This window comes from Telluria antibiotica (assembly GCF_011682055.1).
GTDB lineage: Bacteria > Pseudomonadota > Gammaproteobacteria > Burkholderiales > Burkholderiaceae_D > Telluria > Telluria antibiotica.
Genome location: NZ_JAAQOM010000003.1, coordinates 57,286 through 112,543, shown reverse-complemented (window position 1 = coordinate 112,543; position 55,258 = coordinate 57,286). Strand labels below are relative to the sequence as shown.

Annotated in this window: 56 protein-coding genes, 2 tRNA genes and 1 pseudogene (2 of these 59 running past the window's edge); 28 read left to right on the top strand and 31 right to left on the bottom strand. The window is 66.0% G+C overall.

What is annotated here, in order from left to right; genetic code table 11:
- Positions 1-518, bottom strand: the 5' portion of a protein-coding gene (gene phbB, locus HAV22_RS05800) for an acetoacetyl-CoA reductase (protein WP_166857509.1). It extends 223 nt beyond the left edge of the window; 518 of the gene's 741 nt are visible here — the first part of the coding sequence; the start codon lies at positions 516-518; its stop codon lies off the left edge, out of view.
- Positions 519-622: 104 nt separating this feature from the next.
- Positions 623-1,798 (bottom strand): acetyl-CoA C-acetyltransferase, encoded by a 1,176-nt coding sequence (locus HAV22_RS05795; protein WP_166857507.1) that lies wholly within the window; start codon positions 1,796-1,798, stop codon positions 623-625.
- Positions 1,799-2,270: 472 nt separating this feature from the next.
- Between HAV22_RS05795 and minC the strand changes: the two genes are divergently transcribed.
- Genes minC through minE form a run of 3 tightly spaced genes read left to right on the top strand, consistent with a single transcriptional unit; the run spans position 2,271 to position 4,177 of the window.
- The gene (gene minC, locus HAV22_RS05790) at positions 2,271-3,056 is read left to right on the top strand and encodes a septum site-determining protein MinC (RefSeq protein ID WP_166857505.1); all 786 of its coding nucleotides are present in this window, start codon (positions 2,271-2,273) and stop codon (positions 3,054-3,056) included.
- Between the two features lie 52 nt (positions 3,057-3,108).
- The gene (gene minD / locus HAV22_RS05785) at positions 3,109-3,924 is read left to right on the top strand and encodes a septum site-determining protein MinD (protein ID WP_166857503.1); all 816 of its coding nucleotides are present in this window, start codon (positions 3,109-3,111) and stop codon (positions 3,922-3,924) included.
- Position 3,925: 1 nt separating this feature from the next.
- Entirely contained in the window at positions 3,926-4,177 is a 252-nt protein-coding gene (gene minE, locus HAV22_RS05780; protein ID WP_036231293.1) for a cell division topological specificity factor MinE, read from the top strand.
- Positions 4,178-4,257: 80 nt separating this feature from the next.
- On the opposite strand, the gene HAV22_RS05775 is transcribed toward minE, so the two are convergent.
- Complete coding sequence (locus tag HAV22_RS05775) at positions 4,258-4,764, bottom strand: hypothetical protein (RefSeq protein ID WP_166857501.1); 507 nt, start codon at positions 4,762-4,764, stop codon at positions 4,258-4,260.
- Between the two features lie 209 nt (positions 4,765-4,973).
- Here HAV22_RS05775 and HAV22_RS05770 point away from each other — a divergent pair, with 209 nt between their 5' ends.
- The 9 genes from HAV22_RS05770 to HAV22_RS05730 all read left to right on the top strand — a co-directional run bounded on the left by HAV22_RS05770 (position 4,974) and on the right by HAV22_RS05730 (position 14,931).
- Entirely contained in the window at positions 4,974-5,663 is a 690-nt protein-coding gene (locus tag HAV22_RS05770; protein ID WP_166857499.1) for a response regulator transcription factor, read from the top strand.
- A 53-nt stretch (positions 5,664-5,716) separates the two neighbouring features.
- Positions 5,717-6,991, top strand: coding sequence for a glutamyl-tRNA reductase (hemA, locus tag HAV22_RS05765; protein WP_166857497.1), 1,275 nt, complete (start codon positions 5,717-5,719; stop codon positions 6,989-6,991).
- A gap of 72 nt (positions 6,992-7,063) precedes the next feature.
- On the top strand, positions 7,064-8,140 hold the full coding sequence (prfA, locus tag HAV22_RS05760; RefSeq protein ID WP_166858112.1) for a peptide chain release factor 1: 1,077 nt from the start codon (positions 7,064-7,066) through the stop codon (positions 8,138-8,140).
- Between the two features lie 275 nt (positions 8,141-8,415).
- Complete coding sequence (locus HAV22_RS05755) at positions 8,416-8,886, top strand: disulfide bond formation protein B (RefSeq protein WP_166857495.1); 471 nt, start codon at positions 8,416-8,418, stop codon at positions 8,884-8,886.
- Positions 8,886-9,713, top strand: coding sequence for a peptide chain release factor N(5)-glutamine methyltransferase (prmC, locus tag HAV22_RS05750; RefSeq protein WP_166857493.1), 828 nt, complete (start codon positions 8,886-8,888; stop codon positions 9,711-9,713). Before HAV22_RS05755 ends, prmC begins: the two co-directional genes overlap by 1 nt.
- A 129-nt stretch (positions 9,714-9,842) precedes the next feature.
- Positions 9,843-11,648, top strand: coding sequence for a DUF885 domain-containing protein (locus tag HAV22_RS05745; RefSeq protein WP_166857491.1), 1,806 nt, complete (start codon positions 9,843-9,845; stop codon positions 11,646-11,648).
- An 86-nt stretch (positions 11,649-11,734) separates the two neighbouring features.
- Positions 11,735-13,330: a glutamate--cysteine ligase gene (gene gshA, locus HAV22_RS05740; protein WP_166857489.1), complete on the top strand. Its 1,596-nt coding sequence runs from the start codon at positions 11,735-11,737 to the stop codon at positions 13,328-13,330.
- Between the two features lie 81 nt (positions 13,331-13,411).
- The gene (locus HAV22_RS05735) at positions 13,412-14,434 is read left to right on the top strand and encodes a histone deacetylase family protein (protein WP_166857487.1); all 1,023 of its coding nucleotides are present in this window, start codon (positions 13,412-13,414) and stop codon (positions 14,432-14,434) included.
- A gap of 29 nt (positions 14,435-14,463) precedes the next feature.
- On the top strand, positions 14,464-14,931 hold the full coding sequence (locus tag HAV22_RS05730; RefSeq protein ID WP_166857485.1) for a GNAT family N-acetyltransferase: 468 nt from the start codon (positions 14,464-14,466) through the stop codon (positions 14,929-14,931).
- Positions 14,932-14,974: 43 nt separating this feature from the next.
- Here HAV22_RS05730 and HAV22_RS05725 read toward each other — a convergent pair whose 3' ends face one another.
- The 4 genes and pseudogenes from HAV22_RS05725 to HAV22_RS05705 form a co-directional block, all read right to left on the bottom strand.
- Entirely contained in the window at positions 14,975-16,279 is a 1,305-nt protein-coding gene (locus HAV22_RS05725; protein WP_166857483.1) for an MFS family transporter, read from the bottom strand.
- 517 nt (positions 16,280-16,796) lie between these two features.
- A pseudogene (locus tag HAV22_RS31785) lies at positions 16,797-17,171 on the bottom strand (hypothetical protein); the annotation flags it as partial.
- A gap of 413 nt (positions 17,172-17,584) precedes the next feature.
- Positions 17,585-18,061: an FKBP-type peptidyl-prolyl cis-trans isomerase gene (locus tag HAV22_RS05710; RefSeq protein WP_166857481.1), complete on the bottom strand. Its 477-nt coding sequence runs from the start codon at positions 18,059-18,061 to the stop codon at positions 17,585-17,587.
- Between the two features lie 128 nt (positions 18,062-18,189).
- A complete protein-coding gene (locus tag HAV22_RS05705) occupies positions 18,190-20,067 on the bottom strand; it encodes a potassium transporter Kup (protein ID WP_166857479.1) in 1,878 nt (625 codons plus the stop codon).
- Positions 20,068-20,310: 243 nt separating this feature from the next.
- On the opposite strand from HAV22_RS05705, the gene rarD reads away from it, so the two are divergent.
- Both rarD and ettA read left to right on the top strand, forming a co-directional pair.
- Positions 20,311-21,195 (top strand): EamA family transporter RarD, encoded by an 885-nt coding sequence (gene rarD / locus HAV22_RS05700; RefSeq protein ID WP_166857477.1) that lies wholly within the window; start codon positions 20,311-20,313, stop codon positions 21,193-21,195.
- A 252-nt stretch (positions 21,196-21,447) separates the two neighbouring features.
- A complete protein-coding gene (gene ettA / locus HAV22_RS05695) occupies positions 21,448-23,115 on the top strand; it encodes an energy-dependent translational throttle protein EttA (protein WP_166857475.1) in 1,668 nt (555 codons plus the stop codon).
- 14 nt (positions 23,116-23,129) lie between these two features.
- On the opposite strand, the gene trxB is transcribed toward ettA, so the two are convergent.
- Genes trxB through mrtJ form a run of 8 tightly spaced genes read right to left on the bottom strand, consistent with a single transcriptional unit; the run spans position 23,130 to position 31,181 of the window.
- Positions 23,130-24,065 carry a thioredoxin-disulfide reductase gene (trxB, locus tag HAV22_RS05690; protein WP_166857473.1) on the bottom strand — a complete coding sequence of 312 codons (936 nt, stop codon included), beginning with the start codon at positions 24,063-24,065 and terminating at the stop codon, positions 23,130-23,132.
- A gap of 4 nt (positions 24,066-24,069) precedes the next feature.
- A complete protein-coding gene (gene dsbD, locus HAV22_RS05685; protein WP_166857471.1) occupies positions 24,070-25,881 on the bottom strand; it encodes a protein-disulfide reductase DsbD in 1,812 nt (603 codons plus the stop codon).
- The gene (locus HAV22_RS05680; RefSeq protein WP_166857469.1) at positions 25,878-26,792 is read right to left on the bottom strand and encodes an FAD:protein FMN transferase; all 915 of its coding nucleotides are present in this window, start codon (positions 26,790-26,792) and stop codon (positions 25,878-25,880) included. Before HAV22_RS05680 ends, dsbD begins: the two co-directional genes overlap by 4 nt.
- Entirely contained in the window at positions 26,786-27,940 is a 1,155-nt protein-coding gene (locus tag HAV22_RS05675; RefSeq protein ID WP_166857467.1) for a DUF3570 domain-containing protein, read from the bottom strand. Before HAV22_RS05675 ends, HAV22_RS05680 begins: the two co-directional genes overlap by 7 nt.
- Positions 27,941-27,949: 9 nt before the next feature.
- Positions 27,950-28,159, bottom strand: coding sequence for a DUF4266 domain-containing protein (locus tag HAV22_RS05670; protein ID WP_166857465.1), 210 nt, complete (start codon positions 28,157-28,159; stop codon positions 27,950-27,952).
- Positions 28,156-28,668: a TlpA family protein disulfide reductase gene (locus HAV22_RS05665; RefSeq protein WP_229421104.1), complete on the bottom strand. Its 513-nt coding sequence runs from the start codon at positions 28,666-28,668 to the stop codon at positions 28,156-28,158. The genes HAV22_RS05670 and HAV22_RS05665 overlap by 4 nt, the downstream gene beginning before the upstream one ends.
- Entirely contained in the window at positions 28,665-30,800 is a 2,136-nt protein-coding gene (locus tag HAV22_RS05660; protein ID WP_166857463.1) for a choice-of-anchor D domain-containing protein, read from the bottom strand. Before HAV22_RS05660 ends, HAV22_RS05665 begins: the two co-directional genes overlap by 4 nt.
- A gap of 18 nt (positions 30,801-30,818) precedes the next feature.
- Complete coding sequence (gene mrtJ, locus HAV22_RS05655; protein WP_166857461.1) at positions 30,819-31,181, bottom strand: JDVT-CTERM system glutamic-type intramembrane protease MrtJ; 363 nt, start codon at positions 31,179-31,181, stop codon at positions 30,819-30,821.
- 291 nt (positions 31,182-31,472) lie between these two features.
- Here mrtJ and HAV22_RS05650 point away from each other — a divergent pair, with 291 nt between their 5' ends.
- Complete coding sequence (locus HAV22_RS05650; RefSeq protein ID WP_166857459.1) at positions 31,473-32,009, top strand: REP-associated tyrosine transposase; 537 nt, start codon at positions 31,473-31,475, stop codon at positions 32,007-32,009.
- Between the two features lie 58 nt (positions 32,010-32,067).
- Here HAV22_RS05650 and HAV22_RS05645 read toward each other — a convergent pair whose 3' ends face one another.
- Together HAV22_RS05645 and HAV22_RS05640 are read right to left on the bottom strand one after the other, a co-directional pair.
- Entirely contained in the window at positions 32,068-32,643 is a 576-nt protein-coding gene (locus tag HAV22_RS05645) for a porin family protein (RefSeq protein ID WP_166857457.1), read from the bottom strand.
- A gap of 182 nt (positions 32,644-32,825) precedes the next feature.
- Positions 32,826-33,422, bottom strand: a complete 597-nt coding sequence (locus tag HAV22_RS05640; protein WP_166857455.1) for an alpha-ketoglutarate-dependent dioxygenase AlkB family protein — start codon at positions 33,420-33,422, stop codon at positions 32,826-32,828.
- A gap of 49 nt (positions 33,423-33,471) precedes the next feature.
- Here HAV22_RS05640 and HAV22_RS05635 point away from each other — a divergent pair, with 49 nt between their 5' ends.
- Positions 33,472-34,050, top strand: coding sequence for a putative pterin-binding protein (locus tag HAV22_RS05635; protein WP_166857453.1), 579 nt, complete (start codon positions 33,472-33,474; stop codon positions 34,048-34,050).
- A 5-nt stretch (positions 34,051-34,055) separates the two neighbouring features.
- Here the strand turns inward: HAV22_RS05635 and HAV22_RS05630 are convergent, their stop codons facing one another.
- The 7 genes from HAV22_RS05630 to HAV22_RS05600 all read right to left on the bottom strand — a co-directional run bounded on the left by HAV22_RS05630 (position 34,056) and on the right by HAV22_RS05600 (position 39,210).
- On the bottom strand, positions 34,056-34,418 hold the full coding sequence (locus HAV22_RS05630) for a hypothetical protein (protein WP_166857451.1): 363 nt from the start codon (positions 34,416-34,418) through the stop codon (positions 34,056-34,058).
- 113 nt (positions 34,419-34,531) lie between these two features.
- Entirely contained in the window at positions 34,532-34,921 is a 390-nt protein-coding gene (locus tag HAV22_RS05625) for an MAPEG family protein (protein WP_166857449.1), read from the bottom strand.
- A gap of 15 nt (positions 34,922-34,936) precedes the next feature.
- A complete protein-coding gene (locus tag HAV22_RS05620) occupies positions 34,937-35,761 on the bottom strand; it encodes a Rossmann-like and DUF2520 domain-containing protein (RefSeq protein ID WP_166857447.1) in 825 nt (274 codons plus the stop codon).
- Entirely contained in the window at positions 35,761-36,339 is a 579-nt protein-coding gene (locus HAV22_RS05615; protein WP_166857445.1) for a DUF924 family protein, read from the bottom strand. Before HAV22_RS05615 ends, HAV22_RS05620 begins: the two co-directional genes overlap by 1 nt.
- A 21-nt stretch (positions 36,340-36,360) precedes the next feature.
- On the bottom strand, positions 36,361-37,134 hold the full coding sequence (locus tag HAV22_RS05610) for an MgtC/SapB family protein (protein WP_229421103.1): 774 nt from the start codon (positions 37,132-37,134) through the stop codon (positions 36,361-36,363).
- The gene (locus tag HAV22_RS05605) at positions 37,131-37,391 is read right to left on the bottom strand and encodes a hypothetical protein (protein WP_166857443.1); all 261 of its coding nucleotides are present in this window, start codon (positions 37,389-37,391) and stop codon (positions 37,131-37,133) included. The genes HAV22_RS05610 and HAV22_RS05605 overlap by 4 nt, the downstream gene beginning before the upstream one ends.
- A 1-nt stretch (position 37,392) precedes the next feature.
- On the bottom strand, positions 37,393-39,210 hold the full coding sequence (locus HAV22_RS05600) for an aminopeptidase P family protein (RefSeq protein ID WP_166857441.1): 1,818 nt from the start codon (positions 39,208-39,210) through the stop codon (positions 37,393-37,395).
- A 155-nt stretch (positions 39,211-39,365) separates the two neighbouring features.
- On the opposite strand from HAV22_RS05600, the gene HAV22_RS05595 reads away from it, so the two are divergent.
- The gene (locus HAV22_RS05595; RefSeq protein WP_166857438.1) at positions 39,366-39,950 is read left to right on the top strand and encodes a hypoxanthine-guanine phosphoribosyltransferase; all 585 of its coding nucleotides are present in this window, start codon (positions 39,366-39,368) and stop codon (positions 39,948-39,950) included.
- 94 nt (positions 39,951-40,044) lie between these two features.
- Here HAV22_RS05595 and HAV22_RS05590 read toward each other — a convergent pair whose 3' ends face one another.
- The 3 genes from HAV22_RS05590 to HAV22_RS05580 form a co-directional block, all read right to left on the bottom strand.
- Positions 40,045-41,004 carry an NAD(P)H-dependent flavin oxidoreductase gene (locus tag HAV22_RS05590; RefSeq protein ID WP_166857436.1) on the bottom strand — a complete coding sequence of 320 codons (960 nt, stop codon included), beginning with the start codon at positions 41,002-41,004 and terminating at the stop codon, positions 40,045-40,047.
- 83 nt (positions 41,005-41,087) lie between these two features.
- Positions 41,088-41,996: an MBL fold metallo-hydrolase gene (locus HAV22_RS05585; RefSeq protein WP_166857434.1), complete on the bottom strand. Its 909-nt coding sequence runs from the start codon at positions 41,994-41,996 to the stop codon at positions 41,088-41,090.
- Positions 41,996-42,250 (bottom strand): DUF1289 domain-containing protein, encoded by a 255-nt coding sequence (locus HAV22_RS05580; protein ID WP_503827421.1) that lies wholly within the window; start codon positions 42,248-42,250, stop codon positions 41,996-41,998. Before HAV22_RS05580 ends, HAV22_RS05585 begins: the two co-directional genes overlap by 1 nt.
- A 276-nt stretch (positions 42,251-42,526) precedes the next feature.
- On the opposite strand from HAV22_RS05580, the gene HAV22_RS05575 reads away from it, so the two are divergent.
- Positions 42,527-43,645, top strand: a complete 1,119-nt coding sequence (locus HAV22_RS05575; protein WP_166857430.1) for an extracellular catalytic domain type 1 short-chain-length polyhydroxyalkanoate depolymerase — start codon at positions 42,527-42,529, stop codon at positions 43,643-43,645.
- A gap of 4 nt (positions 43,646-43,649) precedes the next feature.
- Here HAV22_RS05575 and HAV22_RS05570 read toward each other — a convergent pair whose 3' ends face one another.
- On the bottom strand, positions 43,650-43,853 hold the full coding sequence (locus tag HAV22_RS05570; protein ID WP_166857428.1) for a cysteine-rich CWC family protein: 204 nt from the start codon (positions 43,851-43,853) through the stop codon (positions 43,650-43,652).
- Between the two features lie 165 nt (positions 43,854-44,018).
- Here HAV22_RS05570 and argB point away from each other — a divergent pair, with 165 nt between their 5' ends.
- The 6 genes from argB to HAV22_RS05540 all read left to right on the top strand — a co-directional run bounded on the left by argB (position 44,019) and on the right by HAV22_RS05540 (position 48,574).
- Positions 44,019-44,948 (top strand): acetylglutamate kinase, encoded by a 930-nt coding sequence (gene argB / locus HAV22_RS05565; protein WP_166857426.1) that lies wholly within the window; start codon positions 44,019-44,021, stop codon positions 44,946-44,948.
- A gap of 38 nt (positions 44,949-44,986) precedes the next feature.
- Positions 44,987-45,061 (top strand) — tRNA-Thr (locus HAV22_RS05560).
- Positions 45,062-45,218: 157 nt separating this feature from the next.
- Positions 45,219-45,295: transfer RNA gene (locus HAV22_RS05555), tRNA-Asp, on the top strand.
- Positions 45,296-45,385: 90 nt separating this feature from the next.
- Positions 45,386-46,132, top strand: coding sequence for an HAD-IA family hydrolase (locus HAV22_RS05550; protein ID WP_371869551.1), 747 nt, complete (start codon positions 45,386-45,388; stop codon positions 46,130-46,132).
- A gap of 4 nt (positions 46,133-46,136) precedes the next feature.
- Positions 46,137-46,715: a nucleoid occlusion factor SlmA gene (slmA, locus tag HAV22_RS05545; protein WP_166857424.1), complete on the top strand. Its 579-nt coding sequence runs from the start codon at positions 46,137-46,139 to the stop codon at positions 46,713-46,715.
- Between the two features lie 8 nt (positions 46,716-46,723).
- A complete protein-coding gene (locus HAV22_RS05540; protein WP_166857422.1) occupies positions 46,724-48,574 on the top strand; it encodes a chorismate-binding protein in 1,851 nt (616 codons plus the stop codon).
- A gap of 4 nt (positions 48,575-48,578) precedes the next feature.
- Here the strand turns inward: HAV22_RS05540 and HAV22_RS05535 are convergent, their stop codons facing one another.
- The 3 genes from HAV22_RS05535 to HAV22_RS05525 form a co-directional block, all read right to left on the bottom strand.
- Positions 48,579-49,172 carry a glutathione peroxidase gene (locus tag HAV22_RS05535; protein WP_166857420.1) on the bottom strand — a complete coding sequence of 198 codons (594 nt, stop codon included), beginning with the start codon at positions 49,170-49,172 and terminating at the stop codon, positions 48,579-48,581.
- 64 nt (positions 49,173-49,236) lie between these two features.
- Complete coding sequence (locus tag HAV22_RS05530; protein ID WP_166857418.1) at positions 49,237-50,079, bottom strand: PPK2 family polyphosphate kinase; 843 nt, start codon at positions 50,077-50,079, stop codon at positions 49,237-49,239.
- Positions 50,076-50,507, bottom strand: a complete 432-nt coding sequence (locus HAV22_RS05525; protein WP_166857416.1) for a CoA-binding protein — start codon at positions 50,505-50,507, stop codon at positions 50,076-50,078. Before HAV22_RS05525 ends, HAV22_RS05530 begins: the two co-directional genes overlap by 4 nt.
- A 170-nt stretch (positions 50,508-50,677) precedes the next feature.
- Between HAV22_RS05525 and HAV22_RS05520 the strand changes: the two genes are divergently transcribed.
- The 4 genes in view from HAV22_RS05520 to HAV22_RS05505 are tightly spaced (at most 12 nt apart) and all read left to right on the top strand, a layout consistent with a single transcriptional unit that may run on beyond the window.
- Complete coding sequence (locus tag HAV22_RS05520; protein ID WP_166857414.1) at positions 50,678-53,353, top strand: type VI secretion system Vgr family protein; 2,676 nt, start codon at positions 50,678-50,680, stop codon at positions 53,351-53,353.
- On the top strand, positions 53,350-54,237 hold the full coding sequence (locus tag HAV22_RS05515) for a DUF4123 domain-containing protein (protein ID WP_166857412.1): 888 nt from the start codon (positions 53,350-53,352) through the stop codon (positions 54,235-54,237). The genes HAV22_RS05520 and HAV22_RS05515 overlap by 4 nt, the downstream gene beginning before the upstream one ends.
- 12 nt (positions 54,238-54,249) lie before the next feature.
- Positions 54,250-54,885 (top strand): DUF3304 domain-containing protein, encoded by a 636-nt coding sequence (locus HAV22_RS05510; protein ID WP_166857411.1) that lies wholly within the window; start codon positions 54,250-54,252, stop codon positions 54,883-54,885.
- Positions 54,882-55,258, top strand: partial view of a T6SS phospholipase effector Tle1-like catalytic domain-containing protein gene (locus HAV22_RS05505; RefSeq protein ID WP_166857408.1) — the 5' end (the start) only. 1,303 nt of this gene lie beyond the right edge of the window; only the first 377 of its 1,680 coding nucleotides appear in the window; its start codon is at positions 54,882-54,884; the stop codon falls past the right edge of the window. The genes HAV22_RS05510 and HAV22_RS05505 overlap by 4 nt, the downstream gene beginning before the upstream one ends.

Below are 55,258 nucleotides of genomic sequence, written 5' to 3'. Positions count from 1 at the left end.
TTGCGCGCCACTTCCAGCGCCAGGGCTTTCGTGAAGCCGTGGATGCCGGCCTTGGCCGCCGAATAGTTGGTCTGGCCGAACGCGCCCTTCTGGCCGTTGACGGACGAGATGTTGATGATGCGGCCCCAGTTGCGTTCGACCATGCCGTCAGTGACGGGCTTGGTCATGTTGAACACGGAGTCGAGGTTGGTCTTCATGACCGCATCCCAATTGACCTTGTCCATCTTCTTGAAGGTCATGTCGCGCGTGATACCGGCGTTGTTGACCAGCACGTCGACTGGACCGACTTCCTGCACGACCTTGGCCACGCAGGCCTGGGCCGAATCGTAGTCGGACACATCGCATTCATAGGCCTTGAAGTCGTGGCCCTGATCGCGCATCGAGGCCAGCCAGCCTTCGGCCTTCTTGCTGCCCGGCGAGTACGTCGTCACGACCTTGTAGCCGAGCGCAGCCAGCTTGATGCAGATCGCTTCACCCAGGCCGCCCATGCCGCCGGTCACTAATGCCACTCTAGCCATTGTCTTCTCCTAGTTTTTCGCTTGATTTGCGTACAATTTCCTGATTACCCATGCCGCTGATGCGGCGCCGGCGCCCCGGCAGCGGGGGCGCCGTGCCGACCGTGTCAGCGCTCGACCGCCAGGGCCACGCCCATGCCGCCGCCGATGCACAGGGCGGCGAGGCCCTTCTTGGCGTCGCGGCGGACCATTTCGTGCAGCAGGCTCACGAGCACGCGCGCGCCCGAGGCACCGATCGGATGGCCCAGCGCGATCGCGCCGCCGTTCACGTTGATCTTCGACGTGTCCCAGCCCATCTCCTTGTTGACGGCGACGGCCTGGGCGGCGAAGGCTTCGTTGATTTCCATCAGGTCGACTTCATCGTGCTTCCAGCCGGCCCGTTCCAGGCACTGGCGGGCGGCATCGACGGGGCCCATGCCCATGATCGAGGGGTCGAGGCCAGCCGACGAATACGCCTTGATGCGGGCGATCGGCGTCAGGCCCAGTTCCTTGGCCTTCGACGCCGACATCATGATCACGGCGGCGGCGCCGTCGTTCAGGCCGGACGCGTTACCGGCCGTCACGGTGCCTTCCTTGTTGAACGCGGGACGCAGGCTGGACAGGCCTTCCAGGGTGGCGCCATGCTTCGGATACTCGTCGGTATCGAACACGGTCGGGCCCTTCTTGGACGGGATCTCGATGGGGATGATCTCGTCCTTGAACTTGCCGGCCTTGATGGCGGCCTCGGCCTTCAGCTGCGACTGCAGCGCGAACTCGTCCTGTTCCTGGCGCGAGATCTCGTACTTGCGCGCGACGTTCTCGGCCGTCACGCCCATGTGGTACTGGTTGTAGACGTCCCACAGGCCGTCGACGATCATCGTGTCGGTCAGCTTGGCGTCGCCCATGCGGAAGCCGTCGCGCGAACCGTTCAGCACGTGCGGCGAGGCGCTCATGTTTTCCTGGCCGCCGGCGATGACGATCGAGGCGTCGCCGCACTTGATGGCCTGGGCCGCGAGGTGGGTGGCGCGCAGGCCGGAGCCGCACACCATGTTGAGGGTGAAGGCCGGGACCTTGTCCGGCAGGCCGCTCTTGATGACGGCCTGGCGTGCCGGGTTCTGGCCAGTGCCGGCCGTGAGGACCTGACCCATGATGACTTCGCTGACGGCGGCCGGATCGATGCCCGTCTTCGTCAGCAGGTGCTTGATGACCTGGGCGCCTAGCTCGGCAGCCGGAATTTTTGAGAGCGTGCCACCGAACTTGCCGATTGCAGTACGGCCGGCGGCCACGATTACAACATCTTCCATATCAATCTCCGGTATCCCGGCCACATCGGCCGGGGTTCAATGAGTGGACAGCCCTGCTGTCGGCCATTTCTGGCCAGGCCTGGAAGAATCCGAAAAAACAGCACAACGATTGCGTTAAGCCGGCGGCAACTCCGCATGCATGGATTGCATCGAATGCGGCAGACACCGGTGGGCGCGGCAGGTCGTCCACGTTGTGCGCTTGATGAATCACAATCTCCGCTCAGGCTTGGACAGAAAGCCAACAATATTAGTGACCCCGCTTAAAGTTTGTTTAAGCAAAATCAATCTTATCAGCTTATTCAACGGAAAAAATAGTCTCTGGTTTGATTTTGCTTAAGGCTGAGTATCTTTATGAGACATTATTTTTGTTCTGGAAACATCGATTGCCGCCCGTCTAAACTCGGCCAAAACCCTTTTCCTTTGGGCTAAATTTCAAAGTAGAATGCACGGGCTAAGCCAACCACATTGATTTATGCCCAAAAGCCCGAGCTCCCTGCCCATCGAAATCAAGATCTCCACGGTCGTGGCCATTTCGACCATCCTGCATTCGGCCGATCCGATCGCGATCGATGCCGCGCTGAAGCAGATGACCGGGGGCGTCTCCGATTTCTTCGAGGATGAATTCGCCGTCATCGACGTCGCCGGCATCGCCGAGGAGGCCGCGCACATCGATTGGGAGGCGCTGGTCGCGCTGCTGAAGAAATACCGCCTGAACGCCGTCGCCGTGCGCGGCGCGCCGGCCGCGCTGCACCACGTGATCCGTGCCCACGACCTGTTCCTGGACGACGGCACCAGCGGCCTGCAGACGAACGGCGGCCGCGAACGCGAGATGCCCGCGCCGGCGCCCATCGAAGCAGCCGAGCCCGCACCGGCTCCCGTCGCGGCCCCCGCACCGGCGCCGGCCATGTCGGCCCAGGCGATGATCGTCGACACGCCCGTGCGCGCCGGACAGCGCATCTACGCACGCGGCACCGACCTGATCGTGACCGCCGTCGTGAACAATGGCGCCGAGCTCATTGCCGACGGCAGCATCCACGTGTACGCGCCGCTGCACGGGCGCGCGCTGGCGGGCGCGTCCGGCAATGCGGGCGCGCGCATCTTCGCGCTGCAACTGCAGCCGGAACTGGTGTCGATCGCAGGCGTCTACCGCACGTTCGACGAGGGTTTTCCGGCCGACGTGGCACGCCAGCCGGCACAAATCCGTTTGGTCGGCGACCGAATCGATATATCATCGCTGGGTTCGGCGCCCCGCAACTGAGCGCGCCCCGGTACCAGCATTGACCAGATACTGAATAGGACACATTTTTTTCATGGCAAGAATTATCGTTGTAACGTCCGGTAAGGGCGGTGTGGGCAAGACCACCTCGAGCGCAAGTTTCTCGTCGGGCCTCGCGATGCGCGGCCACAAGACGGCCGTCATCGACTTCGACGTCGGCCTGCGCAACCTCGACCTGATCATGGGTTGCGAACGCCGCGTCGTCTATGACCTGATCAATGTCGTCAATGGCGAAGCGAGCCTGACCCAGGCCCTGATCAAGGACAAGCACTGCGACAACCTGTTCATCCTCCCGGCCTCCCAGACGCGCGACAAGGACGCGCTGACGGAAGAAGGCGTCGAGCAAGTGTTGAACGAGTTGGTCAAGATGGACTTCGAATACATCATCTGCGACTCGCCGGCCGGCATCGAGCACGGCGCGCTGATGGCGCTGACGTTCGCCGACGAGGCGCTGATCGTCACCAATCCGGAAGTGTCGTCCGTGCGCGACTCCGACCGCATCCTGGGCATCCTGCAGGCCAAGTCGCGCCGCGCCCAGAGCGGCGGCGAGCCCGTCAAGGAACACCTGTTGATCACCCGTTATTCGCCGCGCCGCGTGGAAAACGACGAGATGCTGTCGTACGAGGACGTGCAGGAAATCCTGCGCATCCCCCTGCTGGGCATCATTCCGGAATCGGAAGCGGTGCTGCACGCGTCGAACCAGGGCAACCCGGCCATCCATTTCAAGGATACGGACGTGGCCCAGGCCTACCAGGACGTCGTGTCGCGCTTCCTCGGCGAAGAAATCCCGCTGCGCTTCACCAACTACGAGAAGCCGGGCTTCCTGCAGCGTCTGTTCGGAGCAAAGTGATATGCCCCTGCTCTCCTTCCTGTTCCCCAAGAACCAGAAAAGCGCGACTGCGGCCAAGGAAAGGCTGCAGATCATCATCGCCCGCGAACGCAGCGGCCGCGGCGGGCCGGACTTCCTGCCGGCATTGCACCGCGAGTTGATCGAAGTGATCTCGAAATACACGAAGGTCAACGCCGAGGACATCAAGATCTCCCTCGACCGCCAGGGCAACCTGGAAGTGCTCGACGTCAACGTCGTCCTGCCGGACGCGTAACGCCAACGATCCACATGCGTCACGCGTGGGCTCGGAGAGCCCACGCTACCCCGCTGACCATCCCGCGCCGCGCCGGTTGTTTATGCCGGCGCCGCTGCCACCTCGCGCGCCACGCGCGTGCACGCCTCGATGTGCTGGTAGCCCATCTGCCTGAACAGCGCGAAACCGATCGCGGCCGACGCGAGCTGTCCCGCCAGCGGCACGATCTTCGCCGCCGACTTCGCGGCCAGCTTGGCGCCCGATTTCCGTAACAGTTTCAGCACCAGTTCCTTCGTCACGATCTTGCCCACCAGGGTACCGCCCAGCGCCGCCACGGCCTGGTAGGCGGCGATGCGCATGCGCGGCTGCAACTGGTCGATCTGATCGGGCGACAGGCCGAACGCCTGGTTGATCTCTTCCACCATCACGGCGAAGCTGGAGAGATCCGCGACGACGTCGACACCCGGCAGCGGAATCACGGACACGCCCGCCGAAATGGCCGCGCGCTTGCGCACGAGGCCGCGGCAGCGCTCGCGCACGCGCTCGATGTCCGGGCCGGACACCGGCAGCAGAGCGAACTCCTCATCCTTGCTTTTTTTCCTGAACATAGTCGCTCCTGAACAAAGGATTTAAGGACAGTGTAACCGCGAGTGTGTCGTCGGGCTGACACGACTATGACGCAATTACCCAACGAAAATGTGAATTTATCTGCGGCATCGGTAGCTTTCCTTTTTAAAAGTCTGATATATTTAGTGACATTGTAGGAATGTTCCTACAGAGAGGTCATAGAGTCCCACACGCCGAGACAGCGAACATCATGAGAATATCCGTACTGGACAACGATACGACCCAAGCAGAGCTCATCTGCCAAGTGCTCAACGGGGCCGGGCACAGCTGTCAAGCGTTTGACAGCGGCAAAGACCTACTTGGACAACTCCGCAAGGACAGCACCGACCTGCTGATCGTCGATTGGCAAGTGACCGACGTCCCGGCGGCGGAACTCCTGCGCCGTGCCAAGGAAAAACTGGCGCCGAACACGCCGACGATGTTCCTGGCCGGCACCTCGGCCGAGGACGACATCGTGGCCGGCGTCACGGCCGGCGCGGACGACTACCTCGTCAAGCCGCTGCGCCGCGGCGAACTGGTCGCGCGCACGCAGGCCCTGCTGCGCCGGGCGTATCCGTCGCAGAACGGTGCCGAGCAGCTGCAATTCGGCCCGTACGTGTTCGAAACCCGCCCGGGTCGCCTGATGATGGACGGCGAGCAGATCGACGTCACGCACAAGGAATTCAACCTGGCGCTGCTGTTTTTCCGCAACCTCGGCCGGCCGCTGTCGCGCGCGTACATCCACGAATCGATCTGGGTGCGCGAAACGGCGATCCCGTCGCGCACGATGGACACCCACGTCTCGCGCGTGCGCAACAAACTGCGCCTGCGTCCGGAGAACGGTTTCCGTCTCGTGCCGGTGTACAGCTACGGCTATCGGCTGGAAAAACTGGGCGCGTGAATCCCTGCCGCGGTAGGGGTATAATGGGCGCGCTGCCCAATTTTTGATCACCCATGCAACTGCTCGCCGTCGGCCTGAATCACACCACCGCACCGGTCTCGCTGCGCGAGCAACTGGCGCTGGCGCCTGAGCAGCTGGGCGACGCGGTGCAGGCCGCGCGCGGGTGGTTCTCCCGGTTCAATACGAGGGGAGAGGACGAGGCGGCCCTGCTCTCGACGTGCAACCGCACGGAGATGTACGCGGCCAGTTGCGCGCCCGATCCGCTCGATGCCTCGGCGCGCTTCCTGGCCGACTACCACGACCTGAATTTCTCCGAGCTGCGCCCGCATTTGTACATGCTGCCGCAGCACGACGCCGTGCGCCACGCGTTCCGCGTCGCCTCCGGCCTCGATTCGATGGTGCTGGGCGAAGCGCAAATCCTCGGGCAAATGAAGGACGCCGTGCGCGTCGCCGACGAAGCGGGCGGCCTCGGCACGTATCTGCACCAGTTGTTCCAGCGCAGCTTCGCCGTCGCGAAGGAAGTGCGCACGACGACCGAGATCGGCGCGCACAGCGTGTCGATGGCCGCCGCCGCCGTGCGCCTGTCGGAACGCATCTTCGATCGCGTCAGCGAACAGAACGTGCTGTTCATCGGCGCCGGCGACATGATCGAGCTGTGCGTCACCCACTTCGCCGCCCATAATCCGAAGTCGATCACGATCGCCAACCGCACGCTGTCGCGCGGCGAGGCGCTGGCCGCGCGCTTCAACGGCCAGGCCCTGAGCCTCGCCGACCTGTCCGACCGGCTGCCGCAATTCGACATCGTCATCTCGTCGACCGGCTCCACGTTGCCCCTGATCGGCAAGGGCCTCGTCGAGCGTGCCATCAAGGCGCGCCGGCACCGGCCCATGTTCATGGTCGACCTGGCCGTCCCGCGCGACATCGAACCGGAAGTGGGCCGCCTGAACGACGTCTTCCTGTACACGGTCGACGACCTCGCCGAGGTGGTCAAGAGCGGCGTCGAGAGCCGCCAGGCCGCCGTCGCCCAGGCCGAGGCGATCATCGAGACGCGCGTGCAATCGTTCATGCACTGGATCGGCGACCGCGCCGTCGTGCCCGTGATCCGCGACCTGCATGAATCGAGCGAAGCGATGCGTCTCGCCGAACTGGAACGGGCGCGCAAGCTGCTCGCCAAGGGGGAAGACATCGAGACGGTGCTCGACGCGCTGTCGAAAGGCCTCACCGCGAAATTCCTGCACGGCCCGCAACAGGCCCTGCACCGCGCCCAGGGCGATGAGCGCGCCCGCCTCGCGAGCCTCCTGCCCCAGCTGTTCCGCGGCCGCCGTTAGCGGCCTAAACGCCTTCGTTGCCCCGCGTGCCGCTTCCTGCGGCTTGTCTGCTGTCATTCCGATAAGAACATGATGAAACCCTCCATGCTGGCCAAGCTGGACCAACTGGCCAACCGTCTCGTCGAACTGGACGAACTCCTGATGTCCGAAGGCGCCACCGCGAATATGGACAGCTTCCGCAAGCTGAACCGCGAACACGCCGAATTGAGCCCGCTCGTGGCCGTCTATCGCCACTACCAGACGGCGCAGGGCGACATCGCCGCCGCACAGGAGATGCTGGCCGATCCGGACATGAAGGAATTCGCCCAGGACGAGATCGACACAGCGAAGGCGCGCATCGCGGAACTGGACCTCGAGCTGCAGAAGATGCTGCTGCCGAAGGACGAAAACGACGAGCGCAACATCTTCCTCGAGATCCGCGCGGGCACGGGCGGCGACGAATCGGCGCTGTTCGCGGGCGACCTGCTGCGCATGTACACGCGCTACGCGGAGCGCAACCGCTGGCAGGTGGAGATGGTGTCGGAATCGCCGTCCGACCTGGGCGGCTACCGCGAAGTCATCGTGCGCATCGTCGGCCAGGGCGCCTACTCGAAGCTGAAGTTCGAATCGGGCGGCCACCGCGTGCAGCGTGTGCCGGCGACGGAAACGCAGGGCCGCATCCACACGTCCGCGTGCACCGTCGCCGTGATGCCGGAAGCGGACGAAGTGGAAGACGTGCAGATCAACCCGGCCGACCTGCGCATCGACACGTACCGCGCCTCGGGCGCCGGCGGTCAGCACATCAACAAGACGGATTCCGCCGTGCGCCTGACGCACCTGCCGACCGGCATCGTCGTCGAATGCCAGGACGACCGCAGCCAGCACAAGAACAAGGCGCAGGCGATGAAGGTGCTGGCCGCGCGCATCAAGGACGTGCAACTCCGCGAGCAGCAGAGCAAGGAAGCGGCGACGCGCAAGAGCCTGATCGGCTCGGGCGACCGCAGCGAGCGCATCCGCACGTACAATTTCCCGCAGGGCCGCCTGACCGACCATCGCATCAACCTGACCTTGTACAAGCTGGACATGATCATGGACGGCGACCTGGCCGAACTGACGAACGCCCTGTCGGCCGAGCACCAGGCGGAACAGCTGGCGGCGCTGGGCGACTAACTTCGGGGTCAGAGCACTTTTCCGGGGTTTTCCGGGGTCAGAGCACATTTTCGAACCATGTCCCGACAACATGAATTCTGCCAAACAGCCGCTGGCCGCATCGATGATCTGCCGACGTCCACGCTGCGGGGCGGCCGATAACAGCCTTTACGATATTTCCCCGAAATGTGCTCTGACCCCGAATTTCACGAAGAATGTGCTCTGACCCCGAATTAAGACGGTTATAAGTTGCTACACTGAAAATAACTTTTTCGATAACGACCACTCAGGAAACCATGTCTTCGTCCCGCAATCTCCTGCTCGCCATCGCCGCCGTCAGCATCGCCCTGGTCGGCACCGCCCTTTACCTGCAGCACGCGAAGGACATGCTGCCCTGCCCGCTGTGCGTGATCCAGCGCTACCTGTTCCTCGGCATCGCGCTGTTCAGCCTCATCGGCGCTTTCGCCGACAAGATCAAGGCCGGTGCCGGGCTCGCGCTGTTGTGTGCGCTGGGCGGCCTCGGCGTCGTCGGCAAGCATCTGTACGTGCTGGCGCACCCGGGCTTTTCGTGCGGCATCGATCCGATGGAGACCACGCTGAACAAGATCCCGACTGCGACCATGATGCCGTGGCTGTTCCGCGCCGACGGCCTGTGCGAAGCCGCCCAGGAAACCGTGTTCGGCCTGAACGTGCCACAGTGGTCCGCCGTATGGTTCGTGATCCTCACCCTGGCCCTCGCCTGGGTGCTGGTGCGGCGCGCACGTTGATGACCATCGAGCCCGACACTCCCATCGCCGCGGTGCAGGCGGCCCTGCCCCTCGATCCGCTGGAAAACCGCATCCTGCTGTGCCACGCGACGGGCCTGTCGCGCGTGCAGCTGATCACGCAGGGCGACCGGCCCCTCGGCGCCGACGAAGCGGCGCGCCTCAGCGACCTCGTGGCGCGCCGGCTGCAGGGCGAGCCGATCGCCTACATCGTCGGCAAGCGTGAATTCTTCGGTCTCGATTTTCAAGTCGGCCCCGCCGTGCTGATTCCTCGTCCGGACACGGAACTGATCGTGGAACTGGCGCTCGAACGCCTGCCGCAAGGGCCGTCCCGCCTGCTCGACATGGGCACCGGCAGCGGCGCGATCGCCGTCGCCGTGGCGCACACGCGGCCCGACGCCGACGTCACGGCACTGGACGTCAGTCCCGACGCGCTGGCCGTGGCCCAAGCGAATGCGGCGGCCAACGGCGCGCGCGTGCGCTTCCTGGCAAGCAGCTGGTTCGACGCGCTCGCCGCCGCCGCCACCTTCGACGTGATCGCCTCGAACCCACCCTACATCGCGGCCGGCGACGCACACCTTGCGCAGGGCGATTTGCGCTTCGAGCCGGTGGGCGCGCTGACCGACCACGCGGACGGCCTGTCCGCGCTGCGCACGATCGTCGCCGGAAGCCCGCTTTACCTCGTGCCGGGCGGCTGGCTGCTGCTGGAGCACGGATACGACCAGGCGGCGGCCGTGCGCACGCTGCTGCTCGACGCCGGTTTCACGGACGTGCAAAGCTGGCAGGACCTGGCCGGGATCGAACGCGTGAGCGGCGGCCGTCGTCGGTAGGGTGGACCGGGGCGCGAGGACGGCGTCAAGGCCGCCGTGATGCCGGATCCGCGGTACAGCCGCACCCTACCCTGCGCGGCACCGGCATCCCCTTTGCTACAATGCCCGGTCCACCACCGGAGCCACGTGATGCGTCGACTGTTCGCGACCCTCATCCTGCTGGGCCCCCTGGCCGCGCTCGCGGCGGACGTCGCCGCGCCTGGCGCCGCCGACCAGGCGCACGCGCTGTTCGAGCGCGACTGGCAATGGCGCCTCAAGCACCAGCCCGAATTCGCCACGAGTGTCGGCGACCACCGCTACGACGCCCAGCTGGCCGACACGTCGCTCGCCGCGCACACGGCGGCCGCCGACCACGCGCGCCGCATGCTCGACCTCGCGCGCCAGATCGACCGCGGCCAGCTGGCCGGCCAGGACCGCCTGTCGTGGGACCTGTTCACGGGCGACCAGGAACGCATCCTCGCGCGCGCCGCGTTCGTCGCGTTCGATCCGGATCCAATCAGCGCACAGGACGGCCTGCAGTTCCGTTTCCCGCAGCTCGTCGCGCAGATGCCTTTCGTCACGGAGGACGACTATCGCAACTACATCGCGCGCCTGAACGCACTGCCGCGCCACGTCGACGGCATCGTCGAGCAGATGCGCGAAGGGATGAAGACCGGCTGGACGGCGCCGAAAGCCATCATGGCCGGCCTGCCCGCGCAACTGCGCGCGCTGCGCGAGCACGTGCAGGACGGGCCGCTCGGCGCGCCGTTCCAGCGCCTGCCCGCGACCATCGACGAGGCGGCGCGCACGCAGCTCGCGACCGACGGCGCGGCCGCCCTGCGCACGGCAGCGGGCGCGCTGCAAAAGCTGGAAGACTTCGTGCGCGCCGAGTACCTGCCCGCCGCGCGCACGACGATCGGCGCCGCGAACCTGCCCGGCGGCGCGGCGTGGTATGCGTACCTCGTGAAAGCGGCGACGACGACGGCGCTGGCGCCGGCCGAGATCCACGCACTGGGCGAGAAGGAAGTGGCGCGCATCCGCGCCGAGATGGAAGCGACGGCCGTCCGCACGGGGTTCAAGGGCAGCTATCCGCAATTCGTCGCGTTCGTGCGCAGCGACCCGCGCTTGTTTCCGGCGAGCGCCGACGCACTGCTGGAACGCTACCGGCGCACCATCGCGCGCGTCGACGCCCGACTCCCGCCGTTGTTCGGCGTCGTCCCGCAGGAAGAGCTGGCGGTGAAGCCCGTGCAGCAGGAAGGCGCCGACACCCAGGGCGGCGCCTACTACGAAGCGGGCACGCCCGAGCGCACGGCCGCCCTCGTCGTCAACACGAGCCGCCTCGCCACGCGGCCGCTGTGGGAAGTCGAGACGCTCGCGCTGCACGAGGGCGTCCCCGGCCACCATCTGCAGGTCGCGCGCGCGCACGCGATCGACGGCCTGCCCCCGTTCCGCCGCCATGCGTGGTATCCGGCGTTCGGCGAGGGCTGGGCGCTGTATGCCGAGGGTCTCGGGCCGACGCTCGGGCTGATGCGCGATCCGTTCTCGCAATTCGGCCGGCTGGCCGACGAGCAGCTGCGCGCGGCGCGGCTCGTCGTCGACACGGGCATCCACGCGCTGGGCTGGTCGCGCCAGCAGGCCGTCGGCTACCTGAACGCGAACACGGCCAATCCGGCGTCCGACAACGAGGTCGAAGTGGACCGCATGATCGCCCATCCGGGCCAGGCGCTCGCGTATAAAATCGGCCAGCTGCGCATCGTGGCGCTGCTGGCGCGGGCGCAGGCGGCGCTGGGCGCGCGCTTCGACGTGCGCACCTTCCACGACGCCTTGCTGGAGAACGGCGTCCTGCCGCTGGACCTGCTGGAACGCCATATCGACCACTGGATCGCCACGCAAGCCGCCCCGCCCGCGCCCGCCGCCGCGGCGCCCGCAGCGGCCGAAGGGGCCGTGTCCCGTTAATGAATTGTCATATTGAAGGGTGCCCGGCGCGCTCTGCGGATTTCGGTTAATCTCTGCGTCTCATGCAGTATAAGAAAGGAAATCTCGTGTCGAACCAACTGACCCGCCGCCTGGCCCTGCTGGACGACGATGCCCACCGCGGCCTGCTCCAGCAGGGCCTGCGCGGCATCGAGCGCGAGACGTTACGCGTCGACGGCCGCGGCCACCTGGCCCGCACGCCGCATCCGGTGCGACTGGGCTCGGCTCTCACGCATCCGCAGATCACGACGGATTACGCGGAAGCCCTGCTCGAATTCATCACGCCGGCCGAACACGACATCGGCCTGGCCCTGCACCGCCTCGACGCGATCCACCGCTACGCCTATTCGAAGCTGGGCGACGAGCTGCTGTGGAGCCAGTCGATGCCGTGCGAGCTGCCGGCCGAGGAAGACATCGAGATCGCGTGGTACGGCAAGTCGAACCTCGGCATGCTCAAGCACGTGTACCGCCGCGGCCTGGCCCTCCGCTATGGCAAGGCCATGCAATGCATCGCGGGCATCCACTACAACTATTCGCTGCCGGAAGGCCTGTGGCAACTGCTGGCGCAGCACGAAGGCATCCCGGAAGAACGCCGCAACGCCCTGCGCGACTTCCAGTCCGAAAGCTATATCGCGACGATCCGCAACTTCCGCCGCTACAGCTGGTTGCTGATGTACCTGTTCGGCGCGTCGCCCACGCTGTCGACAGGCTTCCTGCGCGGCCGCGACCACAATCTGGAAACGCTGTCGGACGACACCCTGTTCCTGCCGTATGCGACGAGCCTGCGCATGAGCGACCTCGGTTACCAGAACGACGCCCAGTCCGGCCTGCGCCCGCACGAAAACAGCCTGGAAAGCTATGTCACGTCGCTGATGGACGCCGTCAAGCGCCCGTATCCGCCATACGCGGACATCGGCACGAAGAAGGATGGCGAGTGGGTCCAGCTGTCGACCAACATCCTGCAGATCGAGAACGAATACTATTCGACGATCCGGCCCAAGCGCGTCATCCGCACGGGCGAGCGTCCCGTACAGGCGCTGTGCGCGCGCGGCGTGCAGTACATCGAGGTGCGCTGCCTGGACGTCGATCCGTTCGAGCCGGTCGGCATCGCGCTCGAGACGGGCCGCTTCCTGGACGCCTTCCTGCTGTTCTGCGCCCTCGAGGACAGCCCCATCATCAACGCGATGGAAGGGCAAGTCCATGCGCGCAACTTCGCGCACACCGTGAAGGAAGGCCGCCGTCCGGGCCTCACGCTCACGCGCAACGACCACGAAGTGCTGCTCAAGGATTGGGCGGAAGAGCTGCTGGAACGCATCCGCCCCGTCGCCGAGCTGCTGGACCGCGAGCACAATTACCAGGGCGCCCACGTCGACGCCCTCGACGCGCAGAAGGCCAAGGTACTCGACCCGGACAAGACGCCGTCCGCGCGCGTGCTGCAGGAAGTGCGCACGCTCGGCTCCTTCGCGCAATTCGGCCTGCGCCAGAGCGAGCTGCACGCGGCCGCGTTCCGCGCCGATCCGCTGATGCCGGCCGAGACGGCGCTGTTCGACGAGATGGCCCAGGCGTCGCTGGCCGAGCAGGCGCAGATCGAGACGACGGACACGGGTTCCTTCGACGACTTCGTCGCCGCGTACAACAGTAGTACACTGTGCCGTAACAGCTAACCCACGCTTCGACGGCACCGGCCGGGCGGTGCACGCCGCCCGCCCCGGCCCTGCGGCATCGAGGCGCCGCCCGAGACGCCCTTGCTCACCTTCTTCAACGAACACCACGCCCAGCACGCGCCACGCATCGACAGCGGCGGCGGCAGCGGCGCGCGCATCGACGCCGTCGCGAACGAGTTCGCGCGGCGCGGCCTGGGCCGCATCGTCACGCCGCACGGCGTGCCGCTGACGTCGCTGGAACGGACGCATACGCCGCGCTACCTGCAGTTCCTGCGTGGCGCGTGGAGCGAGTGGCTCGCCCTCGATGCGCGCAACGCCGAACGCGATCCGCTGCCCACCGCGTGGCCCCTGGCGGGCATGCGCCGCGACGTCGAACCGGACAGCTTCGCGGGCCGTCTGGGCCTGTACGCGTGCGACGCCGCCACGCCGCTGACGGCCGGCACGTGGACCGCGGCGAAAACGGGCGCCGCCTGCGCGATCAACGCGGCGCACGCGCTGCGCCTGGGCGAGCGCGCCACGTTCGCCCTCACGCACCCGGCCGGCCACCACGCGGGCGCCGATTACTTCGGCGGCGGCTGCTTCCTGAACAACGCGGCGCTCGCGGCCCAGCACCTGCTGGACGATGGCCTGCAGCGCGTGGCCATCCTCGACATCGACTACCACCACGGCCACGGCACGCAAGACATCTTTTACCGCCGCCGCGACGTGCTGTTCGCGTCGATCCACGCCGACCCGCGCACGGACTACCCGTTCTATGCGGGCCACCCGGACGAGACGGGCGCCGACGCCGGCACCGGCTTCAACCTGAACGTGCCGCTGCCGCGCGGCGCACACGCGGCGCAGTGGTTCGCGGCGCTGGAGACGGCGTGCATCAAGCTGGCGGGGTTTTCTCCGCAGGCGCTCGTCGTGTCGCTCGGCGCCGCCGGCCTCGAAGGCGACCCGCGCGCGCACTTTGACCTCGCGGGCGGCGACTTCCTGCGCATCGGCGAGCGCATCGGCTTCCTCGGGCTGCCGACCGTCTTCGTGTTCGAAGGCGGCGCGGTCGGGCCCGAACTCGGCATCAACGTGGTCAACGTGCTCGAAGGTTTCGAGACGGCGGCCTGATTCTGCAAGCATCAACGACTGGAACGACAATGATCGAATGGCAGTGGAGCCGTTTCGCCGACCTGACCGCGGCGGAACTGTACGAGATGCTGGCCCTGCGCCAGCACGTGTTCGTGCTCGAACAGGCGTGCCTGTACCCGGACATCGACGGCCTCGACGTCGATGCGCACCACCTGCTCGGCTGGAAGACCGTGGCCGGCAAGCGGGAATTGGCGGCCACGTTGCGCTGCCTGGCGCCGGGCGCGAAATACGACGAGATGTCGCTGGGCCGCGTCGCCACGAGCGCGTCCGCGCGCGGCACGGGGCTCGGCCGCGAACTGGTCGCGCAAGGCATCGCGTGCGCGGAGCGGCTGCACCCCGGCCACGCGATCCGCATCGGCGCCCAGGCTCACCTGGAAGCGTTCTACGGCAGCTTCGGCTTCCGCACGGTCTCCGCGCCGTACGACGAAGACGGCATCCTGCACATCGACATGCTGCGGCCCGCCGCCGGGGATTAGGGCAACTCGACGAACCGTCGCGGCAGCTTATTCGACGTGCCCGTCACTTGAGCAGGCCGGATTTCGTCGGATCGGGCATGCGGATCGCAACGACGCAGGCCACCGCACACATGACGCTCACATACCAGTAAAAATAGGGTTCGTGGCCGGCCTGCTTGAACCACAGGGCCACGTATTCCGCCGAGCCGCCGAAGATCGCGTTCGCGACCGCGTACGACAAGCCCACGCCCAGCGCGCGCACTTCGACGGGGAACATCTCCGCCTTGATCAACCCGCCGATCGACGTGTACAGGCTGATCATCGCCAGCGCGCACACGATCAGCACGCCGGCCGTCACTGGGCTGGACACGCTGCGCAGCGCCATCATGATCGGCGTCGTGAACACGGCCGTGAGCGCGCCGAACGCGATCATCGACGTACGCCGGCCGATGCGGTCGGACAACGCGCCGAACGCGGGCTGCATCAGCATGTAGATCAGCAGGCAGACAGTCATCACGCGGCTGGCCGTCTCCGTGCTCATGCCGGCCGTGTTGACGAGGTATTTCTGCATGTACGTGGTGAACGCGTAGAAGATCAGCGAACCGCCGGCCGTGAACCCCAGCACCGTGACGAAGGCGCGCCGGTGGTGCCTGAGCAGCGACGCGACGCTGCCCGCGGCCTCGCTCTTGCGCTCGGTGGCGGTGGTCGTCTCGTGCAGCGCACGGCGCAGGTACAGCGACACGAGGGCGGCGGCCGCGCCGACGACGAACGGGATGCGCCAGCCCCACGCCTTCAGCTCGTCGTGCGTCAGCAGCAGTTGCAGGATGCCCAGCACGAGCAGGGCCGCGAGCTGGCCGCCGATCAAGGTAACGTACTGGAACGACGCGAAGAAGCCCTTGCGCCCAGGCTCCGCGACCTCGCTCATGTACGTGGCGCTGGTGCCGTATTCGCCGCCGACGGACAGGCCCTGGAACAGGCGCGCCACGAGCAGCAGGGTGGGCGCCGCCGTGCCGATGCTGGCATAGGTGGGCAGCGCCGCGATCATCAGGGAGCCGCCGCACATCATCAGGACGGAAATCATCATCGCGTTGCGCCGGCCGTAGCGGTCGGCCACGCGGCCGAACAGCCACCCGCCGATGGGCCGCATCAGGAAGCCGGCCGCGAAGATGCCGGCCGTGTTCAGCAGCTGCGTCGTCGCATTTCCCTTCGGGAAGAAGGCCGACGAAAAATACAGTGCGCAGAACGAATAGATGTAGAAGTCGAACCACTCGACCAGGTTGCCGGACGAGGCGCCGACGATGGCGAAGACGCGCTGGCGCGACGTCAGGTGCTCGATTGCGTGCGGGTTCGCCGTGTCCGTCGTGGTCATGGTTCCTCCGGAAGTCTGCCGGTCGGCCGGCCACGGCAGCCGGCGCACCCCGGGCGGGGCCCCCAAGGTCGGCCTGGCCGCAGACCGAAGATAGCTGTTCGCCGATATTGCCGGCGCCACCGTGCATGCCGGCATCGGTTCGGCGTGCCGTGCGCCTGCGCCACCACAGCAGCGCCAATCCGCCCATCGGCAACAGGAGAGCAGGCGCCGGTTCGGGCACCGGCGTCAACAGCGCCGGCGCACAAATGCCGATGACGTTGCAGCTGTTGGCGACGATCTGGCCGGCGTCGTTGATGTCGACTGCATCCATCAACACCTCGCTGCCGAGGCCTGCCGTGACGGTATTCAAGTCGACGAGGCCGGCGCCTGCGTCCACGAACGCGTGCGAAAAACCGTAGGTGACGAAGCTCGAATAGCCGACCACGGTGCCGGACGCATTGATGGCGCGCGCTTCGCCGTAGTCACCGCCGAACGAACCGAGGTCGTGCATGACGCCGCCGCTGTACAGGAAAGGATGCCAAACGGGTTCGGCACCGACGAGGCTGTAGCCGACGACCTGGCCCGTGTCGTTCACGGCCTCGGCCCAGCTGAAGCCACCGCCGAGCGTGCCGAGATCGTGCATGGTGCCGCCGCTGTACAGGAAGGCGTGGGCGCCGTCGTCCGGGAAACCCGCCCCCGGTTGCGATCCGCCGACGACCATGCCCGCGTCGTTGATGCCGCGCGCCTGCGCATCGGTTCCACCCAGCGTGCCGAGGTCCGTCAGCGTGCCGCCGCTGTACAGGAACGCGCGGCTGTTGCCGGACGCGTCGGTGGAAGCGCCGACGACCTGGCCGCCGACATTGACGCCGTAGGCGACGCTGTCGCCGCCGTACAGCGTGCCGATGGACTGCATGGTGCCATCGCGCCAGACAAAGCCACGCGTGACGCCGCCCGTCTGCGCGGCGCCGACGACGCCGCCGTCGCGGATTGCGGTCGCATACGCGATGGAAGCGCCCGGCGTGGGCAGGAACGTCGTCGTGCCGGCGCGCCAGACGAAGGCGCGTTCCTGGAAAGCGGCGTCGAGGCCCATGCCGACGATATTGCCGTCGTTGCCGATGCCGGAGGCCAGGAAATTTTCAGGCAGGAAGGTGGCGGTGTACAGCGGACCAGCCCACGCGGGGGCGCCGGCGAGCAGAGACAACAGCAGGGGCAACAGAAAACGACGTATCGACATGGCAGGCTCCGGATGATCAGGCGTGCCAACGATAAGACCGGCGCCGCCGCGCGGGACTGATCGAAATCAGTCGTGCGCGGCGCGGTGGCGGATCAGCAGGCCGCGCTGCCGCAGACTTTCACGAGCTCGACGTCGAACACGAGGCCCGTGTTTCCGGGGATCACGCCCGCCACGCCGCCCGCGCCGTACGCGAGATTGCTGGGGACCAGCACGGTGCGCTTGCCGCCCACCTTCATGCCTTGCACGGCCTGGCTGAAGCCGGGGATCACGGATTCACTCGTGCCGGTGGCGCCGATGACGAACGTGTACGGCGTGCCCGGTTTCGATGCGTCGAACTTGCTACCCTTGAAATCGGCGGCGCCGGCGCTGTACAGCCAGCCCGTGTAATTGACTTGCACGCGCGCGCCCGACACCGCATCGGCACCGGTGCCGACCGCGACGTCGGTCTTGGTCAGCGCGGCGGGATTGTTGACGACGGTGTTGCCGCCGGAATCGCCGCCGCCGCCACCGCAGGCGGACAGGCTCAGGATGGCGGCGCAGGCGACGGCGAGCGGGAAGGACAGTTTCATGGGGCTCCTGTGAAGGTTCGTGAATGAATGGAAAAACCGAACCTTACCAACGGGCCCTGCAAGCGTCTGTGGGGGATTTGTATGGCTTTGTAAGGCCGCCGGCCGCGCGGGCCGGCGGCGTGCGCCGGTCAGATCTCGACCTGCGTACCGAGTTCGATCACGCGATTGGACGGGATCTGGTAGTAGTCGGCGGCCGTGCGGGCATTGCGCTGCATGGCCACGAACAGGTGTTCGCGCCACGGCATCATGCCCTGGCCCGGCACCGAGATCACGGTCTGGCGCGCGATGAAGAACGACGTCTCCATCATCTCGAATTCGAGGTGCTTGGCCGCGCACAGACGCAGCACGTGCGGGATGTCGGCCTCGTCCTTGAAGCCATAGGTCACGTTCAGCTGGAAGCAGTTGTGGCCCAGCGGGACGACCTCGACCTGTTCGCTTTCCGGCACATACGGTTCCTCGCGGATGTGCACCGTGAGGAACACGACGCGGTCGTGCAGCACCTTGTTGTGCAGGAGGTTGTGCAGCAGCGCGTGCGGCACCCCGTCCGTTTCGCCGCGCAGGAAGATGGCGGTGCCGGCCACGCGGCCGGGTGGCGCCACGAACAGCGACTGCAGGAAGTCGTCGAGCGGGATCGCGTGCTTTTCCAGGTTCTCGAACACGAGCTCGCGGCCGCGCTTCCATGTCAGCATGACCGTCAGCAGGACCGTGCCGATCACGAGCGGGAACCAGCCGCCGTGCAGCAGCTTCAGTGTGCTGGCCGAGAATAGCGACAGGTCGATCACCAGGAAGAAACCGGTCGCGGCCAAGGAGAGCAGCAGCGGCAGGTGCCAGCGGTAGCGCACGACGAAGAACGTGAGGATCGTCGTCGCGAACATGGTCGCCGTCACCGCAATGCCGTAGGCGCCCGCCAGCTTGTCGGAAGAACCGAAGCCGACGACGGCGATCAGCACGACGATCAGCTGCAGCCAGTTCACGGCCGGGATGTAGATCTGGCCGATCTCGCTTTCCGACGTGTGCATCACGCGCATGCGCGGGAGCAGGCCCAGCGCGATGGCCTGCTTCGTCATCGAGAACGTCCCGGAGATCGTCGCCTGCGACGCGATTACCGTGGCCATCGTCGACAGCAGCACGAGCGGCAGCACGCTCCAGCTGCCCAGCTGGTGGTAGAACGGATTCTCGATCGTGGCCGGATGCGTGATCAGAAGGCCGCCCTGCCCCAGGTAGTTCAGCGCGAGCGCGGGGAACACGACGAGGAACCAGGCGAAGCGGATCGGCTTTTTGCCGAAGTGGCCCATGTCCGCGTAAAGCGCCTCGGCACCGGTGAATGCCAGCACGACGGCGCCCAGGGCGACGAACGCGATCATGCGCTCGCGCAGCATGAACTCGAACGCGTGCAGCGGATTCAACGCGTGCAGGATCACGGGCGCCTGGACGATGTTGATGACGCCCATGACGGCCAATGCGACGAACCACACGACCATGATCGGACCGAACCAGCGGCCGATGCCGGCCGTGCCGTGGCGCTGCACGCTGTACAGCGCGACGAGCACGACGATCGTCAGCGGCACGACGTATTTTTCCAGGCCGGGCGTGGCCACTTCGAGACCCTCGATCGCGCCCAGCACGGAGATCGCCGGCGTGATCACGCTGTCGCCGTAGAACATCGTGGCGCCGAACACGCCCAGCACCATCAGCACGTAATGCCAGCGCGACGTGCGCGTGACGGAATTCAGCGCGAGCGCCATCAGGGCCATGATGCCGCCCTCGCCGCGGTTGTCGGCGCGCAGGATCAAGGTGACGTACTTGAGCGACACGATGATCGTCAGGCCCCAGACGATCAGGGAGACGATGCCGAGCACGTTGGGCGTGTTCAGCACGAGGCCGTGGATGGGATCGAAGATGGTCTTGAGCGTGTACAGCGGGCTCGTGCCGATGTCGCCGTAGACGATACCGACCGCGGCCAGCGTCAGCGCCGCGAGGCTGCTTTTCTTGTGTTCTGACGTCAAGGTTTCACCGTTTTGTTGTTCTGGTGCGTTGCACAATAGAATAATTGACAAGGAAAGACAAGAGCGTGCCTTTCCGTGCGGGGCGCTATTTTCTCAAAATTTTTTGCTGTCCTTACATTACGGTGTCCAGAGTCTGCATGAACACAGCCGGTCCCAGCGCACGCATGGCGAAAACAGGGGGCCGCCAGCGAGGCCGCGCCCGTTCGGGGATAATGTTCAACCCGTCACCCGTTCCACAATCCCATGAACACCGGCATCCTGTCCGCCACCCTCGCCTTCCTGTGCTGGGGCCTGTTTCCACTGTATTTCCACGCCATCGGCGACGTGCCGCCGCTGCAGATCCTGGCCAACCGCATGGTGTGGTCGCTGCTGTTCCTCGTGATCGTGCTGGCCGTGCGCCGCCAGTGGGCCTGGCTGAACCTCGTGCGCCGGCCGCGCGTGTTCGGCAGCTTCGTCGCGTCCGCGCTGCTGCTCAGCATCAACTGGCTCATCTACATCTGGGCCGTGAACAACGGCCACGTGATCGAATCCAGCCTCGGGTATTTCATCAATCCGCTCGTCAACATCATGTTCGGCTCGATGCTGCTGAAGGAACGCTTGCGGCGCGCGCAATGGATGGCGATCGGCGTCGCCGCGCTGGGCGTGGCGTGGCTCACGTGGCAGGCCGGCACCGTGCCCTGGGTCGCGCTGGCACTGGCCATGTCGTTCGGCGGCTACGGCCTGCTGCGCAAGACGGCGGCGCTGGGCGCGCTGGAAGGCTTGTCGTTCGAGACGATGGTGCTGTTCCCGCTCGCGGCCGGGTACGTCATCTGGCTCACCGCGCACGGCCAGAACGCGTTCATCAACACGGACTCGAACGCGACGCGCTGGCTGCTCGTCGCGGCCGGCCCCATCACGGCGATCCCGCTGGTGCTGTTCGCGGCGGGCGCGCGCAAGATCCCGATGTCGGTCCTGGGCCTGCTGCAATACCTGTCGCCGACGATGCAATTCCTACTGGGCGTGGGGCTGTTCCACGAAGCATTCACGGCGGCGCGCCTCGTCGGCTTCGTACTGATCTGGCTCGCGCTGGCCCTGTACGCGGCCGAAGGCTTGCTGAACCGGCCGCAGCCGGTGGCCAGGGAAGCCTAATTCGGGGTCAGAGCACATCCCGGGCAAAATTCGGGGTCAGAGCATTGTTTGCGACAATTTCTCCTCGGCGCCGTTATACGACCGCCCCGTCAGTAGCGCGGCGGAGGCAAGCGGTGTCATTCGGCCCGGCTTTTCCTGCCGGAGCAATTTCTCGAATAGTTGCTCTGACCCCGAATTTTCCGAAAAACCTGCTCTGACCCCGAATTTTCAGTATCCTGTCGTCCTTATTTTCAAAATCGAAGCACATTACTAATGGCCAACTACGTCTACACCATGAACCGCGTGGGCAAGATCGTCCCACCGAAACGCCAGATCCTGAAGGACATTTCGCTGTCGTTCTTCCCAGGCGCGAAGATCGGCGTGCTGGGCCTCAACGGCTCGGGCAAATCGACCCTGCTGAAGATCATGGCCGGCATCGACACCGACATCCAGGGCGAAGCGCGCCCGATGCCGGGCCTGAACATCGGCTACCTGCCGCAGGAACCGCAGCTCGATCCGGAAAAAACCGTGCGCCAGGAAGTGGAAAGCGGCCTCGGTGAAGCGTTCGAGGCGCAGGCGAAGCTGGAAGCCGTGTACGCGGCGTATGCCGAGGAAGACGCGGATTTCGACGCGCTGGCCAAGGAACAGGAGCGCCTGGAATCGATCATCGCCGCGTCCGACGGCGGCAACCTGAACCTGCAGCTGGAAATGGCCGCCGACGCGCTGCGCCTGCCGCCGTGGGATGCGAAGATCGGCGTGCTGTCCGGCGGCGAGAAGCGCCGCGTCGCGCTGTGCAAGCTGCTGTTGTCGAAGCCCGACATGCTGCTGCTCGATGAACCGACCAACCACCTGGACGCCGAATCCGTCGAGTGGCTCGAACAATTCCTGCTGCGCTTCCCGGGCACCGTCGTCGGCATCACCCACGACCGCTACTTCCTCGACAACGCCGCCGAATGGATCCTGGAACTGGACCGCGGCCACGGCATCCCGTGGAAGGGCAATTACTCGTCGTGGCTGGAGCAGAAGGAAGCGCGCCTGAAGCAGGAAGAAGCGACGGAATCCGCGCGCCAGAAGGCCCTGGCGAAAGAACTCGAGTGGGCACGCCAGAATCCGAAGGCCCGCCAGGCCAAGTCGAAGGCCCGCCTGGCCCGCTTCAACGAACTGTCCGAATACGAATACCAGAAACGCAACGAGACGCAGGAGATCTTCATCCCCGTCGCGGAACGCCTGGGCAATGAAGTCATCGAGTTCAAGAACGTCTCGAAGGCGTTCGGCGACCGCCTGCTGATCGACAACCTGTCGTTCACCGTGCCGCCGGGCGCGATCGTCGGCATCATCGGCCCGAACGGCGCCGGTAAGTCCACGCTGTTCCGCATGATCGCGGGCACCGAGCAGCCGGACAGCGGCGAGGTCGTCATCGGCCAGACGGCGAAGGTGTCGCTCGTCGACCAGTCGCGCGACAGCCTCGCCGCGAACAAGACCGTGTTCGAGGACGTGTCCGGCGGCGCCGACATGCTGTCCGTCGGCCGCTTCGAGATGCCGTCGCGCGCCTACCTGGGCCGCTTCAACTTCAAGGGCGCCGACCAGCAGAAACTCGTCGGCAACCTGTCCGGCGGTGAACGCGGCCGCCTGCACCTGGCGAAGACACTGCTCAAGGGCGGCAACGTGCTGCTGCTGGACGAACCGTCGAACGACCTCGACGTCGAGACCCTGCGCGCGCTGGAAGACGCGCTGCTGGAATTCGCGGGCAGCGTGATGGTCATCTCGCACGACCGCTGGTTCCTCGACCGTATCGCCACGCACATCCTCGCGTTCGAAGGCGACTCGCAAGTCACCTTCTTCAACGGTAACTACCAGGAGTACGAAGCCGACAAGAAGAAGCGCCTCGGCGAGGAAGGCGCCAAGCCGAAGCGGATCCGCTACAAGCCGCTTACCAGCTGATCAGCTGAGCGGCGTTACTCTTCCAGGTAACGCTGCGCATCCAGCGCCGCCATGCAACCGCTGGCGGCGCTCGTGATGGCCTGCCGGTAGACGTGGTCCTGCACGTCGCCGGCGGCGAACACGCCCGGCACGCTCGTCGCCGTGGCAAAGCCGTGGCGCCCCGCGCGCGTCACGATGTAGCCGTTTTCCATCTCCAGCTGTCCCGCGAAGATGCCCGTGTTCGGCTGGTGGCCGATCGCCACGAATACGCCATGCACGGGCAGCACGCGCGTGCCGCCGGGCCCGCGCAGGCGCAGCGCGTGCACGCCCGCGTCATCGCCCAGCACCTCGTCCAGCTCGTGGTTCCACAGGATGTCCACCGTGCGCTCTTCCACGCGCGCCAGCAGGCGCTCGACGAGGATCGCTTCCGCACGCAGGTGGTCGCGCCGGTGCACCAGCGTGACTTTCGACGCGATGTTCGACAGGTACAGCGCTTCTTCCACGGCCGTGTTGCCGCCGCCGATCACGGCGACCTCGCGGCCGCGATAAAAGAAGCCGTCGCACGTGGCGCACGCGGACACGCCGCGGCCCATGAACGCTTGCTCGGACGGCAGCCCCAGGTAGCGCGCCGATGCGCCAGTGGCGATGATCAGGGCGTCGCACGTGTAGTCGCCCAGGTCGCCGGACAGGCGGAGCGGCCGTTCCTGCAAGTGCGCCGTGTGGATGTGGTCGACGACCATCCGCGTCTCGAAGCGCTTCGCGTGCAGCTCGAAGCGGCGCATCAGGTCCGGGCCCTGCACGCCGTCCGGATCGGCGGGCCAGTTCTCGACGTCGGTCGTCGTCATCAGCTGGCCGCCTTGCGCGACGCCGGTCACGAGCAGCGGGTTCAAATTGGCGCGCGCCGCGTAGACGGCGGCGGAATAGCCTGCCGGGCCGGAACCCAGGATCAGGACGTTGGCATGTTTTTTCATCGTGTCAGGAAGCGAAGTGGCGGGACAGGTGCTGCGCGAACTGCTCGGGCGCCATGAAGCCGATCACGCGGCTTTGCGGCACCTCCTTGCCCTGCTTGAACAGGATGATGCCGGGCGGCCCGAACAGGCCGAATTTCTTCATCAGCGCGCGGTCGTCGTCGCCGTTCGCGGTGACGTCGACCTGCAGCAGGCGTACCTGCTTCATCCGCGCTTCGACCTGCGGTTCGGAGAACGTGAAGCGCTCCATCTCCTTGCACGACACGCACCAGTCGGCGTAGAAGTCCAGCATGACGGGCGTTGTCGTCGACGCCAGCACGCGCTCCAGGTCGGCCACGGTGCGGATGCGCTCGAAGCGCTGCGGCTTGCCTTCCTGCGCGTTGGCCGACGCGAGCGGACCGCCGCGCAGATGCGCGAGCGGCTGCAGCACGTCGTGGCCCGCGCTCGCGGCGCCCACCAGTTCAAACAGGCCGGCCGTCAGCAGCACGAGGCCCAGGGTCTTGCCGGCGTAGCGGCCCAGCCCCGCGCCCGCGGCGACGGGCTCGAACACGCGCAGGAACACGGCGCACAGCACGGCGAACGCGCCCCACAGCAGCATCGCGATGGTGACGGGGAACACGGGCGTCACCATCCAGATGGCGACCGCGAGCAGCAGCAGGCCGAACACGCGCTTGACGTGGTTCATCCACGCGCCGGCGCGCGGCAGCAGGCTGCCGGCCGACACGCCCGTCAGCAGCAGCGGCACGCTCATGCCGGCCGCCATCGAGAACAGCGCCCAGCCGCCCGTCCACACGTTGCGCGTCTGGCTGATGTACAGCAGCGCGCCCGCCAGCGGACCCGCGACGCACGGCCCCACGATCAACGCGGACAGCGCGCCCATCACGAACACGCCGGCGAAGCGGCCGCCGCTCATGCGGCCGCTCGTCGTGGAGAGACGGCTCTGCAGGCTGCTGGGCAGCTGCAGCTGGTAGACGTCGAACATCGACAACGCCAGCACGACGAGCAGCGCGCCGAACGTGAGCAGCACCCACGGCTTCTGCAGCGCGCCGGCCAGGCCTTCACCCGCGAGGCCGGCGGCCACGCCGAGCGACGTGTAGACGAGCGCCATGCCCAGGCTGTAGGCCAGCGCCAGCGTGAAACCCTTTCCGCGCGACGCGTTGCCCTCGCCGACGATGATCGACGACAGGATCGGCACCATCGGCAGCACGCACGGCGTGAACGACAACAACAGGCCGAACGCGAGGAACGCGAGGCCGATGCGCCACGCGCTCCCCGATTGCAGCGTACGCTGCGCGAGCGAGCTGTCGTCTTCGTGCGCGGGTGCGGGCGCGGACGCAGGTGCCGGCGCGGCCGCGACAGGCGCCGCATCCGGCGCGGCCGGTTTCAGCGCACCGGGCGCCGCCGGATCCACCGTGAACGCCACTTCGGCGGGCGGATAGCACAGGCCCGCGTCCGCGCAGCCCTGGTAGCCCACGCGCAGCACGAACGGCGTCGTCGCGTCCGTCTTCACGGGCAGGTCGGCCGCGAGCTGCCCCGCATAGGTCTCCATCTCCTTGTTGAAATTGCTGTCGAACTTGCGCACGCCGTCCGGCAGCGCGGGCTGGCCGACCTCGGGTCCCGTGAACACGAGGCGGTCGCGGTACAGGTGGTAGCCTGGCGCGATGGCCCACGCGAGGTGCACGGTGCCGCCCGGCCGCAGTTCGGCGCTCAGCTTGAACGCCTGTTCGGGCGGAAGGAAATCGTCGGCCGCCACCGCCGGCCGGCCCAGCGCACTGGCCAGCAGAACCAGCGCGGCCATCCATCGAAAGAGCTGCTTCATGATGCGTAATCTCCTGAAATACTGTGGTGATACTCTTGTCCCGTGCTGTCGATGGCGAAGTACGCGAATCCGCCGGCATCGAGGAACGACAGGCCGTCGCCCTCCTTCAGCATGGCGATGGTCGACACGCTGCCGCCCAGGACGGCCAGCGGTGCCAGCACGCTCACCGACCGCCAATACGACACGGGCATCCCGGTGCGCGGATTCAACACGTGGCAATAGCGCTTGCCGTCGACGTCGATGAAGCGCTCGTAGTCGCCGCTCGTCGTCAGCGCGCCCTGGCTCACGGCGATGCTGGCGACGGTGCCGTCCGCCCGGCGCGGGTCCTGGATGCCGATGCTCCACAGGCGCCCGTCCGGTTGCGGCCCGATGAAGCGCATGTCGCCGCCGAGGTTCACGTAGCCGTGCCGCACGCCGCGTTCCTGCAGCAGCGCGCAGGCGCGATCCGCCGCGTATTCCTTGCCGAACCCGCCGAAGTCGATCTCCATGCCGGCGCGCGGCAGGAACACGGCGCCGTCCTCGCGCTGCACGGAGGCCCAGTCGACGAGTGCCAGCAACGGCGCCAGGTCGCGCGCGCGCGGCACGCGCGGCTGGCGGAAGTCCCAGGCGCGGCGCAGCACGCCGGACGTGATGTCGAACAGGCCGCCGCTCACGCGGTACAAGTGGTCCGCGTAGTCGAGCAGCTGCGCCGTCTCGTCGTCGCATTCCACGCGATAGCGGCCGGCCGCAGCGTTGATGTGGCTGACGACGCTGTCGGCGCGGTAGCGCGAATACGTGCGCTCGACGCGCCGCACTTCCCCGATCGCGGCGAATGCCAGTTCTTCCGCCGTGCTCTCGTCGGGCGCGGCCAGCCGGATCTCGCACCGGCTGGCCATCGCCTCGAACGGAAAGCGGTAGACCGCGTCTACCATCGCCGCGTCAATCCGACCTGGAGCATGCGCGCATGCAGCGGCGCCAGCCCCGGACTGCCGTCGTGGAACAGGCGCCAGCTGCCGCGCTGCTCGTAGCCCTCGACCTTGACGTCGACGGTCCACAGCTTGCCGATCTCGCGCACGACCTTCAGCCCCGCCGTCACGGCGCCGAAGCCGGACAGGCGCTGGTCGGGCGACGTCAGGCGGTTCGGATCGGCGCCGTTGGCAAAGCCGGGCGGGAACGGCGCGCCGAGCGCAGCGTCGTACACGGGGTCGTAGTAGAAATACGCGGCGCTCTGCGAGTACAGGCGCACTTCCGGCACGAGGCTCCAGCCGCCGGGGAGCGGCTGCACGTACTCGGCCGACAGCGTGTGCGCTCGGATGCGGTACGAGTCGCTGAAGTAGCGGTAGCCGAGCCGCGTCGTGCCGCCCGTCGCGTCGACGTAGTGGTTCCAGCGCAGCAGCACCGTGTTCTCGCGGCGCGAACGGGGCCGGTTGTCGAACAGTTTATAAGGATCGTTGTAGTAGCCGCTGCCGTTCGTGCGCGTGAGCGTGAGCTGGCCGATGTCGGTCGGCGTCAGCACCCGCGTCACGCCGGCCAGCACGCTGACGGTGCGCTTGTGCTCATCGACGACGACCTGGTTGACGGGATTGATGCTGTCGCGGCTGCCCGCGAGCCCGAATGCCCACGTCGTGTTGTTGTCCTCGCTGGACACGGTGCCGTTCAACGACAGCGCGCGCGACACGTAGTCGTGCTCTGTCGAATACGCGGCACCGGCCGTCAGCGTGCCGCGCCGGAAGTAGCGCGTGGCGGCGACGTCGCCGGCCTTGCGCTCGTCATGCATGTGCGAGGCGCCGGAGATCGCGGTGTGGTAGCGCGGCGACGCGCCCGACACGTCGTCCGCAGTCAGGGTGCCCTCGATCGACCAGTCGCTGGCGACGGGTGCCGTCACCGCGATCGACGGCGAATGCGCGTGGATCCGATCCAGTCCGCTCTGGCGGTCGGCGTAATCGAGATAGCGCAGGCTGATGCTGCCTGCGGCCGGCGGCTCGTCGGCCAGCGCCTGCACGCCGGGCAGCAGCAGCGCGGCGGCAAGGAGGGATGCCGCCAGCGGCGGTGCGTCGCGTTCCTGGAGAGATGTCGTCATCTGGCCTCCTCAGTTGCAGCCGCAGCCGCCGCCGCCGACACCCGCGCCGCCGGCCGCAGCCTCGCGACTCGTGTAGACGTGGTCCGCATAGCGCGTCTCGAGCTTGTCCCCGCCGAACGTCATCTCCGGCTTGGCCAGCTTGCCTTTTTCCCAAGGCTGCACGGTGGCGCAGCCCGCCAGCGCCAGCAGCGCCGGCGCGATCAAAACGATGGCTTTCATTTCACGCCTCCCAGGGCTTTCTGAATCACCTGCTCGAGTTCCGCGCGGTCGGCTTCTTTAAAGCCCGCGTGCTCGTACAACACCTTGCCGTCCGGTCCGATCAACACGCTGCTCGGCATGCCCTTGATGCCGTACGCGCGCGGCGTGGCGCCGGCCGGATCGAACGCGATCGTGAAGCGCGCCGGCGTCTCCGCGAGGAAGCGGCGCGCGTCGTCGCTCTTCGCGTCGAGGTTCACGCCGACGACCTGCAGCCCGCGCGCGCCGTAGCGCGCCTGCATCTCGTTCATCCACGGGAACGACTGGCGGCACGGACCGCACCACGACGCCCAGAAGTCCACGTAGACGAGCCGGCCCTGCAGCTTCGCCAGTTGCACCGCGCCGTCCTTGCCGGGCAGGTCGAACGGCGGCGCGGAGACGCCCTTGTCGAGCGCGGAGGCGGGTGCGGCTTCCAGCGCCGCGGCCAGCACCAGTGCCATGCGCAGTACGCGCGTCGTACGGGCGCTCATCATTTCACCTCCTTGCGTACGAAACGACGCCATCCGAGCACGCCGAACGACAGCACGACGAGCAGCGCGAGCACCGGATCGTTGCCGTTCGTGGCGGCGGAGCAGCCGCCAGCGCCCGTGTTCTGCATCGTCTGCGCGGTCTGCACATTGCCCTTGCCGGTCAGCGCCACGGTCCAGGCACCGCCGCCGTCGGCCGCCAGCGCCATGCTGCCGCTCGCATCGCCCGCGCCGACCGGCGTGAAGCGCACGACGACGTCGCAGCTGGCACCCGGCTGCAGGGTGAACGGCACGGCCGCGCAGCCGGTGGCGTCGGATTGCAGCGCGAACGGCCCCGTGAACGTGGCCGCCGTCACCGTGGCCGCGTTGCCGCCCGTGTTGGTCAGGGTGATGCGGTGCGTGGGCGCGTTGCCGTTGACGTCAGCGGCGCCGAAGTCGAACGACTGCGGATTCGCCGTCAGCATCGGCACGGGCACGGCGACGCCGGTGCCGCCCAGCGCGACGGTGAACTGGCTGCCCGCATCCGTCATCAGCATCATGGTCGCGGCACGCTGGCCGGCGGCCGTCGGCCTGAAGCCCACGTCGATGGTGCAGCTGGCCGCTGCGGCCACCGACGCATTGACCGCACAAGTGCCGCCCAAAACGAAGTCGGACGCCTGCGCACCGTCGAGCACGAGCGACGAGACCTTCATGGCGGCCGTGCCATTGTTCGACAAGGTGATCGTGTGGACGGCGGCGCTCTTGCCCACCTGCGTATCCGCGAAGGCGACGGGGCCCGCTTCCGACAGCGCGGGTTGCGCGACCGGTGCCGTGGTGCCGGTGCCGGCGATCGTCACCTGCAGCGGCGCCGCGTTCGACGTCACGGCCAGGGTGGCCGCAGCGGCGCCCGCCGTCGTGGGTAGAAACGAGAGGGTCACGGTGCAGTTGGCGCCGACGGCCAGGGTGGTGCCGCAGGTCTGGCTGGCGATAGTGACGCTGGACGCGCCGGAGACGCTGATGCCGTTGAGCGCGAGCGCCACGTTGCCCGTGTTGGACAAGGTGACGGCCTGCGTGGCGGCCGCGGCGCCGATCGTCTGCGAACCGAAGGCGACGGCCGACGGGCTCGCGCTGACGGCCGGTGCGGGCGCCGACACGGTGCCGGACAGTGCGACCGACACGGCGCCGTTCGAGGCGTTCGAGGCCAGCGAAAGATTGCCGCTGAATGCGCCGCTGCCGGACGAATTCGCCGTCACGGTCACGGTGCAGCTGCCGCCGGCCGGCACGGACGTCGCCGTGCTGCACGTGCCGCCCAGGCTGAACACGCCGGCGTTCGTGCCGCCGACCGTGATGCTGCTGAAGGTCAGCGCCGCCTGGCCGGAGTTGCTGACCGTGACGCTGCGCGCGGGCGAGGAGGTGCCGCTGACGAGGGCGCCGAAGTCGATGGCGTTCGCGGACAGCGCAACGGTCGCCTGCGGCACGGCGTTACCCGTGCCGGCGAGTGCCACGGTGCTGGAGCCGCCCGTGGCGTTGTGCGCGATGACGAGCGACGCGCTGCGCGTGCCGGAAGCGGACGGCGTGAAGCCGACCTGCACGGTGCAGCTCGTGCCCGCCGCGAGCGACGTGCCGTTGGTGCACGTGCCGCCGCTGATCGAATAATCGCCGGCGGCCGTGCCGGAAACGCTGATCGTACCCACGGTCAGCGCCGCGTTGCCCGTGTTGGACAAGGTGGTGGACAGCGCGCTGGCCGACTGGCCGACGGTGGTGGCCGCGAAGCTCAGCGACGCCGGGCTGACGGATGCCGCCGGGGCCGCGGTGACGGTCGGATTGCCGATGAAGGCCGCGATGTCCGCGATTTCCGCCGTCGTGAAGCGGCCGTTGAACAGCGTACCCATGCCGCCCGTGTTGGCGGTGATGGCGCCGCTGATCGCGCCTGGGTTGTTCGCCCCGTTGAGGATGTGATTGACGTTCGCGGTGGGCGACGTCCCGTGGCAGGTCGCGCAGCTGGTGCCGCCGCCGGTCGGCCCGTTCAGGTAGAGGTTCTTGCCGTTCAATGCGTCGGCCGCGTGCGCGGCGGGTACGCAGGCGAGCAGCGCCAGGATGGGCCAGGCGCGGCGCACACGGCCCGGCAGGGAAGAGAGATGTCGATGCAGCCCGATCATAGGGACTCCCGGATTCGTTCAAAGGACACAGCCACCAAGGGCCAGTGCATTCATCCCGCAGTGCGCCAGTGCGCACAGGCGCCAGTCGCGCCGGCTCTGGTACAGCAGCGCCAGCACGAGGCCCGGCGCCAGCACCAGCAGCACGGCACGCCAGCCGGAGCCGGCGTGCAGCAGCGCGAACGCGGCCGCCGACAGTGCCACCGAAGCCGCGCGCGCCCGGCCGTCGGTGCGCCGGATCAGCCACTCCTGCAGTCCGGCGCGCACCACCCACTCCTCCAGCACGGGCGCCAGCAACAGCAGGCGCACCAGCGCGGCGGCGTCGGGGGCGACGACCTGGCCTCGACAGACCAGCTGGGACGACAACAGGGCAGCAGATGGCATGAGCGACATGAACGGCATGAACGGCACAGTGAACCCGAACGGCGACCGGTAGCAGTTGCTACTGCGGAAATCGTCCGGTTAATACCTGTCGTTCCGGAAAGGTTCAGTTTGGTTGAAAATAAATTATGGACAGGCGGGGAGCCTTGTCACATCCACCATGCCGTTTAATACGCGGAAATGGATCGTCGTCGGATGGGCATCATCGGTAGAATCGGTGCGATCGAGAGACTTCATTCGCGCGTTTGCTCCATATCGACATGGCATGGCTGCGCCGTTTGGCAGACTAGGTTCATGACTACATACCGCGACAACCGCGTCCCGGGCGGGACTTTTTTCTTCACGGTGCGCCTGCTCGACCGGGGCAGCACCCTCCTCACGGACCACTTTCCGGCTTTCGGCGAAGCGATGCGCCAGGCGCGCATCCGCAAGCCGTTCCACGTCGATGCCTGGGTCGTGCTGCCGAACCACGCGCACGCGATCTGGACCTTGCCGCCGGGCGACCACGATTGCGCGTCGCGCTGGCGCGCCGTCAAGATCGCGTTTTCGAAGGCGCTGCACAAGACCCTTGGCGATGCCACGGGCGACGGCGCCATCTGGGAGCGCCACTACCGCGACTACCGCGTGGGCGACGACGACGACTACGCGCGCCTGATCGATTACGTGCACGACAACCCGCTGCGCCACGGCTTGTGCCAGCATCCGGCGGAATGGCCGTGGTCGTCGCTGCACCGCTTCGTCGCGGCCGGCTTCACGCCGCCCATGACCCCGCTCCCGGGGCCGCCGCAGATACCGCGGCCGGGGCAACCAGGTACCGTCGCGCGATCGTGAGACATGAAAAAAGGGCCCGAAGGCCCTTTGATGTTTCTGCGGATGCACTGCGCGACGCTCAGAAGCTGTAGCGCGCACCCACGGTCCAGACGTCGGCCTTGGCGCCGACGGTCTTGGTCTTGCCATAGCGCTCGTACTCGGCCGTCAGCGCGACCTGCTGGTTCAGGTTGTACTGCAGGCCGACCGCGCCGTAGGCACCGGTGTCCGTGTCCTTCAGGTTCAGGTCGGCGCTTTGCAACTTGCGCTCGCTGTGTTCCAGGCCCAGCTTGCCGTACACGGAGAACTGGTCGTTGACCGGCATGTTGTACTTGCCGGCGACGTAATAGCTGGAACCCTTCGTGGTGCCGCTCCCGTTGGTGCCGTTGACGCTGTAGTTGACATTCGAGTTGCGGAAGTCGGTGTAGCCGGCTTCGACGCCCCAGTTCTGGTCGAATTCATAACCGCCGAAAATCTTGCCGGACGCCTTGTAGCCGTCGCTGCCGACGTTGGTCAGGCCGCCGACCGACGAATTCTCGTGGTCGGCCGTGGCGACGCCGACGCCGACGTAAGCATGCGGCTGGGTCTGGGTGGTCTGGGCTTGGGCCGCGCCCATGGCGGCGGTACCTGCGATCAGTGCAACGATGAGCTTTTTCATATGACGAGTTCCCTTATGCGTTGTTTGACTGTGTCGCAATTCCCGTGAATCGCGATGTGGTCAAGATAGCACCGCAAATCCGTTACGTCGGTGGAGAACTCGTAAGACTTGTAAATGAATGTAACTTAATGACCCTAAATTCATTTATTTTTTAGGAGAAATTGAGGCTAGATAATATAGATTTAGCTCACGAAACGAAAAGTCAGGTTAAGCCGTGGCCCAACCACTTTGGTCGTCTTGTTGATGCCGTGGAGCCAGTTCGCCTGCAGAGCGCCCGCCATCAGCAGCAGGCTGCCGTCCGTCAGGTCGAGTTTCACGGTGCGCTTGCTGCGCTTGTGCCGCAGGATGAAGGTGCGCGTCGCGCCATAGCTGAGCGACGCGATGACGGGCCGCGACCCCAATTCCGGCTCGTCGTCGCTGTGCATGCCCATGCTGTCGGCGCCGTCGCGGTAATAGTTCAGTAACACGCTGTTGTAGCGCCGTCCCGTGGACTGCTCGACGGCGGCACGCACCTGTTCCAGCAGCGGGGTCAGCGGCAGCGGCTGCAAGGTCAGGCCGGAATAGCTGTAGCTCGCCTCGCCATACCAGGCCGTCAGCCGCGGTTGCAGGTAGCGCTTGCCGTACACGACGACGGTGTCGGCGCGCCACGGGGTCTCATCCAGCAACCGCGCGAAGATCTCGGCATTGCTGATCGGCATGGGAAGCAGGGGCAGCAGGGACAACTCGCCATCCTCGATGGGGATAGCTGTCAATTCCATGCCCGTGGAAAACAAGTCCATTCGACAATATTGCTATGATGGCGGGATTCCATCGACCAGGCATTTTCTCATGAACAAACGACAGTTCCTTGGCGCCGCAGCCGTCGCGGGCACCTTCCCGATCGCGGGCCAGGCGGCCCAGCCGTCCGGCCGCGGCCCCACGCTGCTCACGGTCACGGGCGCCATCGCGCGCGGCAACCGCGGCCCGCTAGACCCGGCACTGGACCAGATGATGCACAAGCACCAGGTCACGTTCACGAAAGCGTATGGATTCGACTATGCCGACCTGCAGGCCTTGCCCGCGCAGACGATCCGGCCCACGCTGGAATACGACGGCAAGCCGCACACGCTGCGCGGCCCGTTGCTGACGGACGTGCTGGCGCGCGCCGGCGCCATGCTGAACGACAAGACGATCCTCGTGTTGCGCGCGGTGGACGGCTACAACGTCGAGCTACCCCTCGCGCAGGCGCGCGCGCGACGCTTCATCGTCGCGACGCACGTCGACGGCAATCCGATGCCGCTGGGCGGCCTGGGCCCGCTATGGGCCGTGTACGACGCCGACCGGGTGCCGGACATGGCGGCGCTGCCGCTGGCGCAGCGTTTTACCGCCTGCCCGTGGGCGCTGTACCACGTCGACGTGAAAAGCTGACAGGATCAGGCGTAGGCTTCGGCCAGGCTCATCACGCGCGGCGTGATCTTGATGCCGACGTTGCCGAACAGGGTGTCGATCGCGGCCAGGTTGGCCGCGCATTCCTCGCTCTTCCAGCCGTTGAACAGATCGGTGCCGTTCTTCTGGAAATGCAGGTCCCGCACCTTGCCCTTGTCCTTGTGGACATAGTTCTGTTGGTAGATCGTCTCGAACCCGAGCTCGGCCAACGCCGTCAGCACGGCCTGGGGCGGATTGTCGGGGTCGGTGGCCATGAAGACGCCGAACGTCTTGCCCGGCGGCTTGGCAGCCACGTCGACTTCATAGATGCCGGGTGCCTTGGTGACGCTGGTACTTTTCAAAAACAGCATGCTGTTGTCCTCCACGCATGGCGGCGATCGGGCCGCCATTCAATAAATTGAGATCAGACACAGCTTATTGCAGTATGGGAACTTTGTCGACGGATGGTTTTCGAGAATTTGCTCTACTGCAACAAATTTCTGGACAACAGCCCCGTGACGCTGCCCGCGACGAGCGCGCCGCATGCGACCATGCCGACGATGAATCCCAGCTCGCGCTTGCTGGGATCGCGGTAATAGCCCAGCGCATACAGGATGCGTCCGACGCACCACAAGAGCCCGCCCGCTGCGGCCCAGCGGTCGCCGAGATAGTGGCCGCAAAGCCACAGTGGCGCCAGCACGAGGGGCAGTTGCTCCAGCGTGTTCGCTTGCACGCGCTGGAAACTCTGGAACGCCACCGGGCCGTCCATCGACGGCGCCGGCACCTTGTACTTGTTTCTTGCCCAGCCGGCCATGACGCCGGTCCAGAAATACACGCCGAGCACCGCCAGCGTGGTCCATGCGGTCAATACCATTGTCTCCTCCACAAATCAGCCCTGCCCCGCGCGCTTGCGCCGCGCCAGGTCCCACGTCGCCGCGGCGAGCGCGTCGTACAACGCGCCCGTGGGCGCATCCCATGCCGTGACGGCTGCGTGCTGGCGCGCCACGGTCGCCGCGTCGCCGCGTGCGATCGGCCCGGACAGCGCCGCCTCCGGCCCCAGCCGCAACACGTTCGCGAGGGTTTCGGTCGCGAGCGGCCGCGCCAGTTCGCGCGCCACGTCGGGCGGAATGCCCGCGGCCTCGTACGCGCGCAACGCGGCGTCCATGACGGTCACGAGGTAGTTCGACGCGAACACGGCGGCCGCATGATAGACGGTCTTGGCGGCCGGGTCGATGCGCACGGGCCGCGCGCCGATCGTCTCGAACGCGGGCAGCAGGACGTCGAGCGCGTCGGCATCGCCCTCGACGCCGCAGAACGTGCCGTCGAACGCCGCCGCGACCGCGGCCGGATCGGCGAAGCTGCGCACCGGGTGCACGCTCGCGACGAATGCGCCTGCATGGCGCAGCGCCTCCAGTTCGCCGGACGCCTTGGCGCCGCTGCAGTGGAACACGGTGGCCCCGGCCATCGGCGTCGCTTGCGCCAGCGCTGCGGCGACGCCGGCGATCGCATCGTCCGCCACGGCCAGCATCCACACGTCGGCCGGCCGCGCGGCGCCATCGACGGGCGTGCCGGCGCCGATGAACGCGACGGCCGCGCTCGCGCTCGCGAGGCTGCGCGTGTGTACGTCCTGCACGGCGAACACGCCGCGCGCCGCGAACAGGCGGCCGAGCGTCCGCCCCACGTGGCCGGCGCCGACGATGTTCAACGTGGACATCAGAAGCGCGAGCCCGGCTGGTGCAGGAATTCCACTTCGTCCGGCGTCGATGCGCGCCCGAGGATCTCGTTACGGTGCGGGAAGCGGCCGAAGCGCGCGATCACGCCGCGGTGGCGGTGCGCGTAGTCGAGCATCTCGTCGAAGCCCGGATGTTCGGCGGCCAGGGCGCCGAACAGTTCGACGGCGCGTTCCTGCATGTACGCGTCCTCGGCGTGCTCGAACGGCATGTAGGCGAACGCGCGCAGTTGCGGCGGCAGCGCCTTGTCGGCGCCGCTGTCGACGAGCGCGCGCGCGGCGGCCAGCGCCAGCGTATCGCCCGCGAACGACAGCGGGGTGTTGCGGTGCGCGTTGCGCGTGAACTGGTCGAGCACGAGGATGCGCGCGAGCACACCCTGCGGGCCTTGCGCATCCCACTCGCGCAGCCCGCCGGCCAAGGCCTGGGCTATCGTGGCGCCGAAGCGCGTGCGGATCGTGTGATCGAAGTCGTCGTTCTTGACGAACCATTCGCGGCGCGGGTGGCCGAACGTCGGGCTGCCTGGTGCGCCGAACCAGAAATCAAGTACGTCCTGCGGTGTCATCGTGTTCCTCTGTGTGTCTTGTCAGTTGCGCGCATGCGAAAGCTGGAAGCCGTCCACGCCCTCGAACGTGGACAGCTCGCTGGCCAGCAGCGACAGCGGCGCGCCCGGCCGCCCGGCCAGTTCCAGCGCGACGAAGTGCCATTCCTGGCAGCCCTTCTCGCTGGAGATCGTGAGCGAGCCGCCCGCGATCTCGTAACCCCGCTCCAGCGCCGCCTTGCGCAAGGTCTCTTCCTGCGGATAGACGCCGGGCTTGAAGTGCAGGGTGACGGCCACCGCATGGCGCGACGGCAGCAGCCCGACGGCCCGGTTCAGGTAGATCATGATCATCGCGGAAAAGAACGCGAGGCCCATCGCCGCCATGTAGAAGCCGAGGCCGACGAGGATGCCGATCACGGACGACGACCAGATCGACGCGGCCGTCGTCAGTCCGCTGATGTTGAAGCCGGAGCGCATGATGACGCCGGCGCCGAGGAAGCCGATGCCCGTCACGACGCCCTGGATCACACGCGTGGGGTCGACGAGCGCGACGGACGACCCGTGCCCGCCGAACCAGTGGTTCGGATAGCCGGCGACGATAACCAGTGCGCACGAGGACATGCACACGAGGCCATACGTGCGCATGCCGGCCGCGCGCCCGTGGTACGAACGCTCGTAGCCAACCATGAGGCCCAGCAGCAGCGCGCCCAGCAGGTTCAGGAGGATCAGGGCGTTCGTCGCCAGTTCCGCATGCGACCAGTAGGCGCCGACGAGGTCGGGGAACGTGAGGCCCAGGTCGTTCGATACGGGGCTCGTCAAGATTTTTTCCTGACCAGCTGTTTTTCGAATTCGACGTCGTGCTTGCTGATGCGCTTGACCTCTTGCGGACCGAGGCCGTTGACGAACGCCACGAACTCGTCCAGCTCGAGCGGCGCGCACAACGGCGGCGCGCCCGGCTTCTCGGACAGGAAGAACAGGCCATCGCCCGTGCGCGCCATCGAATACGACGTGACGCCGGTGCGCCGCTTCAGCCGGTCGACGGCGGCGCTGGCGCGGGTGGAACGTGCTCCCGCCATATCAGATCTCCTTGGTACGCAATTCGAGCCAGTCGCGCGCGGCGCCGCTCACGTGCGGCAGCAGGCGCGCGCGCACGCTGCGGTGGTAGTCGTCGAGCCACGCGACCTCGTCGCCGCGCATCAGCGACAGGTCGATGCAGCGCGTGTCGATGGGGCACAAGGTGAGCGTCTCGAAGCCGAGGAAGTCGCCGAAGCCCGCGTTCTCGACGACGCGCGTCAGCACGAGGTTCTCGATGCGGATGCCCCACTGGCCGGGGCGGTAGATGCCCGGCTCGTTCGACGTGATCATGCCCGGCTCCATCGCCGTGTGCGGCTCCGGCGGCGCGGACGGCGAGATTACTTGCGGCCCCTCGTGCACGTTGAGGAAGTAGCCGACGCCGTGGCCCGTGCCGTGGCCGTAGTCGATGCCGGCCGCCCAGATCGGGGCGCGCGCCAGCGCGTCGAGCATCGGGCCCTTCGTGCCGCGCGGGAAGCGCGCAACGGACAGCCCGATCATCCCTTTCAATACGAGCGTGAAATCGCGCTTCTGCGCGGCGGACGGCGTGCCGACGGGGACGACGCGCGTGATGTCCGTCGTGCCGCCCAGGTACTGGCCGCCCGAGTCGATCAGCAGCAGGCCGTCGCCTTCGATCACGGCGCAGTGTTCCTTCGATGCGCGGTAGTGCATGATCGCGCCGTTCGCGTTGAAGCCCGCGATGGTGCCGAAGCTGGGGCTGACGAAGTGCGGACGGCGCGCGCGTGCCGCCGTGATCTGCTCGTCGATGTGGACTTCGTTCAGCGGCGCGCGGTTCGCATCGGCGAGCGTCTGCTCGAGCCACGCGAAGAACTCGCACAGCGCGGCGCCGTCCTGTTCCATCGTGGCGCGCACGTGGTCGATCTCCGCATCGAGCTTGCGCGATTTCGCCAAGGTCGTCGGATTGATCGCTTCCACGACGCGCACGTGCGCGGGCACGGCGGCGCGCATGCCGGCCGTGACGCGGCGCGGGTCGATCAGCAGCGAGCTGTCGGGCGGCAGCGCGGCCAGCGCCTGCTGCGCGGCCTCGTACGGCGCCACGCGCACGCCATCGTGTTCCAGCCGCGCGCGGACACTCCCATCGATCTTGCCGTCGGCGACGAACAAGGTGGCACCCGTCGATTCCACGAGCGCATGCGCGAGGAACACGGGGTTGAAGCTGACGTCGGCGCCGCGCAGGTTGAACAGATACGCGATGTCGTCGAGCGTGGAGATGAAGTGGCGCTCGCCGCTCTGCCGCGCCATCGCGTTGCGCAGCGCGTGCAGTTTATCCGCGCGCTCCAGTACCGCGAACGGCGCCGCGTGCTCGTACAGGGGTTCGGGCGGCAGGCCGGGGCGATCGATCCAGATCTCGTCCAGCAGGTCGAGGTCCGTACGGAGCTTGATGCCGCGCGCGGCCAGCGCATCGCCCAGCAGGCGCGCGACGGACAAGCCCAGCACGCGCGCATCGACGGCCACGGTCTGGCCTTCATCGAGGTTGTCGGCCAGCCAGTCGATGTGCAGCAGGCTCGCGCCGGACGGGATCTTCATCAGCTCGATCTCCGTGCCGGCCAGTTCCTGCTCGGCCTGCGTGTAATAGCGGCCATCGGTCCAGACGCCGGCGAAGTCGCGCGTGGCGATGAACGTGCCGACAGAACCGGTGAAGCCGGACAGCCATTCGCGCCCTTTCCAGCGACCGGGCAGGTATTCGGACAGGTGCGGATCGGCGGACGGCACGATGAAGGCGTCGACCTGATGGCGCGCCATCGCGCTGCGCAGCGCAGCGAGGCGTTCGGCGCGCACGTGGGTGGTGTCGGGTGCTGGCATGGCTCGAAATCGGTGTTCGGTTTATCAAATCGGTATGATACGCCCTCCGAAGGCCGTCGCCGGCCCGGTCCGCCGCAAATCGCGCGCGGGCGCAATCTGACGGATAATCGCACACCCGGGATGCCGCACGATCCCCCAACCGACTCTGAACTATCATGCAAGACTTTCACTACAACCGCGCGCGCGCACTGCTGGCCAATGCCGAGGAAATCGTCAGCGCCGACCAGGTCCAGGCGGCCGTACGCCACGTCGCCGATGTGCTGAACCAGCGTTTCGACAATGACGCGACGAGCGATTTCCCCCTGGTGCTGGGCGTCATGGGCGGCGCCGTCGTCTTCACCGGCAACCTGCTGCCGCAGCTGACGTTCCCGCTCGAATTCGACTACATCCACGTCACCCGCTACGGCGACCTGGACCGCGGTGGCGAAGTCGTATGGAAGGTGATCCCGCGCCAGGACGTCACGGGCCGCACGATCATCATCGTCGACGACATCCTCGACGAAGGCGAGACGCTGGCCCACGTGAAGCAGCGCCTGCTCGACATGGGCGCGGCCGAAGTGATCCTCGCCGTGTTTGCCGACAAGGAACTCGGAAAAGTGAAACCCGTGCAGGCGGACATCGTCGGCCTGTCGGTGCCGAACCAGTTCGTCGTCGGCTTCGGCATGGATGCGCACGGTTACTGGCGCAACCTGCCGGGCCTGTGGGTCATCCGCGATGCGGACAAGGTAATGGAAGCGTAGGGTGGGGCATTTCAAGCTGGGGGCTTGAAATGCGTGCCCACGCGTAACGCCAACAAGCGTACGTCACGCGTAGGCACTGGGCTACCCTGTCACCTTAAGCCTTCAGGCCCAGGCGCGCGCGCGCGGCCTGGTACTGCTCCGTCAGGCGCGCCACCATCTCGGCCACGGTGGGCACGTCGTCCATCAGGCCGACGCCCTGTCCGGCGCCCCAGATGTCGCGCCAGGCCTTGGCGCTGCCGGAACCGAAACTCATCTTGCTCTTGTCCGACACGGGCAGGTTGTCCGGATCGAGGCCCGCGGCCACGATCGATTTCTTCAGGTAGTTGCCGTGCACGCCCGTGAACAGGTTCGTGTAGATGACGTCGGCCGCCGACGATTCCACGATCGCATTGCGGTACGCGTCGGTGACGTTCGATTCGCGCGTGGCGAGCCAGCGCGAGCCGATGTACGCGAAGTCGGCGCCCATCGCCTGCGCGGCGAGGATGGCGTCGCCCGTCGCGATCGAGCCGGACAGCGCGATCGGGCCGTCGAAGAATTTGCGCACTTCACCCACCAGCGCGAACGGCGACAGCGCGCCCGCATGGCCACCGGCGCCCGCGGCGACGAGGATCAGGCCGTCCACGCCCGCCTCCAGCGCCTTTTCCGCGTGACGGATCGACACCACGTCGTGCAGGACGATGCCGCCGTACGCGTGCACGGCATCCAGCATTTCCGGCGGCGGCGCGCGCAGCGACGAGATGATGATCGGGACCTGATGCTTCACGCACACGGCCACGTCGTGTTCGAGGCGGTCGTTCGACTGGTGCACGATCTGGTTGACGGCGATCGGGCCCACCTTGCGGTCCGGATGCAGTTCCTGGTAGTCCGCCAGTTCGCGCTGCATGTCCGTCAGCCATGTGTCAAGCAGCTCGGCCGGACGCGCGTTCAGTGCCGGGAACGAACCGACAATGCCCGCCTTGCACTGCGCGGCCACCAGCGCGGGACCGCTGGCGATGAACATCGGCGACGCAATGACGGGAAGGGACAGGTTTTGCAGAACGGTAGGCAGCGCCATGGGTTTCTCACGATAAGTTGATCGGACCCATTGATTATGCGGGAAAAAAGCACGACCGTACTAGATTCCCGGCTCTAAATTTCTCAGGCGTCCACAAGCACGTCACCGTCGAGCCGTGCGGCCCCGACGCCGACGAGCCCGCGCACGAGCCACGCCGCCAGCTCGGCGCTCGTGCTGTTCAAGAACCGCTCGCGCACGCGCACGAGCAGCGGCACCGTCGCGCACAGCAGGTCGACGTCGGCGAGCGGGATGCGGCGCCGCTCCAGCAGCAGGAATTTCATCAGGACTTTAACAGCGTTCTGCGCATTGCGGATGGGATCGGCTGCGAGCATGTCCAGGCGGCCGTAGGCGCGCTGCAACGCCTCCGCCACGTCGGCGAACGGAGCACCGTGCCCGGGAACGACGACGCGGGCGTCCAGCGTCGCGATCACGTCCAACGTGGCGCGCACGTCGTCGAAACCGGGTTCGCCGGCCAGTTCCGGGAACACGACGCCGAAGCCGTTCTGCCACAGGGCATCGCCGGAAATCAGGATGCCCTCCTCGTCGCACCACAGCAGCAGCGCGTGCGGGTCGTGGCCCGGTGCCGCCAGCGCCTGCCAGTCGAGGTCGCCCAGGCGCAGCCGCTGGCCGGGCACCACGCCCTCATCGAACGGGAAACGCGGGCATTGCTGGGCGGTGGCGCGAAAGCTCAGCGCGTCCTCGTCCCACGCGGCCACCGTCGCGCAATCCGCCGCGGGAATCGCGATGCGGCAATCGTAGGCCGCGCGCAGCGCCGCGTTGCCGCCGCAGTGGTCGGAGTGCAGGTGGGTGTTCACGATGCGATCGAGCGGCCGCCCGGCCAGCGCGTGGCGCACGAGCTCCACGGTCTGCGCAGCGTGCGTGGCGTAGCCCGTGTCGACGAGCGTGGTGGCGTCCTCGCCGATGAGCAGGACGTTGTTGGACGACAGCCAGCCGCGCTCGAGCACCCGGACCGATGGCGGCAACGTCGGCATCAGTCGAACGGGATCTGTTCTTCGCGGCGGCGGATTTCCGTCCACACCGCGCGCTTGAAGTCGTCGTCGGCGCGGCTCCAGGCCACGATCTCGTCGATGGTGCGCAGGCAACCTTCGCACAGGCCGGTCACGGGCGACATCCTGCACACATTGATGCACGGCGACGGCACGGGCGTCTGCTGTTCAGGAAGAAGACGCGGCCCGTTCATGCGGCCGCCTTGCCGTTGAAATGTTTCGTATCGATCACGCAACATTCGTGCGCGCCGACGCAGACGCGCTCGGGTATCGTGTAGCGCCACTCGAAGCGCAGGCCGGGTTGGAATGTAGGACACATGGCGCGCAGATTAACGCATCCGGACGAATCGCGCTTGACCGACGAGGCCACGCAGGTAGACTGGGACTCGTCCGTTGCACACGTTGCCCTTACCCCATCTGTAAGGTTGGCGCAAGCTTCGCCATCAAGACTGAACCCTCGCTCGATGCCTCAGCCACGCGCCGGCGCATTGCCGACACACCCCCAAGGAGTGCCGATGACCCTGAATCACAAGTTCCTGGCGCAAATGCGCGCCGCGACCCGATCCCTGATGCGCCGCGGTCCCGCCGTTGCCCGGACCGTCATCCGGGAATCCGTAAAAAATGCCACCGCCGTCCAGACCGCGGCCGTCAAAAGCATGGACACCGCCACGCCGCCCGCCTCGAACAACCCGACCTACGACGCCTTTTCCGACATGCTGGCCGACCTGTCCCGGCTGGGCCAGAGCGCCAACCCGTTCAACGTCCCGCCGCTGTCGACGGGCGCGGCCGCGATCGGCCTGCCCGGTCATTTCATCGACGCCAGCTACACGAACGACGCTGGCACCCGCGACTACAAACTGTATATCCCGAGCACGTATGCCGGCCAGCCCGCGCCACTGCTCGTGATGCTGCACGGCTGCACGCAAAACCCCGACGACTTCGCGCTCGGCACCGGCATGAACGCGCTGGCCGAGGAACACGGCTGCCTCGTCGCCTATCCGGCCCAGTCGCAGCAGGCCAATGCGACCCGCTGCTGGAACTGGTTCAGCGCGGCCGACCAGCAGCGCGGCCAGGGCGAGCCCGCCATCCTCGCCGGGCTCACGCAGGACATCATGGCGAGATACGTGATCGATCCGAAACACGTCTTCGTCGCGGGCCTGTCCGCCGGCGGCGCGATGGCCGCGATCCTCGGCACGCTGTACCCGGACCTCTACGCGGCCGTCGGCGTCCACTCGGGGCTGCCGTTCGCGGCCGCCAACGATCTGTCTTCCGCCATGGCAGCGATGAAGGGCGAGTTCCGCAGTCACCACAAACCGGGCAAGTCGCTGCCGATCATCGTGTTCCACGGCGACCGCGACACGACCGTGCACCCGGCCAATGGCGACGAGTTGATCAAACGGCGCCGGCGCCATCCGTCGGAAGACGTCGTCGTCGAACCGGGCGCCGTGCAGGACGGGCACGCCTACACGCGCACGGTGCACCGCCGTCCCGACGGGAGCATCCATGCGGAACACTGGGTGATCCACGGTTCCGGTCACGCGTGGTCCGGCGGCGATACGCGCGGCACCTATACGGATGGCAAGGGTCCGAATGCGAGCCGCGAAATGATGCGCTTTTTCCGCACCGCGCGTTGAGCGTTCACGCGTCCGGCCTGGGCGGCGCCTCGGCGGCGCGTTGCGCGATATGCTGTTCCAGGCAGGCTGGACACCAGCACCGCGCCGCCTCGCCTGCCTGCGGCAACGCGACCACGGGCGGCAGCCGCGTGCACCAGCACGGTGCGCCGTCGTTGCCGTCGACCATCGCGCAGCCGAACGCCGCGCCACAGCGTGCGCACGTGCTCATGCGGCTACTCCGGCGTTCGGTTCGGCGCGGAAAGATGACTGTCGTGTATCCATATGTAATCCACCTTAACGGCGAGCGCCAGAAAATACAACATGGAGCTTTTATAATGCCCACTGCAGCGGGCTATTGCCTGTAAAATCTCGCAAATTCTTTTCCGGACCCCTAATGAACGCTACGCTGACCACGCTGACGGGCGACGACCAGAATAACGACCTGACTGCGGTCTCGCCGCAGATCAAGGCGCAGATCCTGGCCGAAGCACTCCCCTACATCCGCAATTTCCACGGCAAGACCATCGTCATCAAATACGGCGGCAATGCGATGACCGACGAACGCCTGAAGCACGGCTTCGCGCGCGACGTCATCCTGCTGAAGCTGGTCGGCATGAACCCGGTCGTGGTGCACGGCGGCGGCCCGCAGATCGACAACGCCCTCAAGAAGATCGGCAAGCAGGGCACGTTCGTGCAGGGCATGCGCATCACCGACGAAGAAACCATGGAAGTGGTGGAGTGGGTGCTGGGCGGCGAAGTCCAGCAGGACATCGTCATGCTGATCAACCACTACGGCGGCCAGGCCGTGGGCCTCACCGGCAAGGACGGCGGCCTGATCCGCGCACGCAAGATGGCGATGCCGGACCGCGACAAGCCGGGCGAATTCCTCGACATCGGCTTCGTGGGCGAAATCGAGGCGATCAATCCCGCCGTCGTGAAAGCGCTGCAGGATGACGCGTTCATCCCGATCATCTCGCCGATCGGCTTCGGCCAGGACGGCCAGGCGTACAACATCAATGCCGACGTCGTCGCCGGCAAGATCGCGGAAATCCTGAAAGCCGAAAAGCTGATCATGATGACCAATATCGCGGGCGTGCAGGACAAGAACGGCAACCTCGTGACGGACCTGTCAGCGCGCGAGATCGACGAGATGTTCGCGGACGGCACGATTTCCGGCGGCATGCTGCCGAAGATCTCGTCGGCGCTGGACGCCGCCAAGTCGGGCGTGAACACCGTGCACATCATCGATGGCCGCATCGAGCACTCGTTGTTGCTGGAAGTCTTGACCGAACAGGCTTTTGGCACTATGATCCGCTCGCATTGAAGATTCGTGGCGTCTGCATGGCGCCACAATCGTTGTTTGCCCTTGTAGCTCAGTGGTAGAGCACTCCCTTGGTAAGGGAGAGGCCACGTGTTCAATCCACGTCAAGGGCACCAGGATTTGTCCCCATTCCCGCCTGTTGTGGTATCCCCGATGCCTGACGTAACGGATAGACAAGACGCTTGTCCACGCTGCGCGTTTGCCCGCTGCAGCCGGAACGAGAAACCCGCCGCGCGATGACAAGCGCCTCGAACGCGGGCAGCAAGGAAAGCTGGAGCGGTAGTTCAGTTGGTTAGAATACCGGCCTGTCACGCCGGGGGTCGCGGGTTCGAGCCCCGTCCGCTCCGCCAGAATTCATCGAAAAGGGTCCGGTTCGCCGGACCCTTTTTGTTTTTCCGCTCCCGATATAATCGCGGGTACATCGATTTTTCGTCCATCCCGTGTCCAAGTCTCCTTCCCCCGTCTGGCTGTTCGACCTCGACAACACGCTGCACGACGCCTCGCACGCGATCTTCCCGGCGATCAGCGCCAACATGAACGCGTACATCGCGCGCGTGCTGGGCGACGGCATCACGCCCGCAAGCCGCGAAGCCGTCGACGCGGCCCGCGTCGGCTACTGGAAGCGCTACGGCGCCACGTTGCTCGGCATGATCCGCCACCACCGCGTCGACGCGGCCGACTTCCTGCGCGAGACGCACGACATCGGCGCCCTGCACGAACTGGTGCGCTACGAACGGGGCCTGGAACGGCTGCTGCGCCGCCTCCCCGGCCGCAAGATCCTGCTGACGAACGCGCCGACCGCGTATTCGACGGGCGTCGTGCGCCACATCGGGCTGCAGCGCCAGTTCGCGCACCACGTGTCGATCGAGGACATGCGCGTGCACGGCCAGCTGCGCCCGAAGCCGTCGACGCTGATGCTGCGCCGCCTGCTGCGCCGGCACGGCTTGTCGGCGCGGCGCTGCATCCTCGTCGAGGACACGCTCGTGAACCTGAAGCGCGCCAAGCAGCTGGGCGTGCGCACGGCGTGGGTCACGCAATACCTGCGCTACAGCGATCCGATCGGCAAAGCCCCGTTGCCGAAAATGGTCAAACGCCCCGCATACGTCGATGTCAAAGTAAAATCGGTTCTTCGGCTGCCCGCGCACCTGCACCGGCTGGCGCCTGACCCCAACACGGAGACGTTCTAACAACATGGCAAGCACGAAGCCGGGCCAACGCAAGCAGCAGATCCTCCAGGCTCTCGCGGCCATGCTCGAACATCCGAAGGGCGAGAAGATCACGACGGCGGCGCTGGCCGCCAGGCTGTCGGTGTCGGAGGCGGCGCTGTATCGCCATTTCGCCAGCAAGGCGCAGATGTTCGAAGGCCTGATCGAATTCATCGAGGCCACCGTGTTCACCCTGTTCAACCAGGTCGCGGAACGCGAGGACAACGGCGTCGCGCAGGCGCACGCGATGCTGCAGATCCTGCTGTCGTTCGCCGCCAACAACCCCGGCATGACGCGCGTGCTGATCGGCGACGCCCTCGTCGGCGAGGACGAGCGCCTGCAGCTGCGCATGAACCAGTTCTACGACAAGGTCGAGCTGGCGTTCAAGCAGGCGTTGCGCGTGGCCGCCACGCAGGGCCACGGCCGCGAGGAAGACGTGGCCGCGCGCGCCGCGCTGCTCGTCTCGTACGTGACGGGACGCTGGCACCGCTACGCCAAGAGCGGCTTCAAACAACACCCCATCGAGAACAGCCCGCTGCAGCTGGCCCTTTTGCTCGCCGCCTGACCGCCGCCATGGATGCCACCGTATTCGCCCTGCTCGACGACGCGAGCCCCGAAGGCCATGCGCAGGCGCGCTCGCGCCTGTACGACGGCTACGCGGGCATGCTGTCGTGCCAGCGCATCGACGACTGGCCGCGCCTGCTGGACGGCCTGCAGGATGCCCTCGCGCGCGGCCTGCACGCCGTGCCCGTGCTGACGTATGAGCTGGGCGAGCAGCTGGTCGGCATCGCGCCCGCGCGCGAGCTCCACGCGCCGCTGGCCCAGGTGCTGCTGTTCGAGCGCTACGGCATGCTGGACGCCGCCCAGGTCGACACGTGGCTCGCGCAACGCGCGCAAGGACAAGGCGGCGGCCCGGCCGGCATCGCCGCCGTGCGCGCGAACGTCGACGAGCCCACGTTCGCGCACGCCATTGGGCGCATCCGCGATTACATCGAGGCCGGCGACACCTACCAGGTCAACTACACGTACCGCATCCGCTTCGACGCCTTCGGCCCCGCGTGCGCCCTGTACGCGCGCCTGCGCGCACGCCAGCCCGTGCCCTACGGCGCGCTGGTCGGCTTGCCGGACGGGCGCGCCGTGCTGTCGCTGTCGCCGGAACTGTTCGTGCGCCACGATGCGGGCCGCCTGCTGGCGCGGCCGATGAAGGGCACGGCGCCGGCCGCGGCGGACGATCTCGTGAACGCCGTGCGCGCCCAGCATCTCGCCGCCGATCCGAAGAACCGCGCGGAAAACCTCATGATCGTCGACCTGCTGCGCAACGACCTCGGACGCATCGCGCGCACGGGCAGCGTGGGCGTGCCCGCGCTGTTCGAAGTGAAGCGCTACAGCAGCGTGCTGCAGATGACGTCGACGGTGCAGGCCCAGCTCGCGCCGGGGACGTCGCTGCAGGCCATCTTCGCCGCGCTGTACCCGTGCGGCTCGATCACGGGCGCGCCGAAGCGCCGCACGATGGAAATCATCCGCGAACTGGAACCGGCCGCGCGCGGCATCTACACGGGCGCGATCGGCTGGATCGATCCGCCACCGGGCGGCGGGTTCGGCACGCTGCAAGGCGCGCGCTTCGGCGACTTCTGTTTATCCGTCCCCATCCGCACGTTGACCTTGCAGCCGGAGCAGAACGGCGTGCGACATGGCGAACTGGGTGTCGGCGCGGGCATCGTGCACGACAGCGACGCCGGCGCGGAGTACGCCGAATGCCGGCTCAAGGCGCAATTCCTCACGGGCCTGACGAACGACTTCGAGATCTTCGAGACGATCCACGCCACGCGCGCGGATGGATGCCGCCACCTGGAGCGCCACCTTTCCCGCCTGGGCGCGTCCGCCGCGTATTTCGGCCATCCGTTCGATGCGGCACTCGCGCGCGCGGCCGCGCAGGAGGCATGCGCCGCGCTGCCGGACGACGGCCCGTACCGCGTGCGGCTCGCGCTGCGTGCCGACGGCGACGTCGTCGTGCAGACGGGCGCGCTGGCACCTTTGAACGAGCCGGTGACGCTGCTGCTGTCGGACGAACCGACGCACGCGCACGACGTCTTCCTGCGTCATAAAACGAGCATCCGCAGCCGCTACGATGCGGCGTGGCGCGCGGCGGAAAGCGAGGGCGCGTTCGACACGCTGTTCTTCAACGAGCGCGGCGAGCTGACGGAAGGTGGGCGCAGCAACGTGTTCGTCAAGATCGCCGGGCGCTGGTACACGCCGCCGCTGTCGGCCGGCGTGCTGCCGGGCGTGATGCGCGGCGTGCTGCTGGACGATCCGGCCTGGGACGCGATCGAGTGTCCCCTGACGCGCGAGAGCCTCGCGCACGCGCAGGAGATCGTCGTGTGCAATGCCTTGCGCGGCGTGCTCAGGGCGGTGCTGCGCAAGTAGCCGGTCAGCCGCCCAGCGCGTGTTCGATCTTGCCGACGAGGGTCGGGTCTTCCGGCGTCACCTTGCTGGGGAAGTAGTCGATGACTTTGCCGTTCCGATCGATCAGGTATTTATTGAAATTCCACTTGGGCTGGTTGCCGGTGGCCTTGATCAGCTCGGAATACAGCGGGTTGGCTTTGTCGCCGCTCACGACGGTACTGACGAACATGGGGAATTTCACGCCATACGTGTTGTAGCAGAGGTCCGCGATTTTCTTTGCGTCCGCATCTTCCTGTTTAAAATCGTTCGACGGGAAGCCCAGCACGACGAGGCCGCGCGGCGCGTATGTCGCGTACAGCTTTTCCAGGCCTTCGTACTGCTTCGTGAAGCCGCAATAGCTGGCCGTGTTCACCACGAGCACCACCTTGCCGGCGTACTGGCACAGGTCCTGCGGGGCTTCGTCCTGCAGGCGGTTGAACGTGTGCTTCAGCACGGCGGGGCAGCTGGCCGGACGGGCGGACGGCTGGGCGGCGGCCGGCGTCTGCGCCAGCACCGTGGCCGGCGCGGAGAACGTCGCGGCGGCGCCGAGGGAAAGCAGCAAAGCGATGGTCTTGGTCATGGTCGAAGAATGGTGCACGGGTTGGCGAATATGCATTCTATGCCAATCCACGCGACCACATCGCTCAGCCGTCGATCTTCACGTTGGACAGGTCCGCTTTCAATGGCGGCCATTCGAGCTTCATGCCCTGCATGGTCTCCAGCAGCAAGTGCGCGATGATCAGGTTGCGGTGCGTCTTCGAGTCGGCGGGCACGATGTACCACGGTGCCAGGTCACAGTCGGTCGCGTCGATCATGTCGGCATAGGTGCGCTGGTAGACGTCCCATTTGTCGCGCGCGCCCAGGTCGGCCGGGTCGAACTTCCAGTGCTTTTCCGGGTCGTCCAGGCGCGCCTGCAGGCGTTCGCGCTGCTCATCCTTTGAGATGTGCAGGAACACCTTCACGATCGTCGTCCCCGTCTCGGCCAGCATGCGCTCGAAGTCGCGGATCTGGGCGTAGCGGCGCTGGCACGCGTCGTCGTCGAGCGTGCCCGCCACGCGCGGCACCAGGACGTCCTCGTAATGGCTGCGGTTGAAGATCCCGATCTCGCCCTTGCCAGGCACGCGCGCGTGCACGCGCCAGAGGAAATCGTGGGCCTTTTCCTTGTCCGTCGGGGCGACGAAGCCGGTGGCGTGCAAGCCCATCGGATTGATCTGCGCGAACAGCGAGCGCACGGTGCCGTCCTTGCCGGACGTGTCCATGCCCTGCAGGATCAGCAGCAGTTTTTGATCGCGCGCCGCGTACAGCTTTTCCTGGAGCTTCGCAATCTCGTCGGTCAGCTCGACAGTAAGCGCTCGCTCTCGTTCCTTGATCTCGCCATTCTTGAGCTTGCCCTTCTTGTCGTCGCGCAGCGGGGTAGCGCCGGCGTCCTTGTCGCGCAACTCGAGTTTCTTTGGCGCGCGGAAGCGTTCCAGCATCGACGTACTCATGCGGCGCGCGCGTCCAGCTTGCGATGTTCGATCAGCATGCAGTGGTTCATCACCACGTCGAGGCCGGCCGCGCGGGCCAGGTCGGCGGCGACCTGGTTCTCGATGCCGAGCTGCATCCACAGGCAGCCGGCACGCACGTCGATGGCGTCTTTCGCGATGGGTTGCATCTCCTCGGCTTTACGGAAACAGTCGACGATGTCGATGCGCGTTCCGCCCGGCGCGAGCGCGTTGGCCGCTTCCTGCAACGTGGCGTACACGGTCTCGCCAAGGATCTCCTGGCCGGCATACGCCGGGTTGACGGGGATGATGCGGTAGCCCTGCTGCTGCAGGTAGGTCGCGACTTCCAGGCTGGCGCGTTCGGGCTTGTTGGAGAGCCCGACGACGGCCACGGTGCGGGCGGCGCGGAGGATTTGTTCGATGGTTCGCATGCTGGGCCTGTTCGTTTCATGTTGATCGTGTCGTGGTCCTAGCTTATCAGATTCATATCATCGGACGGCGCAGGACACAGTCTCGTTGATGAGCTTTGCAACTTCTCAATTTTGCTTCCACGCCAAATGCCAGAATGCACGTTGGTTCCGACAGGAAAACGGGAGGAGCGATGCAGAATCGGGATGCGCTCGGCGACTTCATGAATGGAGACAAGTGGCTGACCTCCAACAACCGGCTTATCCGATTGAAGCTCTTCCATCGAAACGGACTCAGTGACGACGTTCTCCTTCCTCAATGTGTCATGGGCACGGAAGCAGTGTGCAGCGGATTCGAGTATCAGATCGATTGCGTGGCAACGTCTCGCAACTTGCCACTGAAGGAATTCATCGGCATTCCCGCCACGCTCGAGTTTGTCACTGACCGCGGGCAGTTGCGAAAGGTAAATGGCTTGGTTGCGCAGGCAGCCTCGGGCGATTCGGACGGTACGATTACCAGTTACCAGCTCGTCCTCCGTGACGCCATGACGTTCATGGAGCATCGTGTCGACAGTCGCGTCTTCCGACAATTGAGCTGGCCTCAGGTTGCGGAGATCGTGCTGAAGGAATGGGCACAGCTGAACGGTGCGTTGAGCGGCATCTTCGAATACGAATTCGCGCCGGGCTTCCGCCTGGACAGGTATCCCGAGCGCGAACAGACCATACAGTTCAACGAATCGGATGCGTCATTCGTACGGCGGCTGCTGGCGCGCTCCGGCATCGCGTGGTATTTCCGTCCGGGGCGGAATCGAATGTGGCAGCAGGCAAGCCCGGCCGCGGAAGCGACGCCGGCGCATACTCTCGTGCTATTTGACGACCGAAGCGATCTGGCGCAGAACGCGGCTGGCACCGTCCGCTATCACCGCGACGATGCCGCTGAAGAGCGCGATGCCGTGACCCGCTGGCACGCTGTACGCAAGTTTCAGGCGGGCAGTGCGCGAATTTTCAGTTGGGACTGCAAACACCCGGGGAACGTACCGGGGATGTCTGCCGAAGCAACGTCGACGGCTGACCAGGGTCGATCGGGTAACGAACTGGCCGGCGGGGTGGAAGAGTTCATTGTCGAATCGCCGCATGTTGGTGCAGATAGCGAGGATCTTTATCGCCTCGGCTTGCTACGCATACAGCGCAAGGAACTCGATACGAAACACTTTACCGGGGAAGGAAGCATTCGGGACTTCTGCGCGGGCGAGTACTTCACGATCAGGAATCACCCTGAAATCGACCGCCATCCAGAGGCCGAGCGCGACTTTATCATCACGAGGGTCGGGGTCAGAGCCAGGAACAACCTGCCGAAAAGTCTTGAGGAGCGGGCGCGTAGACTGTTCGTGTGCAATGGCTGGGATGGTGGTTCCAATGCGCTGACCGACCTGACAGAGAAAGGGGCAGCGACTCCGTTTCAGATGCGGTTCGAGTCGGTGCGGCGCACGATCCCGATCGTTCCTGCGTTCGACCCGCGTACGGACCTGCGTGACCCCGGTTTGCAGACCGCCGTCGTGGTTGGCGGCGAAAACGATGTCGTGCATTGCGACCGATATGGCCGGGTGAAGATCCGATTCCCCGCCACGTATCCCGCAGATCATCAGGACGGCCGAGACACCGCGTCGACCACGCAACCCGATTCGGCCTGGGTGCGCGTGGCGACAAACTGGGCAGGCAGTATCGATTCACATTGCGGCACGCTGGCCCTGCCCAGGGTGGGAACCGAAGTCCTGGTGGCATTTCTTGGCGGTGACCCGGACAAACCCATCATTATCAGCCAGCTTTTCAATGGCCAAGCCTTGCCTCCCCCCTTGAGCGCACGCGCGAACCTGCCCTCGACACGATTTCTATCGGGTATGCATAGCCAGGAAATCCATGGCTCACGAGCGAATCAGCTCCGCTTCGACGATACGACTCACGAAATCAGCGCCCAACTCGCAAGCGACGACGGTGTTTCGCAACTGAACCTGGGGTGGCTGACGCATCCGAGGGGTGGCAGCCACCTGCCCCGGGGCGAAGGTGCCGAACTGCGGAGTGACAAAGCCGTCGCGATTCGCGGTGGCAAAGGCGTATTGATCACCGCAGAAGCCAGCAACGAGGCCGAGGGCAATCAATTGGACCGGGCGGAACTGATCGGCCTTGCCGACGGCCTGCGCGACATTGCCGACCAGCTCGCGAAACTCGCGGAAACCCATGCCAAAGATCCGGCCAGCGGGCCGCAATTGGCAGACCTCGTCGACAGACTAAGACATCTCGACGGCGGAACCAACGCCGCAAGAGATGGCAGCGGATCAGGCGGGGCTCCTGTCGTCGCGATCAGCGGTCCGGCGGGCATCGTCATGGGGACCAAGGAAAACTTCGCTCTCGGCGCCGGAAAGGACGTCGACCTCATCGCGGCTGCGGATATGCATGTCGCCGCCGGACGCCAAGCCTTCGTGCGAGCGGCAGAAGGCGTCAGCGTTTTCACGAACAACGGCGGCATGAAACACATTGCGGCACGCGGCAATATGCGAACGGAAGCGCAGGAAGGCACCATCGAATTGCTGGCAAAGAAGGTAATGGATCTGATCAGCACGACGGATTGGATCAATATCAAGGCCAGGAAGGGTGTCTGCATCTACGGCGGCGGCAGTGAATTGAAGATCAGCGCTGACGGGATCATCGGCAAAACGACGGGAAGCAGCCACGTATACGCTGCAGATCATCAGACGTTCGCCAAGCACGCGACGCAAGTGCAATTCCCTGACGAATTACCCCACCACGACATATGTATCCCGTGCCTGCTGATGGCGGCACGCGCGCACAGTCCATTGGTGGAGGCACAATGAACACTGCCGATCACGATGTATTCGTGTATCTCCTGATCGACAACGGCATGCTGCACGGTCTGTCGGCCGGCTACTCGGAAGTCGATTCCCAAAACCGTCCGTCGTGGCTCGCGCCCATCTATGCCGACCATGCGCTGGCAGTGAGCCCTTTCCTGGTCGACGTCGAAGCCGCGTACAAAGCCGGCGATATCGACCGTGTCATGGCTTTTCTGAACGCCCGCCGGCCTGGACTGCACGTATCGCTCATCGAGACTGGGCTGTACCTCGAACAGATCGCCTGGCATTTGCGTCGTTTCATTTTTATCCTCGACCCGCACGGCAGGCAATTCACGCTCAGGTATGCCGATTGCGCGGTGCTCGCCCCGCTGTCATCCCTCCTGACCACGACGCAATGGGCAACCATGAAGGGGCCGATCACCCGTTGGGGTATTCATGACCGCTCCGGGGCGATCGTTCAGCTGCCCGCGGCAGAGCCGAATGCAGCCGAGCCGACACCGTTTTGCCTCGACCATGATCAAGTGGCCGCCCTTGACGAGATCAGCGAACCCGATCATTACGTCGCCAAAGTGGAAACGATGCGAAACGGCGCGGCCTTGCCGGGGAATACCGAGGAACGACATGCATGGGCCCGTGCCGCACGGCAGGCGTGGCGTGCGGCAGATAACCCAAATCCGCTGGTTCTGCTGTTCCTGACCGAGGCGGCACTCTTCACCCAAGGCGAGATCCTGCGCAGGCCGGAGGTACAAACGCTTCTCAAGATGGATGAGGCCAGCGCGTTCCGAAATAAATTGCGAGAACTTGCCAAGGATATGCGTGAAAGACGACGTTGGGCTTCGCCAGCAGGCACCGCGGCGGGGGAATCCGATGCGGACATTTTGTTTTGAGGCCGAGGATTTATGAAGATACCTATTCCGAATTTCCTGCGTTGGTACCCTGTTATGTCATTGCTATTAGCAGGGATTCTGGTTGCGCTATTTATGTTCCTGTATGACTACCTTAAGGTGAACTACTTTAAGGTGGAAACTCATATTCCTGTTTTTTCGATAGGCGTCCACCATATGGGGAGCGACTATCGGATCCCCGATTTTTACGTTAATAAATATTCTGCAGGCAGTGTTGGCGAGAGTGGCGGCGGTGGTGGGATGGTATGTTGCTTCATGCTTCCCAAGAAATGGTATCCAGGATTAAAGGCAGACGTCCGGTGGGAACTGCGCCATATCACAAGGGAGTCCAGTGGCTCCGGCGCTAAAACGGAAGAAGTAGCGGGTTTTTATCGTGCTCAAGTGCCGGTGGAAGCGTATGCAAAGCCAGGAGACTTTTATGTACATTTTTTCCCGGGAGGGCGCGTTCGCATTGTTGTGAGCGAATTTTCAATTACGGGAAAAGAACACCCAATCCAAGGAGATGACCCTTTGGCGAGCCAGACTGCGACGCCAGGTTCGCCTATCAAGTCTCTCTTTACTGCCGAAGAGCTTGCCGAGTTTGAGCGTGAGTTCGCTCGTGATAAAGCAAAATATGGAGATTGGCGATGAAGCGAGCTGATGTAGTTATATCCTTGTGCAACAAGGCACCGACCTCCGGGATAAAACAAGTTGTTTCAGAGCGTGGCTACGATTTTAAAAAATGCGAAACCGCGTCAAACATAGGTTTATTTTTTGACGGAACGAACAACAACAGGGACCGTGATCGATCGAGGCTCGCCGATACCAATATCGCACGATTATACAGCGCCTACACCGATGATCCGACGACCGGGCACGACTCGATCTATATCCCAGGTGTAGGAACGAGATTTCCGGAAATAGGAGAAGACGAAGACAGCAAGCTAGGCGCTGGGTGCTCCTTCGGCTGCGAAGGTCGGGTTATTTTTGGTCTGTTAGCAGTTTTTAACGTCCTGCACCGACG

Excerpts from the sequence above, each read along its gene's own strand:
- HAV22_RS05795 (WP_166857507.1), bottom strand. The coding sequence starts at position 1,798 with ATGGAAGATGTTGTAATCGTGGCCGCCGGCCGTACTGCAATCGGCAAG.
- minC (WP_166857505.1), top strand. The coding sequence starts at position 2,271 with ATGCCCAAAAGCCCGAGCTCCCTGCCCATCGAAATCAAGATCTCCACG.
- minD (WP_166857503.1), top strand. The coding sequence starts at position 3,109 with ATGGCAAGAATTATCGTTGTAACGTCCGGTAAGGGCGGTGTGGGCAAG.
- minE (WP_036231293.1), top strand. The coding sequence starts at position 3,926 with ATGCCCCTGCTCTCCTTCCTGTTCCCCAAGAACCAGAAAAGCGCGACT.
- HAV22_RS05775 (WP_166857501.1), bottom strand. The coding sequence starts at position 4,764 with ATGTTCAGGAAAAAAAGCAAGGATGAGGAGTTCGCTCTGCTGCCGGTG.
- HAV22_RS05770 (WP_166857499.1), top strand. The coding sequence starts at position 4,974 with ATGAGAATATCCGTACTGGACAACGATACGACCCAAGCAGAGCTCATC.
- hemA (WP_166857497.1), top strand. The coding sequence starts at position 5,717 with ATGCAACTGCTCGCCGTCGGCCTGAATCACACCACCGCACCGGTCTCG.
- prfA (WP_166858112.1), top strand. The coding sequence starts at position 7,064 with ATGAAACCCTCCATGCTGGCCAAGCTGGACCAACTGGCCAACCGTCTC.
- HAV22_RS05755 (WP_166857495.1), top strand. The coding sequence starts at position 8,416 with ATGTCTTCGTCCCGCAATCTCCTGCTCGCCATCGCCGCCGTCAGCATC.
- prmC (WP_166857493.1), top strand. The coding sequence starts at position 8,886 with ATGACCATCGAGCCCGACACTCCCATCGCCGCGGTGCAGGCGGCCCTG.
- HAV22_RS05745 (WP_166857491.1), top strand. The coding sequence starts at position 9,843 with ATGCGTCGACTGTTCGCGACCCTCATCCTGCTGGGCCCCCTGGCCGCG.
- HAV22_RS05730 (WP_166857485.1), top strand. The coding sequence starts at position 14,464 with ATGATCGAATGGCAGTGGAGCCGTTTCGCCGACCTGACCGCGGCGGAA.
- HAV22_RS05725 (WP_166857483.1), bottom strand. The coding sequence starts at position 16,279 with ATGACCACGACGGACACGGCGAACCCGCACGCAATCGAGCACCTGACG.
- HAV22_RS05710 (WP_166857481.1), bottom strand. The coding sequence starts at position 18,061 with ATGAAACTGTCCTTCCCGCTCGCCGTCGCCTGCGCCGCCATCCTGAGC.
- rarD (WP_166857477.1), top strand. The coding sequence starts at position 20,311 with ATGAACACCGGCATCCTGTCCGCCACCCTCGCCTTCCTGTGCTGGGGC.
- ettA (WP_166857475.1), top strand. The coding sequence starts at position 21,448 with ATGGCCAACTACGTCTACACCATGAACCGCGTGGGCAAGATCGTCCCA.
- trxB (WP_166857473.1), bottom strand. The coding sequence starts at position 24,065 with ATGAAAAAACATGCCAACGTCCTGATCCTGGGTTCCGGCCCGGCAGGC.
- dsbD (WP_166857471.1), bottom strand. The coding sequence starts at position 25,881 with ATGAAGCAGCTCTTTCGATGGATGGCCGCGCTGGTTCTGCTGGCCAGT.
- HAV22_RS05680 (WP_166857469.1), bottom strand. The coding sequence starts at position 26,792 with ATGGTAGACGCGGTCTACCGCTTTCCGTTCGAGGCGATGGCCAGCCGG.
- HAV22_RS05675 (WP_166857467.1), bottom strand. The coding sequence starts at position 27,940 with ATGACGACATCTCTCCAGGAACGCGACGCACCGCCGCTGGCGGCATCC.
- HAV22_RS05670 (WP_166857465.1), bottom strand. The coding sequence starts at position 28,159 with ATGAAAGCCATCGTTTTGATCGCGCCGGCGCTGCTGGCGCTGGCGGGC.
- HAV22_RS05665 (WP_229421104.1), bottom strand. The coding sequence starts at position 28,668 with ATGATGAGCGCCCGTACGACGCGCGTACTGCGCATGGCACTGGTGCTG.
- HAV22_RS05660 (WP_166857463.1), bottom strand. The coding sequence starts at position 30,800 with ATGATCGGGCTGCATCGACATCTCTCTTCCCTGCCGGGCCGTGTGCGC.
- mrtJ (WP_166857461.1), bottom strand. The coding sequence starts at position 31,181 with ATGCCATCTGCTGCCCTGTTGTCGTCCCAGCTGGTCTGTCGAGGCCAG.
- HAV22_RS05650 (WP_166857459.1), top strand. The coding sequence starts at position 31,473 with ATGACTACATACCGCGACAACCGCGTCCCGGGCGGGACTTTTTTCTTC.
- HAV22_RS05645 (WP_166857457.1), bottom strand. The coding sequence starts at position 32,643 with ATGAAAAAGCTCATCGTTGCACTGATCGCAGGTACCGCCGCCATGGGC.
- HAV22_RS05640 (WP_166857455.1), bottom strand. The coding sequence starts at position 33,422 with ATGGACTTGTTTTCCACGGGCATGGAATTGACAGCTATCCCCATCGAG.
- HAV22_RS05635 (WP_166857453.1), top strand. The coding sequence starts at position 33,472 with ATGAACAAACGACAGTTCCTTGGCGCCGCAGCCGTCGCGGGCACCTTC.
- HAV22_RS05630 (WP_166857451.1), bottom strand. The coding sequence starts at position 34,418 with ATGCTGTTTTTGAAAAGTACCAGCGTCACCAAGGCACCCGGCATCTAT.
- HAV22_RS05625 (WP_166857449.1), bottom strand. The coding sequence starts at position 34,921 with ATGGTATTGACCGCATGGACCACGCTGGCGGTGCTCGGCGTGTATTTC.
- HAV22_RS05620 (WP_166857447.1), bottom strand. The coding sequence starts at position 35,761 with ATGTCCACGTTGAACATCGTCGGCGCCGGCCACGTGGGGCGGACGCTC.
- HAV22_RS05615 (WP_166857445.1), bottom strand. The coding sequence starts at position 36,339 with ATGACACCGCAGGACGTACTTGATTTCTGGTTCGGCGCACCAGGCAGC.
- HAV22_RS05605 (WP_166857443.1), bottom strand. The coding sequence starts at position 37,391 with ATGGCGGGAGCACGTTCCACCCGCGCCAGCGCCGCCGTCGACCGGCTG.
- HAV22_RS05600 (WP_166857441.1), bottom strand. The coding sequence starts at position 39,210 with ATGCCAGCACCCGACACCACCCACGTGCGCGCCGAACGCCTCGCTGCG.
- HAV22_RS05595 (WP_166857438.1), top strand. The coding sequence starts at position 39,366 with ATGCAAGACTTTCACTACAACCGCGCGCGCGCACTGCTGGCCAATGCC.
- HAV22_RS05590 (WP_166857436.1), bottom strand. The coding sequence starts at position 41,004 with ATGGCGCTGCCTACCGTTCTGCAAAACCTGTCCCTTCCCGTCATTGCG.
- HAV22_RS05585 (WP_166857434.1), bottom strand. The coding sequence starts at position 41,996 with ATGCCGACGTTGCCGCCATCGGTCCGGGTGCTCGAGCGCGGCTGGCTG.
- HAV22_RS05580 (WP_503827421.1), bottom strand. The coding sequence starts at position 42,250 with ATGTTGCGTGATCGATACGAAACATTTCAACGGCAAGGCGGCCGCATG.
- HAV22_RS05575 (WP_166857430.1), top strand. The coding sequence starts at position 42,527 with ATGACCCTGAATCACAAGTTCCTGGCGCAAATGCGCGCCGCGACCCGA.
- HAV22_RS05570 (WP_166857428.1), bottom strand. The coding sequence starts at position 43,853 with ATGAGCACGTGCGCACGCTGTGGCGCGGCGTTCGGCTGCGCGATGGTC.
- argB (WP_166857426.1), top strand. The coding sequence starts at position 44,019 with ATGAACGCTACGCTGACCACGCTGACGGGCGACGACCAGAATAACGAC.
- slmA (WP_166857424.1), top strand. The coding sequence starts at position 46,137 with ATGGCAAGCACGAAGCCGGGCCAACGCAAGCAGCAGATCCTCCAGGCT.
- HAV22_RS05540 (WP_166857422.1), top strand. The coding sequence starts at position 46,724 with ATGGATGCCACCGTATTCGCCCTGCTCGACGACGCGAGCCCCGAAGGC.
- HAV22_RS05535 (WP_166857420.1), bottom strand. The coding sequence starts at position 49,172 with ATGACCAAGACCATCGCTTTGCTGCTTTCCCTCGGCGCCGCCGCGACG.
- HAV22_RS05530 (WP_166857418.1), bottom strand. The coding sequence starts at position 50,079 with ATGAGTACGTCGATGCTGGAACGCTTCCGCGCGCCAAAGAAACTCGAG.
- HAV22_RS05525 (WP_166857416.1), bottom strand. The coding sequence starts at position 50,507 with ATGCGAACCATCGAACAAATCCTCCGCGCCGCCCGCACCGTGGCCGTC.
- HAV22_RS05520 (WP_166857414.1), top strand. The coding sequence starts at position 50,678 with ATGCAGAATCGGGATGCGCTCGGCGACTTCATGAATGGAGACAAGTGG.
- HAV22_RS05515 (WP_166857412.1), top strand. The coding sequence starts at position 53,350 with ATGAACACTGCCGATCACGATGTATTCGTGTATCTCCTGATCGACAAC.
- HAV22_RS05510 (WP_166857411.1), top strand. The coding sequence starts at position 54,250 with ATGAAGATACCTATTCCGAATTTCCTGCGTTGGTACCCTGTTATGTCA.